Source organism: Synechococcus sp. W65.1, assembly GCF_047461615.1.
Lineage (GTDB): Bacteria > Cyanobacteriota > Cyanobacteriia > Thermostichales > Thermostichaceae > Thermostichus.
Map to the genome: position 1 here is coordinate 55,726 of NZ_JANSHI010000006.1, position 55,359 is coordinate 111,084.

54 protein-coding genes and 1 pseudogene (2 of these 55 cut by a window edge) are annotated in these 55,359 nt (G+C 60.9%); 27 read left to right on the plus strand and 28 right to left on the minus strand.

What is annotated here, in order from left to right:
* From tuf to rpsL, 4 genes are all read right to left on the minus strand, one after another.
* Positions 1-963 carry the 5' portion of an elongation factor Tu gene (tuf, locus tag NW806_RS04715; protein WP_414410205.1) on the minus strand. 267 nt of this gene lie to the left of the window's left edge, so the window shows 963 of its 1,230 coding nt (coding positions 1-963); the start codon lies at positions 961-963; its stop codon lies beyond the left edge, outside the window.
* An 18-nt stretch (positions 964-981) separates the two neighbouring features.
* Positions 982-3,111 (minus strand): elongation factor G, encoded by a 2,130-nt coding sequence (gene fusA / locus NW806_RS04720; RefSeq protein ID WP_414410255.1) that lies wholly within the window; start codon positions 3,109-3,111, stop codon positions 982-984.
* Between the two features lie 154 nt (positions 3,112-3,265).
* Entirely contained in the window at positions 3,266-3,736 is a 471-nt protein-coding gene (gene rpsG, locus NW806_RS04725; protein ID WP_414410206.1) for a 30S ribosomal protein S7, read from the minus strand.
* 56 nt (positions 3,737-3,792) lie between these two features.
* Positions 3,793-4,200 (minus strand): 30S ribosomal protein S12, encoded by a 408-nt coding sequence (gene rpsL, locus NW806_RS04730; RefSeq protein ID WP_414410207.1) that lies wholly within the window; start codon positions 4,198-4,200, stop codon positions 3,793-3,795.
* Between the two features lie 128 nt (positions 4,201-4,328).
* Between rpsL and NW806_RS04735 the strand changes: the two genes are divergently transcribed.
* Entirely contained in the window at positions 4,329-5,021 is a 693-nt protein-coding gene (locus NW806_RS04735; RefSeq protein ID WP_414410208.1) for a ComF family protein, read from the plus strand.
* On the opposite strand, the gene NW806_RS04740 is transcribed toward NW806_RS04735, so the two are convergent.
* Complete coding sequence (locus tag NW806_RS04740) at positions 5,022-5,993, minus strand: prohibitin family protein (protein ID WP_414410209.1); 972 nt, start codon at positions 5,991-5,993, stop codon at positions 5,022-5,024. It lies immediately after the preceding gene.
* 40 nt (positions 5,994-6,033) lie between these two features.
* A complete protein-coding gene (locus NW806_RS04745; protein ID WP_414410210.1) occupies positions 6,034-6,831 on the minus strand; it encodes a prohibitin family protein in 798 nt (265 codons plus the stop codon).
* A 260-nt stretch (positions 6,832-7,091) separates the two neighbouring features.
* On the opposite strand from NW806_RS04745, the gene NW806_RS04750 reads away from it, so the two are divergent.
* The 6 genes from NW806_RS04750 (at position 7,092) to NW806_RS04775 (ending at position 10,690) form a co-directional block, all read left to right on the plus strand.
* Positions 7,092-7,373, plus strand: coding sequence for a hypothetical protein (locus NW806_RS04750; protein WP_414410211.1), 282 nt, complete (start codon positions 7,092-7,094; stop codon positions 7,371-7,373).
* A 114-nt stretch (positions 7,374-7,487) separates the two neighbouring features.
* A complete protein-coding gene (locus NW806_RS04755; protein WP_414396014.1) occupies positions 7,488-7,661 on the plus strand; it encodes a hypothetical protein in 174 nt (57 codons plus the stop codon).
* A complete protein-coding gene (locus NW806_RS04760) occupies positions 7,654-8,172 on the plus strand; it encodes a GNAT family N-acetyltransferase (protein WP_414396013.1) in 519 nt (172 codons plus the stop codon). The genes NW806_RS04755 and NW806_RS04760 overlap by 8 nt, the downstream gene beginning before the upstream one ends.
* A 67-nt stretch (positions 8,173-8,239) precedes the next feature.
* Positions 8,240-8,548 (plus strand): 4a-hydroxytetrahydrobiopterin dehydratase, encoded by a 309-nt coding sequence (locus NW806_RS04765; protein ID WP_414396012.1) that lies wholly within the window; start codon positions 8,240-8,242, stop codon positions 8,546-8,548.
* Positions 8,549-8,665: 117 nt separating this feature from the next.
* Positions 8,666-9,625, plus strand: coding sequence for an NAD(P)H-binding protein (locus tag NW806_RS04770; protein ID WP_414410212.1), 960 nt, complete (start codon positions 8,666-8,668; stop codon positions 9,623-9,625).
* 78 nt (positions 9,626-9,703) lie between these two features.
* A complete protein-coding gene (locus NW806_RS04775; RefSeq protein ID WP_414410213.1) occupies positions 9,704-10,690 on the plus strand; it encodes an ABC transporter ATP-binding protein in 987 nt (328 codons plus the stop codon).
* Positions 10,691-10,719: 29 nt separating this feature from the next.
* Here NW806_RS04775 and NW806_RS04780 read toward each other — a convergent pair whose 3' ends face one another.
* A complete protein-coding gene (locus NW806_RS04780) occupies positions 10,720-11,847 on the minus strand; it encodes a glycosyltransferase family 4 protein (protein WP_414410214.1) in 1,128 nt (375 codons plus the stop codon).
* A 367-nt stretch (positions 11,848-12,214) separates the two neighbouring features.
* Positions 12,215-12,931 (minus strand): M50 family metallopeptidase, encoded by a 717-nt coding sequence (locus NW806_RS04785; RefSeq protein ID WP_414410215.1) that lies wholly within the window; start codon positions 12,929-12,931, stop codon positions 12,215-12,217.
* 234 nt (positions 12,932-13,165) lie between these two features.
* On the opposite strand from NW806_RS04785, the gene surE reads away from it, so the two are divergent.
* Entirely contained in the window at positions 13,166-13,897 is a 732-nt protein-coding gene (gene surE / locus NW806_RS04790; protein ID WP_414396002.1) for a 5'/3'-nucleotidase SurE, read from the plus strand.
* Here the strand turns inward: surE and NW806_RS04795 are convergent.
* Positions 13,880-14,500, minus strand: a complete 621-nt coding sequence (locus NW806_RS04795; RefSeq protein ID WP_414410216.1) for a DUF3318 domain-containing protein — start codon at positions 14,498-14,500, stop codon at positions 13,880-13,882. The genes surE and NW806_RS04795 overlap by 18 nt on opposite strands.
* 130 nt (positions 14,501-14,630) lie before the next feature.
* Here NW806_RS04795 and NW806_RS04800 point away from each other — a divergent pair, with 130 nt between their 5' ends.
* The 4 genes from NW806_RS04800 to NW806_RS04815 are packed head-to-tail and all read left to right on the plus strand — an operon-like array spanning position 14,631 to position 17,685.
* Positions 14,631-15,380 (plus strand): GvpL/GvpF family gas vesicle protein, encoded by a 750-nt coding sequence (locus NW806_RS04800; RefSeq protein WP_414410217.1) that lies wholly within the window; start codon positions 14,631-14,633, stop codon positions 15,378-15,380.
* A gap of 60 nt (positions 15,381-15,440) precedes the next feature.
* Positions 15,441-16,631 carry an FAD-dependent oxidoreductase gene (locus NW806_RS04805; protein WP_414410218.1) on the plus strand — a complete coding sequence of 397 codons (1,191 nt, stop codon included), beginning with the start codon at positions 15,441-15,443 and terminating at the stop codon, positions 16,629-16,631.
* Complete coding sequence (gene thiS, locus NW806_RS04810; RefSeq protein WP_414395995.1) at positions 16,619-16,816, plus strand: sulfur carrier protein ThiS; 198 nt, start codon at positions 16,619-16,621, stop codon at positions 16,814-16,816. The genes NW806_RS04805 and thiS overlap by 13 nt, the downstream gene beginning before the upstream one ends.
* 41 nt (positions 16,817-16,857) lie before the next feature.
* Entirely contained in the window at positions 16,858-17,685 is an 828-nt protein-coding gene (locus NW806_RS04815) for a thiazole synthase (RefSeq protein ID WP_414410219.1), read from the plus strand.
* Positions 17,686-17,688: 3 nt separating this feature from the next.
* On the opposite strand, the gene NW806_RS04820 is transcribed toward NW806_RS04815, so the two are convergent.
* The gene (locus tag NW806_RS04820; RefSeq protein ID WP_414410220.1) at positions 17,689-18,321 is read right to left on the minus strand and encodes a class I SAM-dependent methyltransferase; all 633 of its coding nucleotides are present in this window, start codon (positions 18,319-18,321) and stop codon (positions 17,689-17,691) included.
* An 84-nt stretch (positions 18,322-18,405) separates the two neighbouring features.
* Positions 18,406-19,125: a DUF554 domain-containing protein gene (locus tag NW806_RS04825; RefSeq protein ID WP_414410221.1), complete on the minus strand. Its 720-nt coding sequence runs from the start codon at positions 19,123-19,125 to the stop codon at positions 18,406-18,408.
* A gap of 149 nt (positions 19,126-19,274) precedes the next feature.
* Here NW806_RS04825 and NW806_RS04830 point away from each other — a divergent pair, with 149 nt between their 5' ends.
* Both NW806_RS04830 and NW806_RS04835 read left to right on the plus strand, forming a co-directional pair.
* Positions 19,275-19,799 carry a GNAT family N-acetyltransferase gene (locus tag NW806_RS04830; RefSeq protein ID WP_414395987.1) on the plus strand — a complete coding sequence of 175 codons (525 nt, stop codon included), beginning with the start codon at positions 19,275-19,277 and terminating at the stop codon, positions 19,797-19,799.
* 3 nt (positions 19,800-19,802) lie between these two features.
* Positions 19,803-20,513 carry an esterase/lipase family protein gene (locus NW806_RS04835; protein ID WP_414410222.1) on the plus strand — a complete coding sequence of 237 codons (711 nt, stop codon included), beginning with the start codon at positions 19,803-19,805 and terminating at the stop codon, positions 20,511-20,513.
* Here NW806_RS04835 and psb29 read toward each other — a convergent pair.
* Positions 20,510-21,229 carry a photosystem II biogenesis protein Psp29 gene (psb29, locus tag NW806_RS04840; RefSeq protein WP_414410223.1) on the minus strand — a complete coding sequence of 240 codons (720 nt, stop codon included), beginning with the start codon at positions 21,227-21,229 and terminating at the stop codon, positions 20,510-20,512. The two genes, NW806_RS04835 and psb29, sit on opposite strands and share 4 nt — an antisense overlap.
* A 104-nt stretch (positions 21,230-21,333) precedes the next feature.
* Here psb29 and proB point away from each other — a divergent pair, with 104 nt between their 5' ends.
* Positions 21,334-22,449 carry a glutamate 5-kinase gene (gene proB, locus NW806_RS04845; protein WP_414395981.1) on the plus strand — a complete coding sequence of 372 codons (1,116 nt, stop codon included), beginning with the start codon at positions 21,334-21,336 and terminating at the stop codon, positions 22,447-22,449.
* A gap of 3 nt (positions 22,450-22,452) precedes the next feature.
* On the opposite strand, the gene arsJ is transcribed toward proB, so the two are convergent.
* From arsJ to ahcY, 3 genes are all read right to left on the minus strand, one after another.
* Positions 22,453-23,739 (minus strand): organoarsenical effux MFS transporter ArsJ, encoded by a 1,287-nt coding sequence (gene arsJ / locus NW806_RS04850; protein ID WP_414410224.1) that lies wholly within the window; start codon positions 23,737-23,739, stop codon positions 22,453-22,455.
* Between the two features lie 19 nt (positions 23,740-23,758).
* Entirely contained in the window at positions 23,759-24,769 is a 1,011-nt protein-coding gene (locus NW806_RS04855) for an ArsJ-associated glyceraldehyde-3-phosphate dehydrogenase (protein ID WP_414410225.1), read from the minus strand.
* A gap of 103 nt (positions 24,770-24,872) precedes the next feature.
* Positions 24,873-26,153, minus strand: a complete 1,281-nt coding sequence (gene ahcY / locus NW806_RS04860) for an adenosylhomocysteinase (protein ID WP_414410226.1) — start codon at positions 26,151-26,153, stop codon at positions 24,873-24,875.
* A 68-nt stretch (positions 26,154-26,221) separates the two neighbouring features.
* Between ahcY and ruvX the strand changes: the two genes are divergently transcribed.
* A complete protein-coding gene (gene ruvX / locus NW806_RS04865) occupies positions 26,222-26,701 on the plus strand; it encodes a Holliday junction resolvase RuvX (RefSeq protein ID WP_414405168.1) in 480 nt (159 codons plus the stop codon).
* Here the strand turns inward: ruvX and NW806_RS04870 are convergent.
* Positions 26,668-27,075, minus strand: coding sequence for a YraN family protein (locus NW806_RS04870; RefSeq protein ID WP_414410227.1), 408 nt, complete (start codon positions 27,073-27,075; stop codon positions 26,668-26,670). The two genes, ruvX and NW806_RS04870, sit on opposite strands and share 34 nt — an antisense overlap.
* Positions 27,053-27,175 carry a hypothetical protein gene (locus tag NW806_RS04875; protein WP_414396121.1) on the minus strand — a complete coding sequence of 41 codons (123 nt, stop codon included), beginning with the start codon at positions 27,173-27,175 and terminating at the stop codon, positions 27,053-27,055. Before NW806_RS04875 ends, NW806_RS04870 begins: the two co-directional genes overlap by 23 nt.
* A 136-nt stretch (positions 27,176-27,311) precedes the next feature.
* Here NW806_RS04875 and NW806_RS04880 point away from each other — a divergent pair, with 136 nt between their 5' ends.
* Together NW806_RS04880 and NW806_RS04885 are read left to right on the plus strand one after the other, a co-directional pair.
* Entirely contained in the window at positions 27,312-28,175 is an 864-nt protein-coding gene (locus NW806_RS04880) for a M48 family metallopeptidase (protein ID WP_414410228.1), read from the plus strand.
* Between the two features lie 8 nt (positions 28,176-28,183).
* On the plus strand, positions 28,184-29,095 hold the full coding sequence (locus tag NW806_RS04885; protein WP_414410229.1) for a PfkB family carbohydrate kinase: 912 nt from the start codon (positions 28,184-28,186) through the stop codon (positions 29,093-29,095).
* 3 nt (positions 29,096-29,098) lie between these two features.
* Here the strand turns inward: NW806_RS04885 and NW806_RS04890 are convergent, their stop codons facing one another.
* From NW806_RS04890 to pyrR, 4 genes are read right to left on the minus strand one after another with little or no spacing between them, the layout of a single operon-like run.
* Positions 29,099-30,823, minus strand: a complete 1,725-nt coding sequence (locus tag NW806_RS04890) for an ABC transporter ATP-binding protein (RefSeq protein WP_414410230.1) — start codon at positions 30,821-30,823, stop codon at positions 29,099-29,101.
* 45 nt (positions 30,824-30,868) lie between these two features.
* Positions 30,869-31,462: a metal-binding protein gene (locus NW806_RS04895; RefSeq protein WP_414405163.1), complete on the minus strand. Its 594-nt coding sequence runs from the start codon at positions 31,460-31,462 to the stop codon at positions 30,869-30,871.
* Positions 31,463-31,492: 30 nt separating this feature from the next.
* The gene (locus NW806_RS04900; protein ID WP_414410231.1) at positions 31,493-32,470 is read right to left on the minus strand and encodes a putative 2-dehydropantoate 2-reductase; all 978 of its coding nucleotides are present in this window, start codon (positions 32,468-32,470) and stop codon (positions 31,493-31,495) included.
* A 47-nt stretch (positions 32,471-32,517) separates the two neighbouring features.
* Positions 32,518-33,057 carry a bifunctional pyr operon transcriptional regulator/uracil phosphoribosyltransferase PyrR gene (gene pyrR / locus NW806_RS04905; protein ID WP_414395964.1) on the minus strand — a complete coding sequence of 180 codons (540 nt, stop codon included), beginning with the start codon at positions 33,055-33,057 and terminating at the stop codon, positions 32,518-32,520.
* Positions 33,058-33,227: 170 nt separating this feature from the next.
* Here pyrR and NW806_RS04910 point away from each other — a divergent pair, with 170 nt between their 5' ends.
* A complete protein-coding gene (locus NW806_RS04910) occupies positions 33,228-33,692 on the plus strand; it encodes a pentapeptide repeat-containing protein (RefSeq protein ID WP_414410232.1) in 465 nt (154 codons plus the stop codon).
* 60 nt (positions 33,693-33,752) lie between these two features.
* Here NW806_RS04910 and NW806_RS04915 read toward each other — a convergent pair whose 3' ends face one another.
* Positions 33,753-34,466, minus strand: coding sequence for a heme oxygenase (biliverdin-producing) (locus NW806_RS04915; protein WP_414410256.1), 714 nt, complete (start codon positions 34,464-34,466; stop codon positions 33,753-33,755).
* Positions 34,467-34,901: 435 nt separating this feature from the next.
* Here NW806_RS04915 and rpoB point away from each other — a divergent pair, with 435 nt between their 5' ends.
* From rpoB to NW806_RS04930, 3 genes are all read left to right on the plus strand, one after another.
* Positions 34,902-38,288: a DNA-directed RNA polymerase subunit beta gene (rpoB, locus tag NW806_RS04920; RefSeq protein ID WP_414410233.1), complete on the plus strand. Its 3,387-nt coding sequence runs from the start codon at positions 34,902-34,904 to the stop codon at positions 38,286-38,288.
* 97 nt (positions 38,289-38,385) lie between these two features.
* On the plus strand, positions 38,386-40,269 hold the full coding sequence (locus NW806_RS04925) for a DNA-directed RNA polymerase subunit gamma (RefSeq protein WP_414410234.1): 1,884 nt from the start codon (positions 38,386-38,388) through the stop codon (positions 40,267-40,269).
* 2 nt (positions 40,270-40,271) lie between these two features.
* On the plus strand, positions 40,272-44,177 hold the full coding sequence (locus NW806_RS04930; protein WP_414410235.1) for a DNA-directed RNA polymerase subunit beta': 3,906 nt from the start codon (positions 40,272-40,274) through the stop codon (positions 44,175-44,177).
* A gap of 643 nt (positions 44,178-44,820) precedes the next feature.
* Here the strand turns inward: NW806_RS04930 and NW806_RS04935 are convergent.
* Both NW806_RS04935 and NW806_RS04940 read right to left on the minus strand, forming a co-directional pair.
* The gene (locus tag NW806_RS04935) at positions 44,821-45,846 is read right to left on the minus strand and encodes a long-chain acyl-[acyl-carrier-protein] reductase (RefSeq protein ID WP_414410236.1); all 1,026 of its coding nucleotides are present in this window, start codon (positions 45,844-45,846) and stop codon (positions 44,821-44,823) included.
* A gap of 103 nt (positions 45,847-45,949) precedes the next feature.
* Positions 45,950-46,666: an aldehyde oxygenase (deformylating) gene (locus tag NW806_RS04940; protein WP_414410237.1), complete on the minus strand. Its 717-nt coding sequence runs from the start codon at positions 46,664-46,666 to the stop codon at positions 45,950-45,952.
* A gap of 198 nt (positions 46,667-46,864) precedes the next feature.
* Here NW806_RS04940 and NW806_RS04945 point away from each other — a divergent pair, with 198 nt between their 5' ends.
* Entirely contained in the window at positions 46,865-47,176 is a 312-nt protein-coding gene (locus NW806_RS04945; RefSeq protein WP_414395950.1) for a hypothetical protein, read from the plus strand.
* Here the strand turns inward: NW806_RS04945 and NW806_RS04950 are convergent.
* Positions 47,173-47,661 carry a pentapeptide repeat-containing protein gene (locus NW806_RS04950; RefSeq protein WP_414410238.1) on the minus strand — a complete coding sequence of 163 codons (489 nt, stop codon included), beginning with the start codon at positions 47,659-47,661 and terminating at the stop codon, positions 47,173-47,175. The two genes, NW806_RS04945 and NW806_RS04950, sit on opposite strands and share 4 nt — an antisense overlap.
* A 100-nt stretch (positions 47,662-47,761) precedes the next feature.
* Here NW806_RS04950 and NW806_RS04955 point away from each other — a divergent pair, with 100 nt between their 5' ends.
* Both NW806_RS04955 and atpD read left to right on the plus strand, forming a co-directional pair.
* A complete protein-coding gene (locus tag NW806_RS04955) occupies positions 47,762-48,091 on the plus strand; it encodes a gas vesicle protein GvpV (RefSeq protein ID WP_414410239.1) in 330 nt (109 codons plus the stop codon).
* Positions 48,092-48,260: 169 nt separating this feature from the next.
* Positions 48,261-49,688 carry a F0F1 ATP synthase subunit beta gene (gene atpD / locus NW806_RS04960; RefSeq protein WP_414395945.1) on the plus strand — a complete coding sequence of 476 codons (1,428 nt, stop codon included), beginning with the start codon at positions 48,261-48,263 and terminating at the stop codon, positions 49,686-49,688.
* A 4-nt stretch (positions 49,689-49,692) separates the two neighbouring features.
* On the opposite strand, the gene rsmI is transcribed toward atpD, so the two are convergent.
* On the minus strand, positions 49,693-50,601 hold the full coding sequence (gene rsmI, locus NW806_RS04965; protein WP_414410240.1) for a 16S rRNA (cytidine(1402)-2'-O)-methyltransferase: 909 nt from the start codon (positions 50,599-50,601) through the stop codon (positions 49,693-49,695).
* Positions 50,602-50,689: 88 nt separating this feature from the next.
* Between rsmI and NW806_RS04970 the strand changes: the two genes are divergently transcribed.
* On the plus strand, positions 50,690-51,154 hold the full coding sequence (locus NW806_RS04970; RefSeq protein ID WP_414395941.1) for an RrF2 family transcriptional regulator: 465 nt from the start codon (positions 50,690-50,692) through the stop codon (positions 51,152-51,154).
* 49 nt (positions 51,155-51,203) lie between these two features.
* Positions 51,204-52,130 (plus strand): adenosylcobinamide-phosphate synthase CbiB, encoded by a 927-nt coding sequence (gene cbiB / locus NW806_RS04975; RefSeq protein WP_414410257.1) that lies wholly within the window; start codon positions 51,204-51,206, stop codon positions 52,128-52,130.
* Positions 52,131-52,926: 796 nt separating this feature from the next.
* On the opposite strand, the pseudogene NW806_RS04980 reads toward cbiB, so the two are convergent.
* Together NW806_RS04980 and frr are read right to left on the minus strand one after the other, a co-directional pair.
* Positions 52,927-54,819: pseudogene (locus NW806_RS04980) on the minus strand (CBS domain-containing protein); the annotation flags it as partial.
* Between the two features lie 54 nt (positions 54,820-54,873).
* Positions 54,874-55,359, minus strand: the 3' portion of a protein-coding gene (gene frr, locus NW806_RS04985; protein ID WP_414348012.1) for a ribosome recycling factor. 63 nt of this gene lie beyond the right edge of the window; only the last 486 of its 549 coding nucleotides appear in the window; its start codon lies beyond the right edge, outside the window; the stop codon is at positions 54,874-54,876.

Sequence of the window (55,359 nt, forward strand, 5' to 3'; positions counted from 1 at the left end):
GACATAAACCTCCGACTCGAACTGGGTGTGGGGGGTGATGGTTTTGGGCTGGGCTAGGACCATGCCCCGCTCCACTTCGTTTTTCTGAATACCCCGCAGCAAAACGCCGACGTTGTCGCCTGCAATCCCCTCGTCCAGCGTCTTCTGGAACATCTCCAGACCCGTCACCGTGGTGGAGCGGGTCTCGCGCAGCCCCACGATCTCTACCGTATCCCCCACCTTGATGCGGCCGCGCTCAATTCGGCCGGTTGCCACCGTACCACGACCTGTAATCGAGAAGACATCTTCTATTGCCATCAGGAAGGGCTTGTCTACTTCCCGCACTGGCGTCGGGATGTAGGAGTCGACCGCATCCATCAACTCATGGATCTTGTCCACCCACGGATCCTCACCCCGCTGGGTTTTGGGGTTGGCTTGCATCTTCTCCAAAGCCTTAAGAGCCGATCCCCTGACAATCGGGATTTCGTCGCCGGGGAAATCGTACTTGGACAGGAGCTCCCGCACCTCCAGCTCTACCAGCTCCAGCAGCTCCTCGTCGTCCACCATATCTACCTTGTTGAGGAAGACGACGATGTTGGGCACTCCTACCTGCCGGGCCAGCAGGATGTGCTCCCGCGTCTGCGGCATGGGTCCATCTGCCGCCGACACCACCAGGATGGCCCCGTCCATCTGGGCTGCCCCTGTGATCATGTTTTTTACGTAGTCAGCGTGGCCAGGGCAGTCCACATGGGCGTAGTGACGCTTCTCTGTCTGGTACTCCACGTGGGCCGTGTTGATGGTGATACCGCGGGCTCTCTCCTCGGGCGCCGCGTCAATCTCGTCGTAGCGCTTGGGCGTCGCTTGGCCGAGGGCAGCCAAGGTCATGGTAATGGCGGCGGTCAACGTCGTCTTACCATGGTCCACGTGGCCAATGGTGCCAACATTAACGTGGGGTTTGGTGCGTTCGAACTTAGGGCGTGCCATGAATCCTCACTTCCTTTTTCAGTTAGCTACATTTCCTTTGCTTTTGGCAATGATGGCTTCCGCGATATTGCGAGGAACTTCCTCGTAGTGGCTAAACTCCATCGTAAAGATACCCCGCCCTTGCGTCTTGGAGCGGATGTCGGTGGCATAGCCAAACATCTCTGCCAAGGGAACCTTGGCGGTGACTTTGGAAGTGCCACCTTCGGTAGTCATCCCCTCCAGCTGGCCGCGGCGGGCGTTGATATCCCCAATGACATCCCCGACAAAGGCTTCGGGCACTTCCACCTCCACCTTCATCACGGGCTCCAAGAGTACGGGGTTGGCTCTGCGAGCGGCTTCCTTGAGAGCCAGTGAACCGGCAATCTTAAAGGCCATCTCGCTAGAGTCCACCTCGTGGAAGGAGCCGTCCACCAGGGTGACGCGGATATCAATCAGCGGATAGCCAGCCAATACGCCGGACTCGCAGGCTTCGCGGATCCCTTGCTCAGCCGGTGGAATGTATTCCTTAGGAATGACCCCACCCACAATTTTTGAGATAAACTCGAAGCCTGTACCTGGCTCTGCCGGCTCCAAATCAATCACCACGTGGCCATACTGGCCGCGGCCACCGGTTTGGCGGATAAACTTCCCTTCCACACGGCTGACGGCCTTGCGGATGGTTTCGCGGTAGGCCACCTGCGGGTTGCCGACGTTGGCCTCCACGTTGAACTCCCGCAGCATTCGGTCTACCAGAATCTCCAGGTGGAGCTCGCCCATGCCGGAGATAATGGTTTGGTTGGTTTCTGGATCCACCGAGACGCGGAAGGTGGGATCTTCCTTGGCCAGGGCCTGCAGCGCCCTCGAGAGCTTGTCAACATCCGCCTTGGTTTTGGGCTCAATGGCCACGGAGATGACCGGCTCGGGGATGTAGAGGGATTCTAGGATCACCGGAGCATTTTCGTCGCAGAGGGTGTCGCCGGTGGTGGTGTCCTTCAGGCCCAGCACCGCTCCCAGATCCCCTGCCCGCAGCTCATCTACATCCAGACGCTCATCTGCCTTGAGCACCACCAGTCGCGAGATGCGCTCTTTCTTGTTTTTGGTAGAGTTGAGCACGTAAGTGCCCTTGGTCAGAACGCCGGAGTAGACGCGAATAAAGGTGAGATCTCCATACTTGTCGCTCATCAGCTTAAAGGCAAGGGCGGAGAAAGGCTCCTCGTCACTGGCCTTGCGTGACACCTCTGTGCCATCCGGCAGTATGCCCTTGATGGCTGGAATGTCGATGGGAGAGGGGAGGTAATCCACCACTGCATCCAGAAGCATCTGGATGCCCTTGTTCTTAAAGGCAGAGCCACAGAGCATCGGCACAATTTGACCGCTGATGGTGCCCTTGCGCAGACCTAGTATTAAATCTGCTTCGCTCAAGTCCTCCTCGGCAAAATACTTTTCCATCAGGGTTTCATCGACTTCAGCCACCGCTTCCACCAGCTTGGCCCTGTACTCTGCTGCCAGATCCTTCATTCCCTCTGGGATCGGCTCGGAGCGAATGTCCTTGCCAAGCTCATCCATGTAGATGTAGGCCCGCCTGCGCACCAGATCAACGATGCCGCGGAATTCTTCCTCTGCCCCAACAGGCAATTGAATGGGAACGGCATTGGCTTTAAGGCGCTCCCGGATCTGGTTGCAAACCTTGAGGAAATTGGCCCCCATGCGATCCATTTTGTTAACAAAAGCAATGCGGGGCACGTTGTAGCGATTAGCTTGGCGCCAGACCGTCTCTGACTGCGGCTGCACGCCTGCTACGGAGTCAAAGACAGCAATCACGCCGTCCAGCACCCGCATGGAGCGCTCCACCTCAATGGTGAAGTCCACGTGGCCGGGTGTATCGATGATGTTGATGGTGTACTCTGGCGCACCGGCAAGAGGCTGGGAGGGGTTTTCCGGATCCCGCTTTGTCCAGCGGGTGGTGATGGCTGCAGCCGTGATGGTGATACCCCGTTCCCGTTCCTGTTCCATCCAGTCGGTTACCGTGGTTCCCTCGTGAACCTCGCCCATCTTATGCACCAGGCCCGAATAAAAAAGAATCCGCTCCGTCGTCGTGGTCTTGCCGGCATCGATGTGAGCTGCGATGCCGATATTGCGGACTCGCTCTAGGGGAACTGTGCGCGCCACGTTAACCTCCCAATCCTCGTCGCCCTGCGACCTAGGCAAACTAAAAAACCTTTACAATTTTAATCTCTTTTGCCGACTTTTCTCCAGATCCTACGCCTCTCCTAGGCTATGGAGAGGGATAGCAACCACTGCCTCCTTACTTGGCCAGACAAGCTCAGTAGCGGTAGTGAGCAAATGCTTTGTTGGCCTCAGCCATACGATGGACTTCCTCTCGCCGACGGATGGCACCGCCGGTTTCGTTGGCTGCATCGATGATCTCGTTGGCCAACTTGGCTGACATAGTACGGCCTGAGCGAGTGCGGGCAAAGGTGACTAGCCAACGCAGCGCCAGCGAGGTACCTCGCTCCGGCCTCACCTCCACGGGTACTTGATAGGTGGCCCCACCCACCCGCCGCGCTTTGACCTCCACCAGAGGGGTGACGTTGCGCACGGCATTTTCCAGAACGGCCAGCGGCTCCTGGCCAGTGCGCTCCCTTACAAGGTCAAGAGCCTCGTAGAGAATCCTGGCAGCTAGAGACGCCTTGCCCCTCATCATTATCTTGCGCATGAGCATGCTCACCAAACGGCTCCCGTATTTGGGATCGGGGGGCACTTCACGACGAGGGGCACGGCTACGGCGAGACATAGTGGGACTGTCTAGAGAGGGGTAATGCAGAATAGGAAACTGGTCTCGGAAGAAGACTATTTCTTCTTGCCTGTAGTGGCTGGCGCTTGACCAGGCTTGGGTCGTTTTGCGCCATACTTGGAGCGGCCTTGCTTGCGGTCTTTGACTCCTGCAGCGTCAAGGGTGCCGCGAATGATGTGGTAGCGCACGCCAGGTAAGTCTTTTACCCGTCCGCCGCGCACTAGAACCACTGAGTGCTCTTGCAGATTATGGCCAATGCCGGGAATGTAAGCTGTAATCTCAAAGCCAGAGGTCAGCCGAACCCGTGCCACCTTCCGCAGGGCTGAGTTGGGCTTTTTAGGCGTTGTTGTGTACACTCGCGTGCAAACTCCCCGCCGCTGCGGACATCCTTTCAAGGCGGGTGACTTGCTCTTGCGGACAGCAATGCTTCGCTCTTTGCGAATTAGCTGTTGAATGGTGGGCATGGGTTGGCCAGGACGGCTAGTCTTTATTTGGCAGTACCTAATCCTAGCAAGCAGGGATCCCGCCGTCAACCGTCGGGTCTCCAGCTCCTCTTCTAGACGGAAACCGACAGGAGCACCTTGCAGCAGCCATGGGCTGGCTGGATTGGTGGATTGCACTTCCCTGCCCGCTCTGCCAGCGGCCAGCTAGGGGAGTGTTTTGTCAAGACTGCCAGAGGCAATTGCAGGCGGAGCGGCTCGACTCCTGGCCGGTCACCACCTCGCCCTGGCCGCTTTATGCTTGGGGGATCCACCGGGGAGCGCTGCGGAGAGCCCTCTATTCCCTGAAATACCAGGGACAGCGGCGGATTGGCGCGGTCTTGGGGGAATGGCTGGGATCCCGCTGGCTGGAGAGCCGGCAGCGGCGTTCTGACCTGCTTCGTCAGGACTATACAGTGGTGCCCATTCCGCTCCATGCGGAGCGGCTGCAACAGCGGGGCTACAATCAGGCAGCCTTGATCAGCCAGGCTTTCTGCGAGCGCACGGGTCTTCGCCACCTGCCCACTGCCCTGGTGCGGGTGCGGGCCACGGCGCCCCAACACGAGCTTAACCCCCAGCAGCGTCGGCAAAATCTAGCCGGAGCCTTTGCCCTCAAGTGCCCTCCGGCTACGCCGGTGTTGCTGCTGGATGACATCTACACCACCGGCTCTACGGTAGAGGCAGCGCACCAGGCTTTGGCTGCTGCCGGGATCCCTGTGGCGGGGGTGATTGTGGTGGCCAAGGCAAAGCAAGCTGCCGATTGCTCCAACCTGCCCTGGCAGCTCCGACGAAGGGGCCAAGCTTGACTACTGCGCCTGGTGCGAGTCTGCCTGGTGGGGATCCACGTTCTGTTGCAGGGCTGCCTGGTGAGGATCCACATTGAGGAACACAGTGGCCTCCCCCTCAACGCGGATGATGCGCAAGGGGGGAAGGGAGTCTGTTGGGTTTTGGATGCGCTCTTGCAGCTTCTCGTAAAACAGCAGATCCGCTAGTTGGGCGTTTTTCGCTGCCGCCTTCCCTTTCAGCTCAATGGCCCGTTGGTTCGCTGCCGCCAGGATTAACAGCCGCTCCGTTTCTTTTTCTTGGATCTGCGCCCGCACCGCTGCCGTCTGCGCAGTAATCGAGGCCACCTGTTTGCGCTCAATGGAATCCCGCAGGGCCTGGGGGAAATCGGCATGGCCTAGGAAGAGGCCTTCTACCTCTATCAAGGGCAAGGTTTGGCCGTTGCGGTTGACGGTGGGCATCTCTTGGCGGATCAAGTCCAGGGCCTGCTGCTCGATGGCCATGCGCTGGCTTTTGCGGTAAAAATCCTCAGACTCGAAAGAGGCGGAGATATCGCGGATTTTGGAGCGCACCAACGGCACCACCACTGTTGAAAGATAGTTCTCGCCGATGGTGGCGTGCAACTCGTCCAGGGTGGCGATGTTGGGTCGGAGGGCAATAGCCACGTCGACGGTAAAGGCTTGCCCATCGGCAGTGTTAACTGCAATAGCGTTGCTGATGGCATTGGGGGAGTTGGGGTCGTTGGTAAACTCCCAAACGCGGGTGAGCACGGTGTAGGTAATCGGCGTCTCGATCCCCGGGATCCGGAACATCACCCCCGGCAGCTCCACCCGCCCCTTTTGCAACCCGGAAAAGGTATTGAACACCACGGTGGCGTGGCCAGGCGGGGTGACGTACAGGCAGGCGCGAACCAATCCCAGGGCTGCTAGGAAAGCAATTGCTGCTCCGGCTAACCAACGCATCTGGCGCGGCGGCACTTCCTCTGTCGGATACACGGCAGTTGCTCCTGTTCCAAGATTGGGGCTGACGGCACGGCTACTTAGTAACCAGCGTCTCTAGGCGGGATCCCAGCACGGCAGCCTTCACTACCTCCAGGTACTGGGGATTTCGGGTGAGGGCCTCGGCTTTGGCTTGCAGTTGACCGGCTTCTGCCTCGGCTTGAGAAATGATGGCGCGGGCCTCCTGACGCGCCTGCTCGATCTCATATTGTTTTTTCACCAGTTCGTTTTCGGCGATGGTCTTTGCTTCGATAGCCGCTACAAAATCGGGGTCGAAGTCGATGTCTCGCAGCAGAAAGTCCAAAACCTCGATGCCATATTCCTTGAGCAAAAGGGCCACCCGTTCCCGGATTTGCCCCTGGAGCACTGGGCGCTCGGTGGAATACAAAGCCTGGGCGGAAAAGCCGCTGGTCTCGTTGAGGATGACCGAGCGGACAATGGGAGCGATGCGATCGAGGTAGTTCTCCCCCAGTTGGGTATAAACCTTGGGAGCGTCCACAATGCGAAATTGCAGTGTTGCCTCAGCGGCAATCAGCTGTCCATCCTGAGAAAGGGCCAGCAGCCGCGGCGCGTAGGCGTCGGGATCCTCGTCCCTCCAGGTCAGAGCTTGGGTTTTCACATCGAAGGTAACCGTGCGCGAGACAAAGGGCGGTACCCAGTGCAGGCCTGGCTGTAGGGGCGTTGGGCTCACTCCCCCTCCCCAGGTAAACAGCACCATGTTCTCGCCGTTGCCCACCAAGCGCAGCGGCCTCCCCGCTGCCACCAGGATCAACACCGCTCCCGCCAGAGTAAGCTGGGGCAGCCAGCGGCTTACCTGCCTTGGCCACCTTTCCATCGGCAGCTGCCTCCCTCCTGCCCTTGCCAGTATTGTTGCCACCGCCTTCAGAGGGAGGCAGGAGCTTTCGCCATCTTTTAAGCTTTCTGCCCGGCTTTCCTAGCCTCGGGCAAGTTGCAGAAGGACGAGAAAGCGGGAGCGCCAACGTCCCTGAATCTCGAAAAGTTCGCAAAAGTTCACTTCACAGTTTGCAAAGACTCAGGATAAGCCGGCGAAAAGAGAAGAAGATTAAAACATGATAAAGATTTGGGTTGCCGTTCATGCTGCCTCCTCTCGATTACGAGCGGCGAGAGATCCAGGTGCCACCCTCCTGTATCGCGCTGGCAGCCCAGGCTCTAATCCGGCAGGGGGTATCCGTCTACTGGCGGGAAGACAGCCTGTCTGCTCTCATTCAGCTGGGAGCCAGAGGAGCTAGCGATCGAGCTGCCATTTTGTTGGTGGAAATGAGCCTTGCCAGCCAACCGGAGGAGCTGAAGAGCTGGCTGGAGATGTGCTGGCGACTACCCAGCCATCGCCGCGAGCTGTTGCAGGTGCGAGGATAGGGGATCGCTTCTTCTGCAGGCGCGCCAGTCTTGCAAAGTAGGCTGGGGGGATTTGGTCCTGAAAGACAGGGGCCAGGCGCTGCAAAATAGTCTGTAGTCTAGCACCCTCAGCCTATGGATCTCTTGCGGCAGTACGTCCTTCCCGCCCTGATCCTACTGGTATTCCTGTTTACTCTGGTGGTGGTGAGCATCCGCTCGTTTCTACCCCAAGATATGGCCCAGCCTGCACCGATAGAGGAAGCCCCTCCTGTAGCTCTTTCTGGTTGCTGGATGCCTGCCTATGTCTGAAACTGGGATCCCTTTGCCTGCCGGCTACCGTTGGCGCATTGGCTCTGCCTGGGATCGACCCTGGGTGCGGCGGGGACTGCAGGCCACTTTGCAGGAATCTTTCCCCGAGCAGAAGCACTGGGATCACCTGGAGAAGACGCTAGATCGCCTCTTTGACCCCCCGCGTACCCCCTGCTGGTGGATCTTGAAAGAAGAGACAGGGGAGCCAGTGGGCGGTGTTTGGGCCGGCATCTCTACCGATCAAGCCACCTATCGGCGGGTAGCCTACGTCTTCTTGCTCTGGGTGGATCCTGCTCACCGCCGGCGAGGGCTGGGCAGGGCCTTGATGCAACAGGTGGAACGCTGGGGATCCCAGCAGCAGTTGGCAGCCATCACCCTGCAGGTTTATCGCCACAACCAGGCTGCCCTCAACTTTTACAAGCAGGCCCACTTTAGCGTGCAAGGCTACTGGCTGTATAAGCCCCTCGGCGGCGCCAGCACAGCTGATCCAGAAGGTTATGAAGTTTTGTAAGTAAGCCAGGCCTTGTTCTCAGCTCTCTTTTTGATGAAAGCGGTGGCAACGAGTGGGGGGAACGCCCATGTCCAGACCTGTCAAGCTGAGCGAAGCGGAGATCCAAGCCAAGCTGGAAAGCCTGCCGGGCTGGTCCTTGCGGGAGGGAAAGCTGCACCGCCAATTTCAGTTTCGCTCTTTCGTCGAAGCCTTTGGCTGGATGAGCAGTGTGGCCTTGGTGGCTGAGAGCATGGGCCACCATCCCGAATGGACCAATGTGTACAACCGTGTGCGGGTGGATCTCACCACCCACGACGCCGGGGGCATTACGGAGCTGGACTTTGCCTTGGCACAACGCATGAACGAGCTAGCCGGCTCCTCGGCAGCCAATGGCTGAGCTGAGGCAAGCAAGCAGGGATCCCCCTTTTTGGGTCTGCTCCCAGACCGAGAGGGGGTGTGTTGGGAGCTATCTCAGTCTGATAAACTAAGGCCGAGGTTAAGAAATGATAACTTTATGAACGTGCTGGTTGTCGGGGCAACGGGAACCCTGGGCCGTCAGGTAGTGCGGCGGGCTATTGAGGAGGGCCATCAGGTCACCTGTCTGGTGCGAAACCCGGCTAAGGCTGCTTTCCTAAGCGAATGGGGGGCCCACCTCAAAGTGGGGAACCTGCTGCAGCCAAGCACGCTCCGAGAGGCCATGGAGGGTGTTGAGGCGGTGATTGACTGTGCCAGCGTGCGACCAACCGACACGCTCACCACCCGCCAGGTGGATTGGGATGGCAAGGTCGCTTTAATCAACGCCGCTCGGGCCGCCCAAGTGGGGCACTTTATCTTTTTTTCCATCATGGGCGCTCAGCACGAATACCCCAATGTGCCCCTGATGAACTTTAAGCACCACATTGAGAAGTATCTGGTCGGATCCCAGATGCCCTACACCATTTTTCGCCTGGCGGGCTTCATGCAGGGGCTGATTGGCCAGTACGCCATCCCCATTTTGGAAGAGCAAATCGTTTGGGTAACCAGCGAGAGCGTTCCCACGGCCTACCTCGACACCCTAGACGCAGCCCGGTTCGCGGTGCGGGCCCTCAGCCTCGAAGCAGCCAAGCGACAGATCTTTCCCTTGGTGGGGCCCAGGGCTTGGACTTCCCAAGAGGTCATTGCCCTGTGCGAGCAGCTTTCTGGCAAAAAGGCCAAGGTCAGGACCATACCCCTGGGCCTGTTGCGGGGAGCGCGCAAGGTAGCTCAGTTCTTTCAGTGGAGCTGGAACATTGCCGACCGGCTGGCGTTTGTGGAGGTGATTGCCGCCGGAGAGCCAATGCACGCTGACATGACACCGGTGTGCGAAGCCCTAGGCATTGAACTGGCTTCCCTGACCTCCCTCGAGGACTTCCTCGCAGACTACTTCCAGAGGATGTTGAAACGGATTCGCGAGCTGAAGGTTAAACAACCCAAGAAGGTCAAGACGCCTTTCTAAGGGAAACTGCAGCCGAGGCGGGAGTAGAGCGTAAACTGGATAGCGGGCTAGCCTTTTTCTCAACTCCAGCTTTTCCCGATGAGCGAGACGGTTGTCACCTCCCCAGGAGCAGCTGTCGCCCAGCCCGAGCCAGCCATTGCCGTTGCCGGCCTAAGCAAAACCTACCGCACCGGCTTTTGGCTAACCAAGGTGGTCACCCCTCTTAAGGATTTTTCGCTAACCGTGGCCCGCGGTGAAACCTTTGGGCTACTAGGGCCCAACGGAGCTGGCAAAACCACCACGATCAAGTGTCTGCTGGGCATTGTCGAGCCCACCAGCGGCAGGGGCACGCTCTTGGGCAAACCCCTGGGGGATCGCTCCATCAAGCAGCGGGTAGGCTACCTGCCGGAGAACCCCTATTTTTACGACTACCTGACCGCTTGGGAGTTTCTCCATTTTGCTGGCAAGGTGTTTCGCCTCTCGGACAGCCTCCTCAAGGAGCGGATCCCGCAACTGCTGGAGCTGGTGGGGCTTTCTATGGATACAGCCCGCAAGAAGCCAATGCGCACCTACTCCAAGGGCATGCTGCAGCGCACGGGCATGGCCCAAGCCCTGATCAACGACCCAGAGCTGGTGTTTCTGGATGAGCCGATGTCGGGCCTGGATCCCATGGGCCGCTACCAGATGCGGGAGATCATCCTGTCTCTCAAGCAGCAGGGCAAAACGGTATTCTTCAACAGCCACATCCTGGGGGATGTGGAGGTGATCTGCAGCCGCATCGGCCTCATGGTCGGCGGCAAGTTGGTGCAGCAGGGAACGTTGGACGAGCTGCTAGGCCAGAGCAAGAGCTACCGCGTGCAAGGGCACGGCGGCGCCGTAGAGCAGTTCCGCGACTGCCTTGAGCACTTCTCCATCCAAGGATCCCATTGGTCGGGAGAATGGAGCGGATCCCTGCCGGAGCTGCTCAATCTCCTAAACCAGGCGGGGGCGGTGGTAACCGATGTGCATTGGCAACGGCAGTCCCTAGAGGAGTTCTTTGTCGAGCAAGTGCGGGCCATTGAAGGGGATCGGCCACTCTCTGCCTGACCTGGCCCAGGTGTTTTGGAACGTCATTTCTACCGACTACGTCCTGCCTCAGCGATGACAGCGCGGTAGTACTCCTCTAGCTGCTGCGTGGCTGCGGACCAGCTCCAGCACTCGGCCTCCTGGCGGGCCTGTTGCCGGAAAAGTTGCCGCTGGTCGGCCCTCTCCAACAGTTGCCGTGTGGCTTGAACAAAGTCGCTGTCGGAGTCGGGATCAAAGAGAAAGCCGTTGCGGCCGCTGTCCACCACATCGGTAATGCCGCCGCAGCGGGGGGCGATCACCGGACAGCCGGCAGCCATGGCCTCTAACAAAACCAGCCCCAACGTCTCGGTGCGGGAGGGAAACACGAATAGATCGGCAGAAGCAAAGGCCGCCGCCAGCTCTTGCCCCTGCAAGTAGCCCGTAAACACCACGTCATAGCCAGCAAAATGCTGTTCCAGGGATCGCCGCTCCGGTCCATCCCCGACAATAGCCAGACGCGCCTGCGGGATCTGCTCCAGGAGCACCCGGATCCGCCCCACCTCTTTTTCTGCGGAGAGCCGACCCACGTAGAGCAACAGCGGCCGCTCTGGCTGCCCTGCGCTAAGGCGAGCCCGCATCTCTGGACTGGCGGCCTGGGGATGGAAGAGCTCCGTATCCACTCCTCGCTGCCACAGGTGAACCCGCTCGATGCCGTGGGCAGTGAGCTCCTGCATCATGGCCGTCGAGGTACAGAGGTTGAGCCGCGCCAGATTGTGCCCCAGCCTGAGGAGGTTCCACAAAACCCCCTCCAGAAAGCCCAGCCCATAGTGCTTCAGGTACTTTGGCAAATGGGTGTGGTAGGAGGCCACCAGGGGGATCCTCATGGTCTGACTGTAGTAGAGGCCCCCCAGACCCAAAACCGCTGGGTTGACCACGTGGATGACATCCGGTCGAAAACGGCTAAGCAGCCTGCCAATGGCCGGGCCGGGAGCAGCCAGCTTCAACTCTGGGTACAAGGGCAAGGGGAAGCCGGGGATCCCGTAAACCCGTGCCCGCGCAAACCGCCTGGGTGCTCCCTGAGGGGCAACAATCAGCACCGAGTTGCCGCGGGCCGTTAGGTGGCGCACTGTATGGCAAAGCCGGGTAACAATGCCATCTACCTTGGGCAAGAACGTCTCTGTAAACAGAGCTATGCGCATCGGGGATCCCAAGCCTACTGCTCCCACCCGTCGGACGGTGTCTTCAACGACTCTTAGGATGAGTGTTGCACAAAATGGCGACGCAACAACGGCTTGGGCACCCCCTCTAGCGGGACAGGCTAGCAGCAGGGCTGGCTGGCTGGATCTGGCCCAGGGCTGGGTCTTGGCCCAGAGTATCTGCCAACGTTTTGCTCACAGATAGCAGCATGGCCGCCAAAGCCAGGCCAATGACATCTCTCCACATTGTCCGCTCCCACACTCCTCACGCCCCTTACTGTAGCGGCGGCTTTTGCGGCCGGGCAGTGATGGGCAACGGATTTTTGGGTGATAGCAATCACTGCCAAAATTGCGGCTTTGCCCCTTTTGGCTAGTCGCGGAAGGCCAGTTGCAAGCTGCTTATCAGCACAACCAAAGAAAACACCGCCATCACCCCTCCCCAGAACCAGTAGGGCAAAAACAAATTTTGGGCTATCTGGCTGGAGTCGGAGAGGATCAGCCGCCCGTTGATGACAGCACCCTCCATAAAGAGATAGTCAACCTGGTGATAGGTGCTCACACAGGCCTGCACCCCCAGAAATTGCAGGACAAAGCCCCGCAACCAAGGGGAAGCCCAGCCAGCTACCGCCAGGATGCCCAAACCCATGGCGGGGAGGAGCAAGAGGCCAAAGGGAGAACGCACCCAGAGCAGCGTCGAGAGCAACAGCAGGGATCCCAAAAACACCAACCCCAGCCAAGCTGTGCTGCGGCGGCGGGAAGCGAGGATGAACAGAGCCCCAGCCAGCGGCGGGCCCATCGGCCCAGCGGCGGCCACCAAAGCCCGCCCCACCCGTCCTAAAAACAGCTCGCCACTGTAGATAGCTAGCCCCGAGCCATTGGGATAGATCTCCAGACGATGAAACTCTCCCCCCAACAGCAGCGCCGTCAGCCCGTGGCCCATCTCATGAAACCAGGTGGCCAACAGGGTAAAGGGATAGAGGAGGTAATTGCCCCCGGGAAACCGCCAGAGCAAAACCGTCAGCCCTGCAGCAGCCACCAGCCAAATCACGCTGTGCCGGTCAGGTTTTTCGGAAGGGGAAGAAGGCATAGGGGGAGAGGAGACTTGCCAAAAAAGAGTCTAGAACACCTAGGCCCGTAGACACCTGCTAGCGGTGCAGAGTTTCAAGCCATTGAGTCTTGCCAAGCCTCAGTTGGGGGAAGGGAACGCCGGGGATCTGCCTTATAAAGAGAGACGGGCTCCGCCTTGCCTTTGACCTCAAACCCATCTGAACGGGGACTTGCGATTAGGCTAACCCAAGGAGCTGCCGGCAGAGGAATTGAGATGAAGGTACTGCTAACCAACGACGATGGCATTGAGGCAGCAGGGCTGGCGCACCTCAGGCTAGCTCTCAGCGCTCTCGTTGCCGAGGAAAACTGCTGGATTGTGGCCCCTCACCAGCCGATTTCCGGCTGTAGCCACCAAGTGACGACGGGGCGGCCCTTCCGCGCCTGGGCCCGTGGCACGCGCACCTTTGCTGTAGAGGGATCCCCTGCCGACTGTGTGCGGGTGGCCTTGTTTAAGCTTGCCCCTTCCGTGGATTGGGTGCTTTCTGGCATCAACGAGGGAGGGAATCTGGGAACGGATGTGTACCTGTCCGGCACGGTGGCAGCGGTGCGGGAAGCGGCGCTGCGGGGGATCCGGGGAATTGCCATCTCCCAGTATCGGGCAGGAAGCCAACCCATCGATTGGGAGCAAGCGCAGCGGTGGACGCGGGAGATCTTGGCAGAGCTGATGGAGCAACCCTTACCTAGAGGCGCCTTTTGGAACGTGAACTTGCCCCACCTGCCGCCTGGATCCCCTTTGCCGGAGCGAGTTTACTGTCCCCTCTGCACGCAGCCGCTGCCGCTTGATTACGCCGTGGAAGCAGAGGGAGAAGGCTTGGAGTTGCTGTGGTTCCGCTACCAGGGGCGCTACGCAGAGCGCGCTCGCGATCCCCAAACCGACACCGATGTCTGCTTCTCCGGTCGGGTAGCCATCACCCAGGTGCACCTGACCTCAGGAGCTCCCCGGTGAGGGAGTGAGGTTGCGGGCGATGGTTCTCAGCCGCTGCAGCCGCAGCGCCGTCAGGATGTCAGAGGGATCCAGCTTCAGGGTTTGTTCCAGAGCCTCTGCCAAGTGTTGGGCTGCCTCCTGACGGGTATAGCCGCGGAACTGGGCGCGGCGCAGGGCAAATTCATCGGCATCGAAAGGGGCGCTCTCGCGATTGAGACTTTGCCAGATCTGTCGAACGGAGAGGGCCGTAATGCCCCCCGCTAGAAGAGCAGAGAAGGGGTGTTGCAGAGAGAGCTCCACCAGGGTGGTAATGCCCCCAAACAGCGCCAGCGATTGGTAAAACCCTGGCTGCAGCCAGTTGCGATGGCTAAGCCAGCCCACCTCCCGCAGAAACAGGAGATCTCGGTGCGGCTGCGGGATCCCTTGCCACCGGCGAAAGTCGATGGCAATGGTGCCCTGGGGCTGCCAGGGAGCCTGGCGGCGAGAAACCAGCAGCCTCTCGCCTCCCGAGTGAGGAACAACTTTGATCCAAGCTCGGAAGGAAGCGGGGAGCAGATCCCGCAAGCGTTCAATTTCTTCTTTTTGAAAGGTTTCCAAGGACTGGAAGTCTGGGCCACTAGTCATACTTACGTGTGCTGATTCTTGAACCCCCTCTCTAGCCTAGCGGCAGCAGGGGTGGCGTGAGGCTTGGCAAGCGAACGTTCTGGCTCCTGCGGCTTTAAGCTGAGAAGAAAAGCCCAGCCTGGATTGAACCATGCCGTGGTCAGCTCAGCCAGAGCCGCCGGCAGGGATCCTTTACGCCTATGCGTTTTTGCCAATGCCGGGGGCATCCCTGTGCCAATTCATCCAGCAAACCCCCGGCATCCAGCGGCCACTGCAGGTGTTCTCCCCGCCGGGGGGCCGCATTGCCGCCGCTATTGAGCCGCTACCCAACCCAGCGGCACTCCAAGCTTCGGACGAGGTACTCCTGCGTTCGGCTCTGCGCCATGACGAGGTGATCTGCCGGCTGTTTGCCCAGACACCCCTTCTGCCTCTTCGCTTTGGCACATGTTTTCTCTCGGCCGAAAAGCTGGGAGCCCACTTGTTAACCCAGCAGGCGGAGTACGAACAGGCGCTAGCTGCTCTCGGGAAAAGAGCCGAGTATTGCCTCAAAGGCAGGGTTCACACCCCGCTTCCTGGGGATCCCCCGCCCGCCCCCAGTGGAACGGCCTACCTGCTAGCCCGCAAGCAGGCCTACCTGCAACAGCGCCAGGCCCAGGAGCAACAACAGCAGGAGCTAGCCGTGCTGCAGCAGCTCTGGCCCCCTAATTGGCCTGTGCAGAGGGGGGATCCCCAGTCAGGAGAAGTGCTACGGCTATACTTTTTACTCACTCCCGCCGAACGGGAAGTTGCCGCCCAGCTCACCCAAACCTGGCTGGCGGAGCATTCCCACTGGCAATTGGACTGGAGTCCTCCCTTGCCCCCTTATCACTTCGTGGATGTCCTGCGGGATCTTTCTAGGTAGGCCCAGGCTGCTGGCCTGCTGCGGAGTCCTACCTGCAGCTTCTGACTCCACTGACCGCCAATGACCCTTCCCAGCGGCTCTCCTCAGACCAAGCCCTCGACCACCCCTCGGACGGCCCAGCCGGATCCCGTCCTCATCCTCGGGGCCGGCCTCATGGGGCGCCTGTTGGCTGCCAGTCTGCTTGAAGACGGCCATCGGGTGCACCTGGTGGAAGCAGCCCCGGCCACCGCCCCAGAAAGCAGCGCCGCCCATTTTGCCGCGGCCATGCTCGCTCCTTTGGCTGAGTCGGTCATCACCGAAGCCAGCGTGGTGGCCCAGGGGTACTACGCCCTCTCCCGCTGGCCCGCGCTGCTAGCCAGCCTGCCAGAGCCCGTTTTCTTTCAGCAGGAGGGCACCTTGATCCTCTGGCACCGTCAAGATGCCGGGGAAGCCAAGCGCTTCTCCAACTTGCTGGCCGCGGTGAGAGAACGCCTCCCCCATCTCCCCCGCCCCCAGCCGCTTGATGCCCAGGCCCTGGCTGAACTGGAGCCCTCGCTGGCCGGCCGATTTAGCCAGGGTCTCTATCTTCCCCAGGAGGGTCAACTAGACAATCGCCAACTGCTGTCGGCTACGCTGGCCAAGCTGCGGCAGCACGGGGTGGAGGTGGAGTGGGGATCCTCTTGGGATCTCGAGCGGGCGCGGGCCTGGCAGCAGCAAACCGGCGGCTGGGTTTTGGACTGCCGTGGTCTGGGAGCCCAAAAAGAATGGGGCGGGCAGAAACCGCTGCGGGGAGTGCGGGGGGAGGTGGTGCGTTTGTACGCTCCAGAAGTTTCGCTGCGGCGCCCAACGCGGCTATTACACCCTCGCTATCCCATCTACATTGCTCCTAAGCCAGGGCACCTATTCGTGGTGGGAGCCACTGAAATTGAATCCGAGGATCGCTCGCCCGTGAGCGTCCGCTCGGCTTTAGAGTTGCTCAGCGCCGCCTACACGGTTCACCCTGCCTTTGCCGAAGCGCGTATCCTAGAATTAGGCAGCCAATGCCGTCCCACCCTAGCAGACAACTTGCCGGCAGTGGTGGAGCCATCTCCACGCCTGTTGCAGATCAACGGCCTCTATCGCCACGGTTTTCTCATTGCTCCGGCCCTTCACGACGCCGTCCTGGAGTACCTTCACCACGGCAGTTGCCGCCTAGCCCAGCAGTTGGGGATCCCCTTTCAAGTGCAGGCTGCCTCGTTTCCCCAGGAGTCTCTGTCGCCATGCGGGTCTTGATCAACCAGAAGCCTTACGATTTGCCGGAGGGCGCAACTTTGGCCGAGGCCATCGCCCAGGTGGAGGTCTGTGGACCCTTTGCAGTGGCGGTTAACCTGGAGTTTGTGCCGCGCGCCCGCTACGAGCAAACCCGTCTGCAAGAGGGCGACCAGGTCGAGATCCTTGTGCCGGCTGCCGGGGGCTAGGGCATAGGCGCCTTCCTCTTTGTCCTAACTCTGTCCCAGCGATGTCCACTCTTCTTCAGCTTTCCCCTTCAATCCAGGCCGATGAGGATCCCTTGGTGCTCTACGGCCAGGCTCTGCCCAGCCGGCTAATGCTGGGGACAGCCCGCTACCCTTCGCCGGCTATTTTGGAACAGGCGGTGGCGCGGGCGCAGCCCTGCCTGTTGACGGTTTCCCTACGGCGCCAGGGTGCCCTAGGGCCAGAGGCCTCTCAGGGGTTTTGGGCCCTGCTGCAGAAGCTGGGGATCCCACTTTTGCCCAACACCGCCGGCTGCCACAGCGTGCAAGAGGTGATAACGACGGCGGAGATGGCCCGAGAGGTGTTCGGCACCGACTGGATCAAGCTGGAGCTGATTGGCGATGACTACACCCTGCAGCCGGATCCGGTGCAACTGCCCGTTGCCGCTGCCGAGCTGGTTCGGCGGGGGTTCAAGGTCTTGCCGTATAGCACCGACGACCTAGTGCTCTGCCAGCGGCTCTTGGATGCCGGTTGTGAGGTGGTCATGCCCTGGGCCGCTCCCATCGGCACGGGCAAAGGCCCCCTCAACCCCTACAACCTGCGCCTGCTGCGGGAGCGGATCGAGGCGCCGCTAATTGTGGATGCCGGCCTAGGCTTGCCCTCCCACGCTTGCCAGGTCATGGAGTGGGGCTTCGATGGGGTCCTGCTCAATACAGCAGTGGCCCTAGCCCGGGATCCGGTGGCGATGGCCGAGGCTTTCGCGGCAGCGGTGCGTGCAGGCCGCCAAGCCTACCTAGCGGGGGCAATGGCTCCGCAGGAAACACCCCAGCCCAGCACGCCTGTTCTGGGCACCCCCTTCTGGCACCAGGGTTAACTGTCAAGCGACAGGCTTTTGCGCCTGGATGACCTGCAGGGCTCCTCCAGCGTGCAGGGTTTGCCGGACGGACTGCCAGCCCTGGTGCTGCAGGTACTGGGGCAAGTCCAGCTTGAGGAAGTGCCAGGCAGTCTCGGTCTCAAACAGGGCTAGAAACAGGGCCAGTCCGGGCCAAAGTAGGGGCTGGTGGGGCGCGTGCAAATCGAGAAGTAAAAGCCTTCCCCCTGGCTTGAGCACCCGCCAGACTTCGCGCAGCGCTTGTTCGAGGTCGGGGAAGGTCAACTCGTGCAGGGCCAAGCTGGTGTGTACCCAGTCAAAGCTGCTGGCGGGAAAGGGCAGATCCTGGGCAAAGGCTTCCACAAATTCAACGTTGGGTAGGCGCTGGCGGGCTGCTGCTAGGGCTTTGGGTGAGGCATCCACGCCGACCACGTTTTGACATAGCTCGGCCAGAAGCGGTGTCACTTCCGCCGGCCCACAGCAGAGATCCAACACCCGATCCTGAGGTTGGATGGGGATCCCTTGCAGGGGCAAGCGCCGCAGCCGAGCATATCCCCCCACTGCCAGGGCCGCCGCGCGGCTAATGCTGCGGTAAAGCCAGGGAAAGCGGTAGCTCCAGTCGCGGAGGAAGGTGGCCATAGAGGCTTCTCCTACCCCACTAGCGGGATCTCCCAGCGTCACTTGCCGCCAAGCTGAGGGGAGTTGCTCCTTGCTCTGGACAGACTAGAGGTCAAGATCCCACAGCGGGAAGAATCCCACCAGCAGCTCCACAATCAGCAAAGCCGGCAACAGGTTGGCCACCCGCAGGCGCGCTAGGCCAAGCAGGTTAATGCCAATACCTAGGATGAGGATCCCACCGGTGGCCTCCAAGGCCGCAAGCAGGTCTGGACGCAGCAGGGGCTGCAGTTGTCGCGCCAGCAGGGCCACTCCTCCCTGAACCAGGAGCACCGGCAGGGCGGAAAACAGCGTACCCCAGCCAAGGCTGGCGGTAAAAGCCAGGGTGGCTATGCCATCCAGGGCAGCTTTGACCAGGAGCAGCGAGGGATCCCCCAGGCCATCCTGGATGGATCCCAGCAGCGTCATGGGCCCAACCAAAAAGAGAATGCTGGGGGCCACGAAGGCGCAAGCAATGGGGCTAGGGCCTAGCCAGCGGCTTACCTGCTTTTCTAGGGCTTGTCCCAGCCGCTCAAAGGCAGCCTCGAGATCGCTCCATTCCCCCAGCCAAGCTCCCCCGATCAAGGCCAGCAAGACCGTGACTGCCTGGGCGGCGCTGCTGAGGGTAAGGGCCATTTGCATCCCCAGAACCAACACCAGCAAGCCCATAGCTTGGAGCAGGGTTTGGCTGATGCGCTCCGGCAAACGACGGCCTACTGCCCAGCCAAAGCCGCTGCCCAAGAGGATAGCGAGGGCATTGACGAGGGTGCCAGCGCCAGGGGGAGCCATAAAACTTCTCGCCGGCCAGCCTGAATTATAAGTCTCCCTCAAAATCTTCTCCAAGCCGACAGGGAAGCACCTGGGCAGACTGGCCGTTTCTGCTGCCAATCCTGGCTATACTGGGGACATGCTCACAGAGGTGGGCTTTTACTCCACTCATGGGTTTTTGGAAAGGCCTGTTTGGGTCAGCAGGGGCTGCCACCGCCAAAGCGTCAACGCAAACGGCTACACCTGCCCCTCGCCAGGAGACGGTGGCGGTGGGGGGGGAGACTATTGTCTTTAGCCTGGATCCCAACGTAGATGTGTACGAGCTGGAAGAGCTGTGCGATGCAGTAGGGTGGTCGCGTCGCCCCATCCACAAAGTTAGGAAAGCTCTGCAGCACAGTTTTTTGGTGGTCTCGATGTGGCAGCAGCGGGGCAGCTACCGACGTCTCATTGGCTTTGCCCGCGCCACCTCGGACCATGCCTTCAACGCCACCATTTGGGATGTAGTGGTCCATCCTGAGTTTCAGGGCCGAGGGCTGGGCAGGCGGCTGATGGAAAAGGTCATTCAGGAGCTGCGCGCCCAGGACATCAGCAACATCACCCTCTTTGCCGACCGGGAAGTGGTCAGCTTCTACGAGCGGCTTGGCTTTACGGCCGACCCCGAGGGGATCAAGGGCATGTTTTGGTACCCGCGCTAGCCCATGGCTCCCCTGCCCACAGTGATCTTGCCGGGTTATCTGGCGGGCGCCTCGGAGTACGAGCCTTTGCGCCGGGAGCTGGAGAAGCGTGGCTATCCAGCGCGAGTGGTACCGCTGCGGGTAGCCAGTTGGCTGCCCACCCTGGGAGGAAGGCCGGTCACGCCTATCTTGCGGGCTCTCCAGGCCACTGTCCGACGTACCCAGGCCGAGTTTGGAGCTGAGCAGGTGAACTTGGTGGCCCACTCCGCTGGCGGCTGGATTGCTCGCATCTACCTGGGATCGGTGCCCTACGGAGGTCAGGTCTGGCAGGGGCGGGATCACGTGGCCACCCTGATTAGCCTGGGATCCCCTCACACCAGCCGGGAGCGCTGGACAAGGCGCAACCTGGACTTTGTGAACACCCACTACCCAGGCGCCTTCTGGCCTCAGGTCAAGTACGTGTGCGTGGCTGGCAAGGCCATCCAAGGACGGCGCGTGGGCTGGGGATCCCTGTGGCGGCGGGAGCACTACCTCAGCTGGCTAGCCTACAACAGCTACCGGCTCACTGCCGGCCAGGGAGAACTCTGGGGAGATGGCATCACCCCCATCGAGGCGGCCCACCTACCAGGAGCCATCAACCTCACCCTTCCCAATTGCTACCACTCGGGCCGCGGCGGACGATGCTGGTATGGTTCGCCGGAGGTAGTCGAGAGTTGGATTGCTTACTTGGCCTAGCTGCTGGATCTTGGGGGATCGGCGGTGGAGCCGCCGGGCAGGGAAGCCGCCGACTGGCGACGTTCCTGTTGACGCCGGGCCGCTTTTACCATCTCCTCGAGAGCAGCGCGCGCCTGCTTCAGGCGGTCCAAGCTGCTGCGGTAGAGCTCCAGGTCTTTTTTCACCCTCTCTGGCGAGAAAGGCAGCTTCCTAATCACCTCCTCCAGAAAGCGGCGGCTGCGCTCTTCGGGATCCTTATAGAGGGAGGCAGCTACTGCCTCGTAGGCCGTGTAGAGGCCAACGGCCAAAACTCGGCTGTAGGCATAGGGAGGCTGGGTCATGCGCTGCAAGATGGCCTTTAGCCCCCCCACATCCTCCGCCTCTGGTTTGAGGCAGAGCAGGTTGTAGCGCTGCTGGGGATCCCCACTGCGCAGGAGCTCCAGCAGGTCACGGGCATTCCTGCGCACCACCTCCGGCTTGAGGTGGAGAGCCTTACAGAGGGCGTTGAAGATGACCTCGCGCTGCTCAGGAGAAGGGTAAGTCTCCATCAGCCCGTTGTAGAGGGTAACCAGCCCCAGGGCAAAAAAGGGATCGTAGACAAAGGCGCTGTTGACCGTGGCTAGGTGCAGCTCCACCAGCAACTCTTCCACCACCCGGCGATAGGCGGGGTGAATAGGGCGAGGGTAGGCGCTCAAAAAAGCCGCTTTGGTGGCCGAAAAGGTGCGGACAGGATTCACAGGCAAAGAAAGAGAGCGGGAGGCGAACTTATAATATTCTCCCTCGGAGCGACCCCGCGGGCAAGCCAGGCTCTAGGGTTCAGTGGGGTGGGAGGGTTAGCGATATGGCAGCTACAGAGGGAACCATTGTCGTCAAAATCGGCACCTCCAGCTTGACGGATCCGCAGACGGGCTCCCTGCGCCTTTCCGTGTTGGGGCCCCTAGTGGAGGTGCTGACGCGGCTGCGCAACCAGGGCTATGCGGTAATCCTGGTCTCCTCCGGGGCGGTGGGGATAGGCTGTGCCCGCCTGGGCTTGCGCCAACGGCCGACGGCAATTGCGGAAAAGCAGGCGGTGGCGGCGGTGGGTCAGGGACGGCTGATTCGCCTCTACGACGATCTCTTCTCTGCTCTCAACCAACCCATTGCCCAGGTGCTGCTCACCCGAGGCGACTTCGTGGAGCGCAGCCGCTACGTCAATGCCAATCGCACCTTCACCCAACTGCTGCAGATGGGGGTTATCCCCATCGTCAACGAAAACGACACGGTGGCGGTGGAGGAGCTGAAGTTTGGCGACAACGACTCCCTCTCTGCCCTGGTGGCGAGCATGGTGCAGGCCAAGTGGCTGATCCTCCTCACCGACGTGGACAGGCTCTACTCCGCTGATCCCCACCGCGATCCCTCCGCCGAGCCCATCGAGCGGGTGGAGCACGGCATGCCTTTGCGGGTGAAGGCGGAAGCCCACGGCAACAGTGGCTGGGGCACCGGCGGCATGGCAACCAAGCTCGCTGCGGCTCAAATCGCCACCGCTGCCGGCGTGACGGTCGTGATCACCAACGGCAAACGGCCCGACCAGATCCCAGCCATCTTAGCCGGCGAGCCCATTGGCACCCGCTTTGAGCCCGCTCCTCAGCCGGTTAGCGCCCGCAAGCGGTGGATTGCCTACGGCCTTATCCCCGAGGGATCCCTGACCTTGGATGAAGGAGCCGTGCGGGCAATCTGTGAGCAGGGGCGCTCGCTGCTGCCAGCGGGGATTACCGACGTTTCTGGCGACTTTGAGGCGGGGGCTGCCGTGCGCCTGTGCGATCCCAGCGGGCGAGAGGTGGGGCGGGGCCTAGTCAACTACAGCGCCGAGGAACTGCGGCGGATCAAAGGCAAGAAAACTGCTGAAATCCCCTACATCTTGGGCTACGAGGGAGTCGATACCGCTGTCCATCGGGATAACCTGGTCCTGCTGGAGTGACCCTCAGTCGCCGGGCTTGACCACCCACTCCACAGGGGTTTTGGTGGGATCCGGCAATTTCAGCGAAAACAGCCCCGCCGCCAAGATCAAGAGGGTGGAAAACCAAAGACAGCCCTCCAATCCGTAGAACTGGAAGAGGATCCCAGAAGTTACCGTCCCCAACAGCCGCCCGCCGGAATTAGCCATGTAATAAAAGCCCACATTGAGGGCTACGTCGTCGTCTTCCGTGTAGGCCAGCACTAGATAAGAGTGCACCGCCGAGTTAAAGGCAAAGACAATCCCAAAGAGGATGAGGCCGCCAGTGACCACCCACTCCGGCGGGAGGTCGGCCATGAAGGCGGTGGCAATGATGGCTGGCACTGCGGTCAAGGTAAACGTCCAGATTTGGAGAGTGCGGGCCTTGGGCGCGCGGCCCGGGCGACCCCCTCCCAACAGCTGCGGCGCCAGAAACTGGATGATCCCATAGCCGATGACCCAGATGGCCATGTAGCTGCCCACCTGCATGAAGGTCCAGCCCAGGCTGTCGTAGAGAAACACGGGCAGGGCCACCACAAACCACACATCCCGCGACCCGAACAGGAAGAAGCGGGCTGCTGAGAGAAGGTTGATCTCGCGGCTTTTGGAAAACAGGCGTTTGAAGGGGATCTTCGCCTTAACCTTGCCCATGTCTGCTGGCAGCAGCGCCCCCGAACAGAAGATCAACGCCAGCGCCCCCGCCTGCACGAAGTTGGCCATGCGGAAGCCCATGGGATCGCCGTAGATCTCGGTGAAGATCTGCAGCAGGGCCGCTCCCACAAAGAACCCCACCCCCTTGAGGGCGTTTTTGGATCCCGTCAGCATGGCCACCCAGCGGAAGAGGCGGGATTCAGCCTCCCTGGGCACCACCAGGCGGATGGCGCTCTTGGAGCTCATCTTGGTGAGATCTTTGGCGATCCCGGCTAGGGCTTGGGCCGTCATCACATAGGCCACCTGGCCCCAGACCGGCCACTGCAGGTTGATCACCCCCAGCATCACCAGGCCAAAGATCTGAATGGCAATGCCGCCGTAGAGGGTCAGCCGCAGGCCAAAGAGGGATCCAATCCAGCCGCCCAGGAAGTTGGTGATCACCCCGAAGATCTCGTAGAAGAGGAACAGCATGGCAATCTGAATCGGGGTGAAGCCCAACTTGTGGAAGTGGAGCAGCACCAACATGCGGATGGCGCCGTCGGTGATGGTAAAACCCCAGTAGGCAGCGGTTACCAGGGCGTAGTTGCGCACAGCAGCCGCTTGGGCGCTTGAGGCAGCAGTCATGGGCAGGTCTCCAAAGGACTTACAGACTAAGGGCCACCTTGCGGGCCAATTCCGCCATGCGGTTGGCGTAGCCCCATTCGTTGTCGTACCAGGCCAGAACCTTTACCTGGGTGCCGTCCACCACCAGGGTTGAGAGGGCATCCACAATGCTGGAGCGGGGATCTCCCTTGAAATCCACGGAAACCAAGGGCAACTCCTCATAGCCCAGGATGCCCTTGAGTTCGCCCTCGGCTGCCGTTTTTAAGAGACGATTAACCTCTTCCACGCTGGTAGGCCGCCTCACCTCAAACACGGCGTCGGTCAAAGAGGCATTCAGCAGGGGCACGCGCACCGCAATGCCGTTGAGCTTGCCATTTAACTCGGGGTAGATAAGGCCAATGGCTGTGGCAGAACCGGTGGTGGTGGGCACCAAGGAGAGCAAAGCCGAGCGGGCTCGCCGCAGATCCTTGTGGGGAGCATCCACCAGCGTTTGAGTGTTGGTAACAGCGTGGACGGTGGTGATCACCCCGTGCAGGATGCCGATCCCCTCGTGGATGACTTTCACCAAGGGGGCCAAGCAGTTGGTGGTGCAGGAGGCGGCGGTGAGCAGGTGGTGGCGGGACGGGTCGTAGAGGTGGTCGTTGACGCCCATGACAATGTTGAGGGCCTCTTTGTCCTGGACAGGGGCAGCCACAATGACCTTGCGCACCCCGGCCTTGAAGTAGGCCTCCAGCCCTGCGGCTTTCACAAACTTCCCTGAGCACTCCAGCACCAGGTCGATCCCCAACTCAGCCCAGGGCACTTCGCCAGGAGATTTGCACTCGCTAAAGGTCAGGATTTTGTCCTGGATGCGCAACTTCTGGTCAGATCCCTCGATGTCGAGGTTCCAGCGGCCCTGCACCGAGTCGAACTTAAGCAAGTGAGCTGCGGCAGCAGGCCCGCCCTTGATCTCGTTGATGTGGGCAAACTCCAGCTCCGGCCAACCCCAAGCTGCCCGCAGCACCAAGCGTCCAATGCGGCCAAAACCATTGATGCCTACCCGCGCCGCCATCCCCCTCTCCTTCCAACGTGCAGCTAGGGAGAACCCCGCCCAGAGCTTATCAGAAGCACCCCTGCATTTCAAGTTGGGAAGTTGGGCAGCAGCGGTGTGTATTTTAGGTTCCTACAGTCCAGGTGTTGCTGTACTCAATCTGCTCCGGGGTGAGGCTGTCGATCTGGACCCCCATGGCCTTGAGCTTAAGGCGGGCAATGGCCTCATCCACCTCAGGAGGGATGGGGTGCAGCCCTGGAGCCAGCCGACCTCGGTTTTTCACCAGGTACTCGCAGGCCAGCGCCTGGTTGGCAAAGCTCATGTCCATAACGCTAGCCGGGTGGCCTTCGGCAGCAGCTAGGTTGATGAGCCGGCCCTCTCCCAGCACGAATACCGATTTGCCCGATTGAAGACGGTACTCTTCCACGAAGGGGCGTACTGTCTGCCGGGAAACGGCTCGCTCCTGCAGGGCCCCTAGGTCAATCTCGATATCGAAGTGGCCGGCGTTACAGACCATTGCCCCATCCTTCATGGCGTCGAAGTGCTCGCCGCGGAGGACATGCTTGTTGCCCGTGACTGTGATGAACAGATCCCCCAGGGGGGCAGCCTCGGCCATGGGCAGAACGCGAAAGCCGTCCATGACCGCTTCCAGGGCCCGCGCCGGGTTGACCTCGGTCACGATGACCTGGGATCCCATGCCGCGGGCTCGCATCGCCACTCCCCTGCCGCACCAGCCATAGCCGGCCACCACCACCGTCTTCCCGGCCAGGAGAAGGTTGGTACAGCGCAGAATCCCGTCTAGGGTGGATTGGCCAGTGCCGTAGCGGTTGTCAAACAGGTGTTTGGTTGCAGCGTCGTTAACGGTCATCACTGGGAAGCTGAGCACCCCCGCCTTCAGCATGGCCCGCAGGCGCACCAAACCGGTGGTGGTCTCCTCCGTGGTGCCGATGAGCTCGGAGAGCTGCTCCTGCCGATGCTGCACCAGCTCCGCCGTTACATCGCCGCCGTCGTCGATGATGAGGTTGGGGCGGTGATCCAGGGCAATCTGGACATGGCGGCGGTAGGTTTCCACATCCTCCCCCTTGATGGCAAAGACTGAGAGGCCGTAGTCGGCCACCAGGCTAGCGGCCACATCGTCTTGGGTGGAAAGAGGGTTGCTGGCAATGAGGACGCTCTCGGCTCCACCCGCCTGCAGAGTCAAGGCCAGATTGGCAGTTTCGGTAGTGACATGACAGCAGGCCACTAGACGCAGGCCAGCCAAGGGCTTTTCTTGGGCAAAGCGCTCCCGAATCTGGGCCAGCACCGGCATCTCCCGCGCCGCCCACTGAATCCGCTGCTTGCCCAAGGGAGCAAGGCTCAGATCCTTGACTTCATGCTTAGGTAGAGACAGAGTAGCACTGCTCATGAGAAGACTCCCAACGAGGACTCCAGACAGGGAGAGGCCGTTCCAATGTCGCCAAGATGGAAACCCGGATGTCCACAAGCCTGAACTATTCTCCCACAAGGGAGCCCTTTTCGGCGCTGGGGCTGGATGTGGGCGATCGCCGCATTGGTGTCGCCGGCTCCGATGGGCTGGGGCTATTGGCCACTGGCCTGGGGGTGATCCAGCGCCGCTCCCTCGCAGAAGATATCGCTCAAGTGCAGGCGTGGATTCGCCGCCGCCAGGCCACCGTGGTGGTGGTTGGGATCCCTCTTTTGGCCGATGGCTCGGTGGGATCCCAAGCCCGCAAGGTGCAGCGCTTTGTGCAGGCTCTCCAGGCGGCTGTGGATTTACCCATAGAGACAGTTAACGAGTACCTAAGTACCGTGCAGGCGGAGTGGGATCTGCGCCAGGCAGGGATACCCGCCAAAGCCCAGAAGGGTTTAATCGATCAGCAGTCGGCGGCCGTGATTTTACAAACTTGGCTGGATGAGCGGCGCTACCGCTCCACCTCAAAGGCTCCCTGCCGATAGTCGACTAAAGCGTAGCCACCACCAGGCCGATATTCCACGAGGGCCACATCGAAGCGGCAGGCTGCTTCCGCTACCTGGGGATGCTGGCTCAGGAAGGCTTGGGCAGCTTGGATCAAGCGCTGCTGTTTCCGGGTCCCAACTGCCAAAAGTCCGCCCTGATCCCAGCCCTGGCCGCGGCGGGTTTTAACTTCCACAAAAACCAGCAGCCCTGCCTTGTAGGCCACCAGATCTACCTCCCCCCACTGACAACGCCACCGCCGGGCCAGGATCTGCCAGCCTTGCCCTTCCAGGTACCGCTGCACGCAGGCCTCCCCGGCCCTGCCAGCCTCTTGAGGGGCGGTGTGCTTGCGCCTAGTGGGCAGAGCCGTTGCCATGATACTTGTCAGTGTCGTAGAAGCCGTTGCGGGTGCCAAAGTAGAAGCTTGCCAAAGAGAGGATCAGGGCAACCGCCACCAAGATCGATTTTGCCTCCACGCGGTTTTCTCCCACCTTTGTCCTCAGCCATGATAGCCTAACCCGCCGCCACCCCCTACCCTTGGTTGAGGCAGAATGGGAGGAGCGTCGCTACTGCTTTTTGCCTCTCAAGCTTACCGTTTTCCTGCAGCCTCCTATGTCTTCCACGCCCTCTATGCCAACTGCTTCCAGCGAGCCTCGCATCCTCTTGGGCCTGCGGGCCGACGAGTTTCGCCATCCAGTGGATCTGCAAGCCACCCGCTCTCTGCAGCAACTGCCGGGCCTAGGCCTGCTAATTCAAAACTTGCTTGGCTCCACGGCGGGGGAGATGTTTTACCTGGATAACATTGCCTCCAGCATCCAAATCAACGAGCAGCAGTTGCCGGAAGTTTACCAGCTTTTGGTTCAAGCCTGCCGCATTTTGGATCTGGAGGTGCCCCAGCTCTATGTGCGGCAAAACCCTGTGCCCAACGCCTACACTTTTGCCATGCAGGGGAAAAAGCCTTTCATTGTCTTGCACAGCTCCCTGCTGGATTTGCTGGAGCCAAAGGAACTGCAAGCTGTCATTGCCCATGAACTGGGCCATCTCAAATGCAACCACGGCGTCTATCTGACGATGGCCAACCTTCTCGTGCTCTCCACCAGCTTGCTCCCCTTTGGCGGCCTGTTCTACCGCGCCCTGCAGGATCAACTGCTGCACTGGCTGCGCTGTGCTGAGTTTACCTGCGACCGGGCAGCGCTGCTGGTTACCCAGGACGCCAGAACCGTAATCTCAGTGCTGATGAAGCTGTGCGGCGGCTCGCCGCAGTTGGCCGCCAAGCTCAACGTGGATGCCTTTCTGGAACAGGCCCGCACCTACGAGGAGCTGGATAGCGATCTCTGGCAACTGGAGCTCAAGCAACTCCAAACCCTTGGCCGTACCCATCCGTTGCCGGTGCTGCGAGCCCGAGAGATCGAGCGCTGGTTCCGCAGTAACACTTATCAGCAAATTCTCGAGCGGCACGGCGTCCCCGCGTTCTAGAAACCAGGATGGCTCTTCTCGAAGCGCCGCTTGGCCCGCCTCTGATCTTGGGAGAGGTTCTTCTGGATTGCTTCCCTGACAGGGTGGTGCTGGGAGGAGCCGCTTTGAATGTGGCCTGGAACCTCAAGGGACTGGGGTTGGATCCCCTCCTGATTAGCCGCATTGGCCAGGATGAGGCAGCAGAACAGGTGTTGAGGGCGCTGCGGCGGCAGGGGCTACGTCTAGAGGGGCTGCAGCGGGATCCAGCTCACCCCACCGGTCAAGTCCAGGTCACCCTCGACAGAGAGGGAATCCCAACCTTTGCCATCCTGCCGGAGCAGGCCTATGACTTCATCGAGCTGGATCCGGCTGTCCTTAGGGCCTTCCAGCCCAGCCTCCTCTACCGGGGTAGTCTGGCCGCACGGCAAGAGTCAGCCCACCGCCATTTCCAGGAGGCCATCCTGGCTTTAGGCTGTCCGGTGTTTTTGGACCTCAACTTGCGGGATCCCTGGTGGCACCCAGGCCCCATCCGGGAGATGCTGCGCACCTGCACTTGGCTGAAGCTCAACCAGGCGGAGCTAGAGCAAGTGGTTCAGCTGGAAGGGATCCCTGGCGGGGAGGTGGTGGAGCAGGGGCAGCTCTTGCGGGCGCAGTTGGGCCTCAAGGGCTTGTTCCTAACTTTGGGGGCTGCAGGCGCGTTCTTGTTTACGGCTGAGAGGGTGTATCGGGCGGAGGCGGTGCCAGCGCTACGGCTGGTGGATACAGTAGGGGCAGGGGATGGGTTTAGCGCTGTGGCCATCCTAGGCCTGCTGCGAAGGTGGCCAGAAGCAGTACTGCTGCAGCGGGCAGTGGAGTTTGCCGCAGCCATCTGTGGAGTTGCGGGGGGTGCACCCCAAGACCCAGAGTTCTATAGCCCTTTCCGCCAGCGGTGGGGGCTCTAGGAGCTACTGAAACTGGCGCCAGTGGAGCTGGGCGTAGCGTCCTCCTTTAACCAGGAGCTCGCGGGGGTTGCCCTGCTCTAGAAGTTGCCCCTCTTCGAGGACAAAAACGCGATGGGCGCTGCGCACCGTGGAGAGGCGGTGGGCAATAACAAAAACGGTACAGCGCTGCATGAGCCGCTGCAGGGCCTCCTGCACCAAGGCCTCTGACTCGTTATCCAAAGCGGAGGTCGCCTCGTCCAGGATGAGAATCTTGGGGTTGAGCAGCACAGCGCGGGCAATAGCTAGCCGCTGCCGCTGACCGCCAGAGAGGGTGATCCCACGCTCGCCGATTCGGGTGGCGTAGCCCTCAGGCAGGCTCTCAATGAAGCTATCAATATTGGCCACCCGGGCCGCCTGGCGCACTGCCTCCAGGTCAACGTGCTCCTGGCCATAGGCGATGTTGCTGGCAATGGTGCCGGAAAAGAGGGTAATCTCCTGGGGGACGATGCCAATTTGGCGACGCAAACTTTTGAGGGTGACGGTGCGGATATCGATGCCGTCGATGCGAATACACCCCTGCTGCGGATCGTAGAAGCGAGGGATCAAATTCACCAAAGTCGACTTGCCGGCCCCGGAGGATCCCACTAGAGCAACAATCTCGCCGGGAGCTACCTGAAAGCTGATGTCTTTAAGCACCGGCTGACCCGGCTTGTAGGCAAAGGAGACCCGATCGAACTCCACCCAGCCCTGAATCGGCGGCAGGGGGCGGGCGCCAGGCAGCTCGCGCACGCGGGGGCGGGTATCTAGGAGCTCAAAGATCCGCTCCACGGAAGCCTCCCCTTGCTTTAGGTCGCTGTAGTTATTGGTGATGTGGACAATGGGATCGATGAGCAGAGCCACCCCCGCAATGAAGCCGAGGAACTGGCTGCCGGTCAGGTTGCCCTCGCTAATCTGCCAGCCCCCTACCCAGAATACCCCCAGGACGCTCATGGCGTAGAGAAAGCCCACCACCGGGTCTTGGATGGCTTTGACCTGTTCGGTTTGAAAGCGAGCCAGGCGGTTGCTTTCGGCCAGGGCGCTGAAGCGGCGGATCTCGTAGTCCTCGGCAGCAAAGGCGCGGGTGAGGCTGACGGCGGCAAAGACTTCCGTTAACAGAGAAGACAGGTCGGCCATGCTCTCCTGGTTGCGGCGAGAGCGCTGCAGCAGCCGCTCTCCAAACCAACTGATCAAGGCGCCCATCAGGGGAGCAATCACCAGGGTGGCTAGGGTGAGGATGCCGTTGAGGTAGAACAAGTAGGCCACCACGGCTAGGATGGTGAGCACGCTGGGGATAAAGCGGTGGAAAAACCGCTGTACCACCTCCCCCACCCGATCCAGGTCGCTGGTGAGGCGATAGACAAGGTCACCCGTGCGGCTCCCGGAAAAATAGTCCACGTCCAATCCTTGCAAGTGGGCGTAGACCCGCTGCCGCAGCTCCAACACCATCTGCAGGGAGGCCCTGGCCATGAGGGTGTCCTGGCCGTACTGGAAGGCGCCACGCACTAAGAAGAACACCACCCCAATCAAGGCCGACGTCCGCAGTTGCCTGAGATCCCCAGCGCCAATGGAGCGAGCCACCCACTCGATCAAGTAGGCAAGGGCAGGCATGGTGAGGACAAAGCCGAGGGTACAGACTAGCCCCAGCAGCAACATCCACAGATGGGGCCGAATGAAGGGAAAGAGACGGCGATAGCTACGCAGCGGCTGCACCAAGGGCCATCCAAAAGGCTTCTGCCCCGATCAGCTTAGCGGAGATTAGCTCCTCAACGGCTGCCGGGATCCCCTCCTAGCAGCTTTTTTGCGGGATCTGAGGGAAACTGGCTCTCCTTTGGCCTCCCCCTGCCATCTTTTGCGCCAACGGCGCCAGCGGGAGACCAGGCAATCGCTAAGGCTGTGGTTGACAGATCCCAGCTCCAGCCCTAGGCCCACCCACCCCAGGGTCTCGGCGTGGGCTTGCAGCCACTGCCAGAGGTTGTCCCGCCAGATCCCCGGCTGCCACGGCCACCAGCCCAGGTGGGATCCCAACCAGGCGGCGGTCAGGCCTACCCCTGTCACCCACAAGCCCAGGTAGAGCAGCCGCAGAGCAGTGCCCACCAGCGGCCCGTGGGACCAGAAGGAGCGGTGCCGCAGCCAGCGGCGGTAGGGAAGCCAAATCCAGCGCAGGAACAGCCAGCGGCGATACTGGCGAGAGTCAGTGTCCAGATCCCCGGAAAACATCAGGCCGCTGAAGAGATAGGCCGACCCCACCGCCAAAGCCACAGCGGCACTGTTGCCCAGCAAAGCCGCTGCCAAGGTAATGCCGGGAGCTGTCCAGAGGATGAGGCGATCGTGGGTGGATCCCCAGGGCATAAAGAGCGCAGCCCTCCCCTGGAGCTGAGTCTAGCCGCAAGTGGGGGAAAAAGCAGGGATCCCTCGATTGAGGCGATCCAACACCTGCAACTGCCGGTAGAGCATCTCCACCCGCGGCATTTGGACTCCAGCCTGCTGGGCATAGCGGAGAGGGTTGGCAAAAATAGCCTCCAGCTCCAGGGGACGCTTGCGCTCGTAGTCAATCTTCATGCTGGTGCGGTAGGGGACCATCTTCTCGGTGTTAGCCAGCATCTCGGGAATTAGGGAAGGGGGAAGCCGGCGACCACAGGCCGCAGCTCCCTCCACCACCTCTTGCATCAGGGCTTCTGCCAGGGCGCGGGCTTCCGGATCCCGGATCATCTGCTGGGTGTCGGCATTGAAAACAACCGAGAGGCCATTGAAGGGAATGTTCCAGACCAACTTCTGCCAGCGGGCCTCCATCAGATCCGGCGAGAGGGAGGTAGGGATCCCAGCCCGTCGAAAATCGGCCTGGATCTGTTGCAGACGGGGCGTGATCCCCTGGGGGGCATAGCCAGGGCCATATTCGGCCAGCAGTACCGAGCCATAGTCGAGGTGGCGGATATGGCCAGGGCCAACTTTATTGGAGCTAATGAAACAGAGGCCACCCACGACGCGCTCAGGGCCGACACAGTTGGCAATCTCCGGCTCTGCGCCCAAGCCGTTTTGCAGCAGGATCACCACGCCCTTTTCAGCCAGCACAGGCGGCAGCAGCCGGGGCAGAAGGTGATTTTGGGTGGCTTTCAGGGCCACGATTACTCCCTCACAAGGGGGCATTGCCTCCACGGAGGCGTAGGCATTGACCTGGGGCAGGTGAAAGTCTCCCCAGCAGGATTCCACCCACAAGCCGTTTTGGCGCACCTGCTCGTAGTCGCTATGGAGCAGGAAATGCACCTCAAAGCCGGCCTGCTGTAGCTTGGCCCCGTAGAATCCTCCCACGGCGTCACTGCCCAAAACCGCATAGCGGCGGCTTTCCGGCAACTGGGACATCGCAAAACCTTGAGCCGATATCCCCACCCTAGCGCACTCTGGAGAGCTCACTCAGGATCAGGGTTGATCAGCAGCACCCGCTCCTCGCCGTCGGTTTCGCGCAGGTGCACCTTGACCATTTGCTCGGGAGTTGTGGTCAGCCTATGGCCGCAGTAATCCGGCTGAATGGGAAAGTGCCGATGGCCGCGGTCAATCAGCACGGCCAAGCGCACCCGTTCTGGGCGCCCAAAGTGGTTCAGGGCCTCCAAAGCCGCCCGAACAGTGCGGCCGTGAAAGATAACGTCGTCCACTAGCACCACCTCTTGGCCAGTGAGATCCCGGGGCATTTCACTGCGATCGGGAGTGCGCAGCCGGCCAGAGCCCAGGTCGTCGCGGAAGAAGGTGATGTCCAACTCCCCTACCTGGGGCGGTATCCCAAACAGCTCGGCTATGCCATCCCGGAGCCGGTAGGCCAAAGGCACCCCGCGGGTGCGGATGCCGATCAACACCAGCCTGTCCAGGTGGGGGTGATCCCTGCCAATGGCCGCCGCCAAAGCCGCCATTTGCCTAGCCATCTCCTGGGCATTGAACACCTCGGTTGTGGACATGGACAGTTGAGGCCGACCTATAGGAGCCCAAGTTAGCCCAGATCCGCAGCCAGTAGGATAGGATATAAAGCCCTAGAAGGGAGAGATCCGCCATGTCCACTGCAGTGTCCGCTACAGGTCCAGCTTCGACGGAGAAAAGAGGGCCTAGGTGGGCCCGCTGTTTACGGGCCGTGCTGGCGGTTCTCCCTCTGCTGGCCTTGGGGTTATTCCTGCTGGGATCCCCGGCCTGGGCGGAAGACTACAGCAAGCGGGAGCTGCAGGGGGCAGACTTTGCCGGACAAGACCTGAGCGGCTGGAAATTTCTCAAAGCCAACCTGCGACAGAGCAATCTCAGCCACGTGAAGGCGGCAGGAGCCAATTTTTTCGGAGCCAACCTCAGCAAAGCTAACCTACGCGGGGCGGATCTGCGCGGCGCCACCCTGGACATGGCCAATTTGCAGGGTGCTGATCTGCGGGAAGCCCAACTGCAAGACAGCATGATGTGGCTGGTGCGGGTGGAAGGGATCGAGATCGAGGGAGCAGATTTTACCAATGCCCTAATCCGCAAGGATGCCCTCGCCATCCTCTGCGAGCGGGCTAGCGGCGTTAACCCGGTTACCGGCCGGGCCACCCGCGACACCCTTGGGTGCAACTAGCCCTCACCCCCAGCCCCCCTCCCTGGGAGAGAGGGGCGAAACTTTGGAAATAGCCCTAGCTTACGAGCTGGGGGCAGCCGCCTCTGAGGGGGCAGGCTTGCGCTGAAACTGACCCAGGAGCGAGTTCCAGGCTATGCGTGCCATGGACAGCAGCCAGTTGCCCTCCAGCTCTCTAAACAAGTCCATGTTGAGCTTGAAGGCGTAGTTGGCTTCTGCCACAATGCGCTCGATAGTAGCCTGGTCCAGCCCCAGCGCATCCAGTTGAGCGCGGTAGCGCTGCTTAAACTTGCCCTCGTGCGGGATCTGTTCAAAGTCGTAGAAGGCGGTGCCTTCCCCCGGTGGCAGGCGCAGGGCCCGGCGGGCAATGTTTTTCAGGATCTGGCCGCCCGACAGGTCGCCAATGTAGCGGGTGTAGGCGTGGGCAATCAGCAGAACCGGATCTTTTTCCACCACTTCTTGAATGCGGTTGACATAGACTTGGCAAGCGGGAGAGGGCTTGACCACAGAGGACCAATGGGGACCGATGAAATAGTTCAAATCTTTCTCTAGGCTGGCCTTGCGCCACAATTCGGGGTAGTAGAGCTGACCCACTATCGGGTGCTCTCGCAACCGCGCAAACCCCTCTTCCAGCGCACTGTAGACAAAGTAGAAATTGCCCACGTAGCGGCTGTAGGTACGCCTATCAACCACTCCCTTGAGGAAACATTTGATAAAGGTCATATTCTCGGCCATGGTGTGGGACTGCTTGGTGCCCTCCCGCAACTGGGTTGACAGGCCAGCGTTTTGATTTTCTTGGCTGGGCAAACCTTTACTCACAAAACCCTCCTTGTAAAAAGTTGCTTGGCTCCGGCCATTGACCGGCTTATGGAGGCAGCGAGGGATGCCTCAGCAGCAGACCCGGCAAAGGCAACGCAGACCGCTCGCTGCGGCAGCTAAACGCCCTTCTCCGGGGCTCGATGCTTCTTTTTCCCCGCCATCCCTATCTAAGCAGCACTCGACTGGCGGTCAATGGCTTAAGCTTAGAATAATCCGCCCGAGTGTGAATGGATGTGAACAATCCTTAAGGCAGGTTGGAGAGGAAGCAGAGCTTGCTAGCTCCCAGGCTAAAGGCAGGAGTTGCCGCCAACCCTTGTAAAGTTCGTTGACGATCGTTGGCGGGGCTTCTATAATTGGAGGCCTGACTGCAGCGCAAGCCCTGCTAAGCAACGCATGAGCTCGTTAGCTGTTCCCTCCCCTGTTCTTACCTTACCTGACCTGGTAGAGATTCAGCGGGAAAGTTTCCTCTGGTTTTTACGGGAAGGGTTTGAAGAGGAGCTCCTGAGTTTTTCTCCCATCGTCGATTACACCGGCAAGCTGGAGCTGCACTTTCTGCCAGACTACCGGCCTGGGGATCCCTCCAAGGGGTACAAGATCAACAAGCCGCGCTACGACCCAGAGGAGGCCAAGCGGCGGGATGCCACCTATCAAGCCCAAATCCGGGTGCCGACGCGCTTAATCAACAAGGAGACGGGCGAAATCAAAGACATGGACGTCTTCATGGGCGAGCTGCCCTTGATGACGGATCGAGGCACCTTCATCATCAACGGCGCGGAGCGGGTGATCGTCAACCAGATTGTGCGCAGCCCCGGCGTTTACTACAAGGCGGAGCTGGACAAAAGTGGCCGCCGCACCTATAGCGCTAGCCTCATTCCCAACCGTGGTGCCTGGCTGAAGTTTGAGACGGACAAGAAGGGGCTGGTGTGGGTGCGCATCGACAAAACCCGCAAGCTCTCAGCAGCAGTTTTGCTCAAAGCTTTGGGCCTAAGTGACTCGGAGATCTACGACAGCCTGCGCCACCCCGAATTTTTCCAAAGGACCATGGAAGAGGAGGGGCACTACAGCGAAGAAGAGGCGCTGATGGAGCTCTACCGCAAGCTGCGGCCCGGGGAGCCTCCTACGGTCTCTGGCGGCCAGCAACTGCTGGAATCGCGCTTTTTTGATCCCAAGCGCTACGACCTAGGCCGGGTAGGGCGCTACAAGCTCAACAAGAAGCTCAACCTGACGGTGCCCGAAAATGTTCGGGTGCTTACCGTTACCGACATTCTGGCCGTTATCGACTACCTCATCAACTTGGAGTACGACATTGGCCAGGTGGATGACATTGACCACCTGGGCAATCGGCGGGTGCGCTCGGTGGGCGAGCTGCTGCAAAACCAGGTGCGGGTGGGCCTCAACCGCCTGGAGCGGATTATTCGCGAGCGCATGACGGTTTCCGAGTCGGAAAACCTCACCCCTGCCTCGCTGGTTAACCCCAAGCCCCTAGTGGCAGCTATTAAGGAGTTCTTCGGCTCCAGCCAGCTCTCCCAATTCCTGGATCAGACCAACCCCCTGGCAGAGCTGACCCACAAGCGGCGGCTGTCGGCTCTGGGCCCTGGGGGGCTGACGCGGGAGCGGGCTGGCTTTGCCGTGCGGGACATCCACCCCAGCCACTACGGGCGCATCTGTCCCATTGAAACCCCCGAAGGGCCCAACGCCGGGTTGATTGGGTCCCTTGCTACCCACGCCCGCGTCAACCAATACGGCTTTATCGAAAGCCCCTACTACCGCGTCGAGAACGGCGTGGTGCGCAAAGACCTGGGGATGGTCTACCTCACCGCCGACGAAGAGGACGAGTACCGCGTGGCGCCAGGGGACGTGCCGGTGGACGCCGAAGGCCGCATCACTGCCGAGGTGGTGCCCGTGCGCTACCGCCAAGAATTCACCACTGCTCACCCCAGTGAGGTGCACTACGTACAGGTGTCGCCGGTGCAGGTGATCTCGGTGGCCACCTCGTTGATCCCCTTCCTGGAGCATGACGACGCCAACCGCGCCTTGATGGGAGCCAACATGCAGCGCCAGGCGGTGCCCCTGCTCAAGCCAGAGCGGCCCTACGTGGGCACAGGCCTGGAAGCCCAGGCAGCGCGGGACTCCGGCATGGTGGTGGTGTCGCGCACCAACGGGGTGGTGACCTATGTTTCCGCCGATGAAATCGTGGTGCGGCCCGAGGATGGGGGAGATCCCATTGTCTACCGCCTGCAAAAATATCAGCGCTCCAACCAAGACACCTGCCTCAACCAGCGTCCTCTGGTCTACGTGGGGGATCGGGTAGTGGCCGGCCAGGTGCTGGCTGACGGTCCAGCAACCGAGGGCGGCGAGCTGGCCTTAGGCCAGAACGTGCTGGTGGCCTACATGCCCTGGGAGGGCTACAACTACGAAGACGCCATCTTGATCAGCGAGCGGCTGGTCTACGATGATGTCTTCACCTCCGTGCACATCGAGAAATACGAAATTGAGGCCCGGCAGACCAAGCTGGGGCCGGAGGAGATTACCCGCGAGATCCCCAACGTGGGGGAAGATGCCCTGCGCAACCTGGACGAAAACGGCATTGTGCGCATTGGGGCTTGGGTGGAAGCCGGCGACATTCTGGTGGGCAAGGTTACGCCCAAAGGGGAGTCGGATCAGCCTCCGGAAGAGCGGCTGCTGCGGGCCATTTTTGGGGAGAAAGCTCGCGATGTGCGGGACAACTCCCTGCGCGTGCCCAACGGTGAGCGCGGGCGGGTGGTGGATGTGCGCATCTTTACCCGCGAGCAGGGGGATGAGCTGCCGCCGGGGGCCAACATGGTGGTGCGAGTTTACATTGCCCTCAAGCGCAAAATCCAGGTGGGAGATAAGATTGCTGGCCGCCACGGCAACAAAGGCATCATCTCCCGCATTTTGCCGGTTGAGGACATGCCCTATCTGCCCGATGGCACGCCGGTGGACGTGGTGCTCAACCCCCTGGGAGTGCCCTCCCGCATGAACGTGGGCCAAGTGTACGAGTGCCTGCTGGGCTGGGCCGCGGAGCACTTGGGGGTGCGCTTTAAGCTAATGCCCTTCGATGAAATGCACGGCCTGGAGGCTTCCCGACTGACCGTGGAAGCCAAGTTGCGGGAGGCGCGCGAGAAGACCGGCAAGGACTGGATCTTCAACCCTGAGGGCAAATACTGCGGCAAGGTGCAGGTGTTTGACGGCCGCACGGGCGAGCCCTTCGACCAGCCGGTTACGGTGGGCCGGGCCTACATGCTGAAGCTCGTGCACTTGGTGGACGACAAGATCCACGCCCGCTCCACCGGCCCCTACTCGCTGGTAACCCAGCAACCGCTGGGGGGTAAAGCCCAGCAGGGTGGCCAGCGCTTTGGGGAGATGGAGGTGTGGGCTTTGGAGGCGTTTGGGGCGGCCTACATCTTGCAGGAACTGCTGACTGTCAAGTCGGACGACATGGTGGGGCGCAACGAGGCCCTCAACGCCATCGTCAAGGGCAAGCCCATTCCTCGGCCAGGCACGCCGGAATCTTTCAAGGTGTTGGTGCGGGAGCTGCAGTCCCTGTGCCTGGACGTCTCCGTGTACAAGGTGGAGGTGGACAGCAAAGGCCAGCCCCACCATGTGGAGGTAGACCTAATGGCCGATGTCTCGACCCGCCATGTCCCTTCTCGGCCCACTTACCAGTCAATTACGGCTGAGGATCTCTCCCCAGCAGCCAGGGAAGGCTTCGTAGCTAGCCGCAGCCGGGACGAGGAAGAAGACGAGGACGATTTTTAGGTGGCGCCAGGCAGGTTTCAGCCAAGGGAGGAAAGGGGGGAGGATCCCTCTCTCCTTCCTATCTAGGTGCTAAGGCAGCAAGTCAGGAGAAATGGCTATGGCCAGACCAGAGCAGCGCTTTGACTACATCAAGATTGGGTTGGCTTCTCCCCAGCGGATTATGGAGTGGTGCCAGCGCACCCTGCCCAACGGCCAAGTCGTGGGAGAGGTTACCAAGCCAGAGACCATCAACTACCGCACCCTCAAGCCGGAGATGGATGGTCTCTTCTGTGAGCGCATCTTCGGGCCGGTTAAGGACTGGGAGTGCCACTGTGGCAAGTACAAGCGCGTGCGGCACCGCGGCATTGTCTGCGAACGCTGTGGGGTGGAAGTGACGGAGTCGCGGGTGCGCCGCTATCGCATGGGCTACATCAAGCTGGCTGCCCCGGTTACCCACGTTTGGTATCTGAAAGGGATCCCTAGCTACATTGCCACCCTGCTGGACATGCCGCTGCGCGACGTGGAGCAGGTGGTGTACTTTAACGCCTACGTCGTGGTGGATCCGGGCAATGCCCCCAACCTCTCCTACAAGCAGCTGCTGACGGAGGATCAATACCTTGAGATCGAAGATCAGATGTACGAGGAGGGATCCAACCTGCAGCTGCCGGAAAACTGGGCCATGATTGGGGCCGAGGCCATCGAACGCCTGCTCAAAGACATTGACCTAGAAAAAGAGGCGGAGAAGTTGCGCGAGGAAATCGCCAGTGCCCGCGGCCAGAAGCGAGCCCGCCTGATCAAGCGGCTGCGGGTCATCAACAACTTCATTGCCACGGGAGCTCGGCCTGAGTGGATGGTGCTGCGGGTGCTGCCGGTCATCCCTCCCGATCTGCGCCCGATGGTGCAGTTGGATGGGGGCCGTTTTGCCACCAGTGACCTCAACGACCTCTATCGCCGCGTGATTAACCGCAACAACCGCCTGGCGCGCCTGCAGGAGATCATGGCGCCGGAGATCATTGTGCGCAACGAAAAGCGCATGCTGCAGGAGGCGGTAGATGCCCTCATTGACAACGGGCGGCGCGGGCGCATGGTGGTGGGAGCCAACAATCGTCCCCTCAAGTCCCTGTCGGACATCATCGAGGGCAAACAGGGCCGTTTTCGGCAAAACCTGCTGGGCAAGCGGGTGGACTATTCAGGGCGCTCGGTGATTGTGGTGGGGCCCAACCTGCGCATGCACCAGTGCGGCTTGCCCAAAGAGATGGCCATTGAGCTATTTCAGCCCTTCGTCATCCATAAGTTGATCAAGCGAAATATCGTCAACAACATCAAAGCCGCCAAAAAGCTCATCCAAAGCAATGACCCGCAGGTTTGGGACGTGCTGGAGGAGGTCATCGACGGCCACCCAGTTTTGCTCAACCGCGCTCCCACGTTGCACCGCCTCGGGATCCAAGCCTTTGAGCCGGTTCTGGTGGAGGGGAGGGCAATTCAGCTCCATCCCTTGGTCTGCCCCGCCTTTAACGCTGACTTTGACGGCGACCAGATGGCTGTCCATGTGCCTCTGTCCTTGGAAGCCCAGGCGGAAGCGCGCCTGCTGATGTTGGCCACCAACAACATCCTCTCCCCAGCCACCGGTGCCCCCATCATTACCCCTACCCAAGACATGGTTTTGGGCTGCTACTACCTGACAGTGGACAACCCCGAGGCACCCGAGGTTAACGACCGCTATTTTGCTAGCCTGGAGGATGCTCTTGTCGCCTACGACCGCGGCATCATTGGCCTGCACAGCAAAATCTGGGTGCGCTACAGCGGCCCGATGGAGTTGGGCAAAGGAGAAAAAGAGTCAGAGCCCCAGATTGTCGAGGAGCCAGGCGGTACCCGCCTCAAGACCACCAACTACCGCCGCATCCGCGAGGATCAAGAGGGCAACGTTATCAGTCAATACATTCGCACTACGCCAGGCCGGATCATCTTCAACAAGACGGTGCAGGACATTCTGTTGGCATAACCATGAGCGAAAAAGGACAAATTTCCCCCAGCCTGCGGTGGCAGCCTGCCTCTAGCTCTAGGGCCGAGACCCCGCCGCCTCCTATTCCCTTTCGCAACTATCAAATCGGCAAAAAAGAGCTGCACAACCTCATTGCCTGGGCTTTTGCCCGCTACGGCACTGCCCGCACAGCGCAGATGGCGGATGCCCTGAAGACCCTGGGCTTCAGGTACGCCACCCAAGCTGCCGTCTCCATCAGCATTGAAGACCTGCGCATTCCGCCCAGCAAGCGGCAGCTCTTGGCCCAGGCAGAGGCGGAGATCGAGGCGGCCACAGAGCGCTTTATCCGCGGCGAGATTACCGAGGTGGAGCGCTACCAAAAGGTCATCGACACTTGGAACCAAGTCAATGAGCAAATTAAAGAGGAAATGCTCAACAACTTCCGCCAGAACGATCCCCTCAACTCCGTCTACATGATGGCCCACTCGGGGGCAAGGGGGAACGTCTCGCAAGTGCGGCAGTTGGTGGGCATGCGCGGCCTGATGGCCAATCCGCAGGGGGAGATCATCGACCTGCCCATCAAGGCCAATTTCCGCGAGGGCTTAACCGTGACCGAATACATCATCTCCTCCTACGGCGCGCGCAAGGGCTTGGTGGACACGGCGCTGCGGACTGCCGACTCCGGCTACCTCACCCGCCGCTTGGTGGATGTCTGCCAGGACGTGATTGTGCGAGAAGCCGACTGCGGCACGGACCAAGGGATCCCGCTCCAGGCCTTGATGGATGGCGATAAAGTCGTTGTGCCGCTGGAGGAGCGCCTGGTAGGGCGGGTGCTGGCCCAAGATGTAGTGCATCCGCAAACCCAGGAGATCCTGGCCCGCCGCAACCAAGAGGTAGATCACGACTTGGCCAAAACCATTGTGGAGGCGGGCATCCAGCAGGTAATGGTGCGTTCTCCCCTTACCTGTGAAGCCAACCGCTCGGTGTGCCGCATGTGCTACGGCTGGAGCCTGGCCCACTCTCGGCTGGTGGATCTGGGGGAGGCGGTCGGGATCATTGCCGCCCAATCGATTGGAGAGCCGGGCACGCAGTTGACCATGCGCACCTTCCACACGGGAGGGGTGTTTACAGGGGAGGTGGCTCGCCAAATTCGCGCCCCCTTTGCCGGGGTAGTGCGCTTCCCGAAAAACCTGCGCACCCGCCCCTTCCGCACCCGCCACGGCGACGATGCCCTCCAGGTGGAGGTCAACAACCAAATCGTTCTGGAAGGGCCAGAGGGACAGCGGGAAGTCTTCGACCTGACCCAGGGATCCACCCTGCTGGTGCGAGATGGGGCCCTGGTGCAGCGGGATCAGTTAATTGCGGAAGTGGCCGTAGCCAAAGCGGTGCGCAAGAGCACCGAGAAAGCCCAGAAGGAAGTGGTGGCCGATCTGGCGGGGGAAATTCGCTTTACCGACCTGCTCATCGAGGAGAAAGCCGACCGCCAGGGCAACACCACCTCTACTGCCCAGCGGCAAGGGCTGATCTGGGTCCTGTCTGGCCAAGTGTACAACCTGCCTCCCGGCGCTGAGCCAGTGGTAAAAAACGGGGATCGGGTGCAGCCGGGGGATGTCATTGCCGAAACCTCGCTGGTCACCGAGCACGGTGGCATCGTGCGCCTGCCAGAGCGCAGCGACATCAAAGGCGGACGGGAGGTGGAGATCATCAATGCGGCGGTGGTGCTCCACGAGGCGCGGGTGCGGGTGGAATCTCACCAAGGCCGAGAGCAATTTTTGCTGGACACGCCCAGCGGCCAGACTTTTGTTCTCAAGGCTACACCAGGTACCAAGGTGGGCAACGACGAGGTGGTGGCGGAGCTCATCGACAACCACTTCCGCAGCCACACGGGAGGCTTGGCAAAGTTTGCTGGCGTTGAGGTAGCCCGGCGGGGCCGAGCAAAGCAGGGCTACGAAGTCATCCGCGGCGGCACCCTGCTGTGGATCCCGGAGGAGACCCATGAGGTGAACAAGGACATCTCCCTCCTCAATGTGGAAGATGGCCAGTACGTGGAAGCCGGCACCGAGGTAGTGAAGGACATCTTCTGCCAAAATGCCGGTGTTGTCGAGGTTATCCAGAAAAACGACATCCTCCGGGAAATCGTCATCAAGCCTGGATCCCTGCATCTGGTGGAGGATCCCGCTGACCTGGAAATCCCCACCGGTACCTTCATCCAGCCGGGTCAAAAGCTGCTCAGCAGCATTGTCCCTGACCGACTGGTCTATCTGGAGCAGGTGGAAACTCCCGAAGGACCCGGCATCCTGCTGCGGCCGGTGTATGAGTATGAAATCCCCGACCGACCGGTGGTGCCCACCCAGGAGTCTACGAGCGAGTCCGGTCGCTCCATTCGTCTGCGGGCTGTCCAGCGGGTTCCCTTCAAGGATGGGGAGCGGGTCAAGTCGGTGGGCCCGGTGGAATTGCTGCGCACGCAACTGGTGCTGGAGATCGATACTGACGCGCCGCAGCTCAAGGCCGATATTGAGCTCATCCAGGATGAGAAGGATCCCAGTATCCGCCGCCTGCAACTGGTGATTCTGGAAACCTTGCTGCTGCGCCGCGATGTAGAGGCAGATCTAACTCAGGGGAGTACCCACACCCGGCTGTTGGTTAACCAAGGAGACACCGTCGGCAGAGGGGGGGTTATCGCCCGCACCGAGATCCAGGCCAAAAAAGCTGGGATTGTGCAAGGGATCCGCGAGGGCACCGAGGTGGTGCGGCGGGTGCTGGTGATTACCGACGACGATCTGCTGACGGTACCCTTAGACGGGCCAGCCAGCGTCGAGGTGGGAGCGCTAGTGCGAGCTGGAGAAGAACTGGCGCCGGGGATCCCTGCTCCCGAGTCGGGACAAGTGATGCAAATTGCGGAGGATCACCTGGTGCTGCGGCGGGCGCGACCCTACCTGGTTTCGGCAGGTGCCATCCTCCAGGTGCGAGATGGAGATCTGGTTCAGCGGGGGGATGCCCTAGCTATCCTAATCTTCGAGCGGGCCAAGACCGGCGACATCATCCAGGGGCTGCCGCGGGTGGAGGAGCTGCTGGAGGCTCGCAAACCCAAGGAAATGTGTGTCTTGGCCAAGCGACCCGGCACCGTGCAGCTAAGCTGGCAAGGAGAGGAGCCGGATCTCAAGGTCATTGAAGCTGATGGCACGGTTACTCCCTATGCCGTGCTGCCAGGGCAGAGCTTGATGGTGGTGGACGGCCAGTCGGTGGGGGTAGGGGATCCCCTGACTGACGGCCCTGCCAACCCCCATGATCTTTTGGAGATCTACTTCGAGTACTACCGCCAGACCCTGGGAGACGACCAAGCGGCGCGGCTAGCCCTACGGGAGGTGCAGCGCTTCCTCGTCAACGAGGTCCAGAACGTCTACCGCTCGCAGGGGGTGGAGATTGCGGACAAGCACATTGAGATTGTGGTACGCCAGATGACCTCCAAGGTGCGGGTGGACGACAGCGGTGACACCGTCTTGCTGCCGGGTGAGCTGGTAGAGCTGCGGCAAATCCAGCAAGAGAATGCCTCCCTAGCCGTCAGTGGCGGGGCGCCGGCCAAGTACACACCTGTCCTCTTGGGGATCACCAAGGCCAGCTTGAATACCGACAGCTTCATCTCGGCAGCTAGCTTCCAGGAAACCACGCGGGTGCTCACCGAGGCAGCCATCGAGGGCAGATCCGACTGGCTGCGGGGTCTGAAGGAGAACGTCATCATTGGCCGCCTGATCCCGGCAGGCACAGGCTTTAGCACCTACCAGGAGATGGCTCCAGAGCCGGAGCCTCCTGAGGAGGAAGAACCTCCAGCCGTGCTGCCGACGGTGCCACGCCGCGTGGTCCTGGAGGACGACCAACTCATCGACGACTCCACCCCTGTCGACGAGCCGGAGGAGGAGGAAGAAGAGTAAGCCGCGCTTGCCTGAGTTTGGGGATCCGGCCCAGCACTGGCAAGCTGGTGGCAGTAAAACACCCCCTACAGCTGCTGCCAGAGCCAATGCCAGTAGCAGTTGCTGCCCCGTCAGCTAACTCCCTTCTCCTCCTGGGAGGGGGCTGGGAGAAAATAGCCATCCAGGCAAGAGGCAGTCAAAAATGCCGCTTTGTGGCACAATGGGCAACCTCGCCAACGCACCTTCTGCCTTCACGTGGATTAGCTAGGCTGGCAGGTACATTTCCTCTGGTAGGCCTTTTGCCTAGGCTAAAGTTGGCTCTGTCTTGAGCCTGTGTGCTCGAACCAGAGCAAGGAGCAGCTACCGTCAGCTCGACGGGAAGTGACGCCTGGGGAGATCCCTCTAGTGGGGTAGTGGAGGTGAACTCTGCTGCTAGCTATATGTCATGGAAGCAGGAAGAAAGCCTCAACCTGGAGCAAAAGTCCGCTTTTGTCCGGGGCTGTATGAGTCTTTCAGAGCGGATGTGGGCTGCAACGCAGCCAAGATAATTGCCTTGCTTGGAGCTTCCGTAAACCGGCGCAGGAGGGTGGTTGGTTTGCCAACCTCTAACCGGCGGGGGAGTTTACCTTCTCCTATAGAAGCGCTCCCGCAGCTGTCTTTGAACCTAAGCTGCCGGCATGAGGGGACGGAAGCCGTGCTTACGAGACAATTCCCCGATGAGATCTAGTTTCTCCAGGGTAATCAGGTTGCGGCCCCAACTGAAATTGGTGTGCAGGCCCTCAAACTCCAGCAGCATTGACTCGGCAAAGCAGGCAAAGAGGTGACGGGCAGGGTTGGCCACATTCAAAAACCGCATGATAGTCCACTCAATATCCAGCGAGTGCTCCACCATGCCGCCGTCGATAACATATAGCCCCTTGCGCTGCAACTGGGAGGCAATGTTTTTTGGATAGCCACCGTCGATGATGACGCAGGGATCCGGCAACACCTGTGGATCAAGGGTTACCCCCTGGCTCAGGCTGGCCACCCAGACGATGAAATCGGCACGGGGCAAGGCCTCTTCCAGGGAACAGATCTCTCCTTTTTTAAGCTTGGCCTGCAGCTCTTCTAGGCGTCGACGCTCGCGGGCTACAAGCAACAGCTTGGCCACTGAAGTGCGGTTCACCAGCCACTGGCAAACAGCACTGCCAATATCGCCGGTAGCTCCCACCACGGCAACGGTGGCAGCGGCCAAGTCCATAGCGTAGCGCTGGGCTGCCGCCTGTAATTGTTGACAAATGATGTAAGCGGTGTGGGTGTTGCCAGTGGTGAAGCGTCGGATCTCCAGGTTGACGTTGCGCACCCGCTTGAGGGTTTCGAGGCGAAAATTCTCAAAGATAATGCTACTAAACCCGCCCAGGGCAGTGATATCAAGGCCTCGCCGCTGGGCTAAAGCCATCGCGTTTAAAACCTTGCGACAGGCGGCTTTGACCCGACCGCTGGCCAGCATTTCCGGCAAGAAACAGGATTCGACGTACTGACCATAAATTTTCTGGCCAGTGATGCTGGTAACTACAATTTCGTCCACCACCTGAGGTGGAGCCATGCACCAAAAGTCCAGGTCACTTTCTGCATATTCGGCATACCCCAGCTTGTCTGCCACTTGCTTTGCATGGGCCAGGCTGGTCAAGTGCCCAATCAGGCCAAACATAGAGGCTCACTCACGTAGCTTGTTGTGGATCCTCTCCGGATCCCCCCAAGGAGGATAGGAAGTGCCGCAGCTCAGCCAGGAATCCCCACAAAGCGGAAGGAGGTTAGGCAGCCCGCAGCCCCTGGGCTGACAAGCGCATCACCTCGCGCGTGTTAAAGCCAATGTTGGCCAGCGCTTCGCCATAGGCAATGAGGAAGTCTTCCACAATGGCCTCGCGATCCATGTAGATAGCTTCTATGTCTTCATTCACCTGCTGCAGCATCTTCCAGACCAGGGGCAGGTTTTGGGCGTTGGCCGTTTCAATTTGGGTTTTGACCTCGGCAAAGTGCTCGCCCAGCCAGCGCTCCCCAAAGTTGAGGTGGAGATACTCGTCCTGAACTACCCCTTCGGTAATCTTGCGGGCAAACTCATCGGCAACCGGGATGTAGATGTTGTAGGCGGCAATGGCAAAGCACTCGATGATTAGCGACTGAATGACCAAGCAAGTCACCAGGTCTGCAGCTACTGCTGCTTTTTGGAAATTGTCCCGCAAGGGGGCAAAGAAGGCACGGGCAAACTCCCTGTCCGGTTCTACCTTCAGGTTTTTGCCGCAGGCTTGGAAGCCCTTCATGTGGCGCAGTTCCATCTTGGCCAGCTTGCGCAGCTCCTCTGCTGCTGCCGGCAACATTTCGGCCAAGCGGAGGTAATTGTCGTGGGCTTCCTGTTCGCCTTCAATAACAATGCCGTTGATGCGAGAGTAGGCCTGCCGATACGCGGGGCTGCTGTAGTCTAGGGTGGTGTCGGTGGCATTGGCTGGGAGGGAAACGTTTGCTGGGGCCATACTCGTGCATCTCCTTGATGGGCTGTCGAGCGCCGGGATCCCTTTGCTAGCTGTGCAATAATCCTAGCGCTTGCTGGTCTAGGGTTACTCTACTCAGGATAGCCCTAGCTGGAACAGGATGGGTCGCATCCCTTTCGTTGGGAGAGACAAGCCTGCTAGGGTGGGTACTTAGGCAGCAGGGGAGAGGGAGCCAAGAGGATGTCTGCCCTTGGGGATGGCCTAGAGCGGCTGCGCCAGCTGCTGGTGGAGCTGGAGGAACAGTCCCTGGATCAGCCCATTGACAGCGCTGAGGAGGTGTTGCAGGCTATCGAGCTGGCAACGGCTTTTGAACTGTTCGAGGTAGAAAGCCGTCGCTTGTTGCTCCAGACTGCGGCCAATCTTTGGGAGCGGGTGCGCCAGCACAATTTGGCAGCCCAGGAAATTGAGGTAGTGGCGGAGAAGTTGCGGGCAGTGGGCTACACGGACGCTGAGATCGAGGAGATTTTGGAGTTGGAGCCGCAGGAGGACTAGGCAAAAACCATGCCCAGTTCCTCAGTAGCTGCTTCCAGTTGGGTGGCGGCGTCATAGCAGGCTCCGCGCAGGTTGGCCAGTTTGAGTTTGCAGCCGCTGAGCTTGGCCCCTTTGAGGTTGGCATCGCTGAGGTTGGCCCCTGCTAGATCGGCCTGGCTGAGGTCGGCGCCACTGAGGTCGGCTTGGCTGAGGTTAGCGCCGCGCAAGTTGGCTTTTTGAAGTTGGGCTCCCGGCAACTTGGCTTTCTCCAGGTTGGCTAGGCGCAGGTTGGATCCCTGGAGGTCAGCTTGGCTGAGATCGGCGCCGCTGAGGTAGGCCCGCTCCAGGTTAGCCCCAGCTAGCTTGGCCTGCTGGAGGAGGGCTCCCCCCAGATCAATCCCGGCTAGATCCGCGCCAGCCAAGTCAGCTCCTGGCAGTTGGCTGTTGCTGAAATCGCGCTCACCCTTGCCGTAGCGCTGCAGCAGTTCTGTTGCGCTCTCAACCATTGCCTTTCCTCCACTAGACAAGTCGGATCCTACTGGGGGAGACAGTTGCTGCCAAGAACACAGCTTCTCCTTCTTTTCAAAACCGCGCTAGGATAAGCACATGCCCTCGAGACCTCTTGCGATGAGCTTGCCTCGCCTGCCTCGCTCCCGACCTCGGCCCAAGTTGCGCTCGATCCCTCGCCGCAAAGCTGAATCTGCCCTCTATGCCGAGATGCAGCAGCTCTCAGCGGAAAAGCAGCGGCTTAATCAGGAACTGGAGTTTCTCCAGGAACGGCAAGAGCAAATTCAGGCACGGCTTCAGGAAATTGAACAAGCGCTGCAGCATTTTCAGCAGGCAGCAGAGGCTTTTCGAAATCCCGTTTCTTCCCCAAAGCCCAGCTCTTTCGGCTTTTCTCCCTCGCGCTTTCTATCCATGACCTTTGAGTACTGAGCCAGTTTGCCAGCGGGTGGGCAAGAGCCGCGGGGCCAAACTTTGGTTATAGAGTGGTAGGCTGATCCTAGCAGTGAAACCAAGTCCTACAACGAAGCCGTCCCCGGCTTTCCCTACCGGGATCCGCTGACGTTTTGACACCTGAGCAAACAAGGAGCTAAACCCCAACATGGTTACTGCCACTGCAGCTAACGTTGGCTACATTACCCAAGTCATTGGACCGGTTGTTGACGTTGAGTTTCCCAGCGGCAAACTCCCTCAAATCTACAATGCCCTCAAGGTGGAGGCCACAACCGAAAGTGGCTTGAAGGTCAAAGTTACCTGCGAAGTCCAGCAGCTTTTGGGGGATAACCGCGTGCGGGCCGTGGCCATGTCCTCCACCGATGGGCTGGTGCGGGGTATGCCGGTGGTGGATACAGGCGCCCCAATTACCGTGCCAGTGGGCGAGGCCACCCTGGGCCGCATCTTCAACGTGCTGGGAGAGCCGGTGGATCAGAAGGGGCCGGTACAAGCTAAGGAGTTCGCCCCCATCCACCGCAGTGCCCCGCCCCTGGTGGAGCTGACGGTCAAGCCGGAGCCCTTTGAAACTGGCATTAAGGTAATTGACCTGCTGGCTCCCTTCAAAAAGGGCGGCAAGGTGGGTCTGTTTGGGGGTGCCGGCGTAGGCAAGACGGTGCTGATCCAGGAGCTCATCCACAACATTGCCGAGGAGCACTCCGGCCTGTCGGTGTTTGCTGGGGTGGGAGAGCGCACCCGCGAGGGGAACGACCTCTACAACGAAATGAAGGAGTCCGGGGTGCTGAGTAAGGTGGCGCTGGTCTACGGCCAGATGAACGAGCCGCCAGGTGCCCGCATGCGGGTAGGCCTCACTGCTCTGACGATGGCCGAGTACTTCCGCGACGTCAACAAGCAAGACGTCCTGTTGTTTATCGACAACATCTTCCGCTTTGTGCAGGCCGGCTCGGAAGTGTCGGCGCTCCTAGGCCGCATGCCCTCGGCGGTGGGCTACCAGCCCACCTTGGCTACGGAAATGGGCAACCTGCAGGAGCGGATTACTTCCACCAAACAGGGATCCATCACTTCCGTGCAGGCAGTGTATGTACCTGCCGACGACCTGACCGATCCGGCACCGGCGACGACGTTTGCCCACCTGGACTCGACCGTGGTGCTGTCGCGCAGCTTGGCGGCCAAGGGCATCTACCCAGCCGTGGATCCCCTGGAGTCTTCGTCCACCATCCTGCAGGCGGACATTGTGGGGGAAGAGCACTACAACACCGCCCGGGCCGTGAAGCAGACGCTGCAGCGCTACAAGGAGCTGCAGGACATCATCGCCATTTTGGGCCTGGACGAGCTCTCTGAAGAAGACAAGCTGGTGGTGGCCCGTGCCCGCCGCATCGAGCGCTTCCTGTCGCAGCCCTTCTTCGTGGCGGAAGTGTTCACCGGCTCGCCTGGCAAGTATGTGAAGTTGGAGGATACCATCAAGGGCTTCCAGCGCATCCTGTCGGGAGAGCTGGACCATCTGCCAGAGCAGGCCTTCTACCTGGTGGGCACCATCGAGGAGGCCATCGAGAAGGCCGAGAAGCTCAAGTCCAGGTAATCCCCTACCCCAGGGATTCCGCCTCGTCGTCGGGATCCCCGCTGGGAAGGGGCTCCAACTGCAAGGAAAGCTGGTAAAGGCGGCGCCGCGTCCAGAGGGGGGATCCCTGCAGACGCTGGGCCAGTTGCCGGCTGGCAGCGGAGCGGGACAGGCCCTTAGCCAGCAGGCGAGCCAGCTCCTGGCGCACTTCTGCCTCGGAAGGGGAGAGCTCCTCGGCTTTTTCTGAGCAAGGCCGTCCCTCCAAAACCAGGGTAAATTCTCCTCGCGGCGGCTGGGCTAGGCAGTGCTCCAGAGCAGCGGCCAGGGATCCCCGCCAAAAGGACTCGTGCCATTTGGTGAGCTCGCGGGCCAGCACGATCTGCCGCTGAGGGCCGCAGTGCACGAGGAGATCCTGCAAAGTCCGCTGCAGGCGGTGGGGGGCTTCGTAGAGGACGATGGTGCGCTCTTCCTGGGCCAGTTGCTGCAGGCGTGCTTGGCGCTGACGGGGCTTGAGGGGCAAAAAGCCCTCGAAGACAAATCGGTCGGTGGGCAAGCCCGAAGCTGTCAACGCGGCCACCGCCGCCACAGGGCCAGGTATTGGGATCACCGGTATCCCAGCTTGGATACAGGCGCGCACCAGCTCCTGGCCTGGATCGGAAAGAGCAGGTGTGCCGGCATCGCTGATGAGGGCCACTGACTGCCCTGCTGCCAGGTACTTGAGGATTTGCGGGATCCGCCGGCTTGCATTGTGCTCGTGGTAGCTCATGAGGCGAGCGGAGATTTGAAAGTGGCTAAGCAGCTGGCCGGAGTGGCGGGTGTCTTCCGCCGCCACCCAGTCCACCTCCTGCAAAACTCGCAGGGCGCGCAGGGTGATATCTTCGCGGTTGCCAATGGGAGTGGCCACTAAGTAAAGGGCGGCGCTGGGGCGCTCCATGGCCAAGCCTTAAGGCTAAGGGGATCCTGAGATCTCCAGGCTAGCTGCCTGTGACAGGATCGAGGGGAAAAGGGAGAAGAGACTGCCGGTGCGCCTGACGACGCGAGCCACCTACAGCATCAAGGCTTTGCTAGATCTGGCGATGCTTAGCAAGGGCCAGAGGGCGTCGGTGCGGGCGATTGCCGAGCGACAGCAGATCCCGGCCCCCTACTTGGAAAAGCTGCTGATAGAGCTACGCCAAGCTGGCTTGGTCTGCTCCCAGCGAGGGGCGCAGGGGGGCTATCGGCTGGCACGGCCGCCGCGGCGAATCCCCATTAGCGCCATTTTGGCGGCGGTGGGGGAGTCCTTGGATCTCCGCACCAACAGCTCGGAGGGGGCAAGAGCTCCTCAAGAAAGCGCCGGCGCGGGAGCGGACTGGGTAACGGCGGCCCTCTGGGCACGGATTGCCCAGCGAGTGCGGCAGGTGTTGGAGGAAACGACCCTGGAAGATTTGTATTTTGACGCCCGCAGTTGGCAGGCAGCCCAAAGCCAGGAGGGAAAGTTTGTGGTCTGAAGCTTGGCTGTTTTTCCCCGCTCAGCCAACGGCCCCGCTGGTGCTGGCGATGGCTTTGGCCCTGGACTACCTGCTGGCAGATCCCTGGGGGTGGCCTCACCCAGTGCGGGTCATGGGGGCGGTAATTGCCTGGGGCCAAGGCTATATCCTCCAGCACTGCCTAACTCCCTCAGCCCAGCGCTGGGGCGGGGCAATGCTCACCTTGGCGTTGGTGGCGGGCTCCTACGCGGCGGGCTGGAGTCTGATTGCCATCGCCCAGGCTCTTCACCCCTGGGCAGGGATCCTGATGCAGAGCATATTGATGGCCAGTTGCCTAGGGGGGCGCAGCCTGCGCTTTGCCGCCTTGGAAGTGTTGGATTCCCTGGAAAAGGGGGATCTGCCCCAGGCCCGCCAACGCCTTAGCCGCTACGTAGGCCGGGATACGGAGCACCTGACGGAGCCAGAGATTTTGCGGGCGGTGATCGAGACCGTGGCAGAGAATACCCCTGACGGGGCAACGGCCCCTTTGTTCTACGCCTTTCTGGGGGGAGCGCCGCTGGCTTTGGCCTACAAGGCCAGCAGCACGCTGGACTCCATGGTGGGCTATCGCCATGCCCCCTTTACCTACCTGGGCACAGTGCCAGCCCGCTGCGAGGATCTCCTGACCTGGCTACCCTGCCGGCTGACGGTACTGACGCTGGCGCTGCTCGGCGGGGATCCCTGGGAGTTTTGGCAGCGCTGTCGCCGCGACGGTCAGGCAGACCCCAGCCCCAATTCGGGCTGGAGCGAGGCGGCCTTTGCCTGGCGGCTGCAGATTCAGTTGGGAGGCACCAACTTCTACCGCGGCGTTCCCAAGGTTAAGCCGAAGTTGGGGATCCCGGCTCGCCCCTTGAGCCCCCAGGTGGTGCGGGAAAGTTTGCAGTTGCTGCGACAGGTTTTGGGAGTGTGGAGCGGTCTAGGGGTGGGGCTGGCCCTTCTCTGGAGGCTTTGGGATTGAGAGGGTAGTGTTCCCGTAGCCAGGCTTCTGCCTCAGCGCGGGTGGAGAGCTTGCCATTGAGGGTAAGGTAGCGCAGGCCATCCAGAATCTCCTGAAACAGAGGGCCTGGCCTGTAGCCCAGGCGACGCAAATCGTGGCCGTTAAGAGGCGGCTTTACCCAGTGCCACTCCTGCAGGTAGCGCCAGATCAGCCGCCGCGCTGGCTTGTCGGCAAGCCCAGCCAACAGGATCAGCGCCGGGATGCGCAGCCTCTGCAGTAGCTGCACCACCTGAGCTGGGGAGAGGGATCCACTCTCCAGTTGCGCCAGCAGAGTCTGGTAGGAGGGGAAATGGCGGAGGCGTTCGATGCCTGCCTGGGTGAGGTGGAGCTGGCTGGCCACCTGGGGCGCCTGGGGCAGCGCCAGAAGCAGGGCTTCCAGGCGCAGTTGCCAGATTTCCTGGGATCCCAGCTCGGGGTAGCGGCGGCGGAAGTGAGACGCCCAGCGGCCCACCCGCTGTAGCCGCCGGTACAGGGAGGGCTCCCAGGTTAAATTGGGATGAATGCAGCGTAGGGCTCCCCACGTCGAGAGCCGCTCAAAGGCCAAGGGCCAGTCACGAGAGCGGAGGATGTAGGCCAGCTCCTGCTTGAGGCGCTCCCCGCCGACAGCGTCGTGCAGGCCGCTAGCTACCGCGGCGCGGATCCACTCTTCTGTTGTCGGATCCAGCCTAAAGCTCAGGTGCACGGCAAAGCGCACTGCCCGGTAGATGCGGGTGGGATCCTCGATGAAGCTGTTGGGGTGCAAGGCGCGGATGATCCCCTTTTGCAAATCAGCTTGCCCGCCGAAAAAATCCAGCAACTGACCCCGCTGGGGGCCGTTGAGGCGCAGGGCCAGAGCGTTGATGGAAAAGTCTCGCCGGTAGAGATCCTGGTGGATGGATCCCATGGCCACCTCAGGAGGCGAGGCCGGGTAGGGGTAAAACTCCGTGCGGGCGCTGGCAATATCCACACAGAAGCCCCCTGGCCAGATCAGGGCGGCGGTTTGGAACTTGCCGTGGATCTCCAAGCGCGCCTCCGGGAAGTGCTGCTTGAGGGCTTTCCCCAGGATCAACCCCCAGCCTGGCGGATCCGTCCCGGGGGAGGTTGAGGGGTAAGGCCCATCCACCACCAAGTCCAGGTCCAGCCGTTCCAGGCAAGAGGGAGGCTGCCGACCCCACTGGTGCAGCAGCAGATCCCGCACCGCTCCCCCCACCAGATACAGCCGCAGACCCTTTTCGTCAGCAAGGCGGGCCGCCACCTCCAGCAAGCGGCGGTGCTGCAGCGACAGGGCCGGAAAGGAGAGATCCAGGGGGCAGGAAAGCTCAGGAGCGGCCAACCGGGGCGAGAGAGCCGGCAGCTCGTGCAGGTGCCGCAACACGTCGGTGCGGGTAACGATGCCCACCAACTGGCCATCCTGGAGCACGGGCAGACGGCCAATGTCCCACTGCACCATCAGCCGCTGGATCTCCGCCAGCGGAGTATCGGGGGAGAGGGTCTTGACCTCCGTGGTCATGTAGCCCTTAACGGGGGCATGGCCAAAGCCGTGGTGCAGGGCAATGTCAATGTCCCGCCGCGAGATCACCCCCACCAGGCAGCCCTGGGCATCCACCACCACCAGGCCGGAGTGGCCATAGCGCAGCAGCACCCGCTGGGCCTCCTGGATGGTCACCTCCGGTCGGATGGTGCGCACCGGCGAGGACATCAGATCCTTAGCGGTCACCGGCGGCGGGATCCGCTCCTTAACCGCCTGCCTGAGGTCGGCCAGCACCTGGGCTGGATCGGGCAAGGGCCAGCCTGGGGAGGCTTTCAGCGTGGCTGCCGCCGCGCAGTCGTGGCCGCCGCCGCCGTAGCGGGCCATCACCTGGCCCAGTTGGGCAAACTCCTGCCGCGCCCGCCCAATGAGGCTGAGCCGCTCCCCCTGCCGTGCTACCAAGAGCAGCACGTCCACCCCCGTCAGCTCCATCAGCCGCATCACCAGGCCGGCCAGGCCAGGCACAAACTCCGGCAGATCCAACAGCCACGTGCCCAAGCGGTACTCCCCCACCGTCTCTACCTGGATCTGGGCAAGCCCCTGGCCAAGCAGCTCCTGCATCGGCGGGGTGAGGCCGTCCCCCAAAAAGCGCCGCAACAGCACCAGGTTCACCCCCTGCTGCAACAGCCAGGTGAGGGCAGCACCGTCGCGGGCGGTGGTCTCTGGGAACGTCAGGGATCCCGTGTCCACGTGAATGCCCAAGGCCAGGGCCAGCCGCTCAAACGGACTGAGGCGGATCCCGGCCGCCTGCAGCCGCTCCACGAGGAGGGTACAGGTGGAGCCCACGGCTTCAATGTGAGCGCTGACCTGCTGCTGCGGCCATACCTCCTCCAGCGAGGTGGCAGGCAGGTGGTGGTCGAAAATCTCAATCTTTGCCCCAGGAACGCTCAGCCAGGCCGCAGCCTTACCGAGGCGATCCGGATCGTAACAATCCACCAAGATCCAGCGCTGAACCTGTCGGGGATCCACCGAGCGCAGCTCAATGAGGGGGAACTCGTCCCGGTAGAGGGCCAAGAACTCCTGCACTCCCGGCAGGGATCCGCCAGCTAGGGCAATGCGGGCGCCTGGATACAGCCGTGCTGCGCCCACCGCCGCTCCCAAGGTGTCGAAGTCCGCCGACTGGTGACACAGGATGAGATCCATGCTGGCAGCAGCGCCTTGCTGGCCTAGGCCCAAAAAAGTAATGGAAAGGGGCGTTTAGATTGTGGTCAGCTCCTTTTCTTTTTCCGCCAGCAGCTCATCAATCTTTTTGATGTAGCGGTCGGTCAACTTTTGGATCTCTTCTTGCCGACTCTTGGACTCGTCTTCGGAGATCTCGCCGTTTTTCTCCTGCTTGCGCACGGCGTCAATGGCGTCGCGGCGGATGTTGCGAATGGAAACCCGCCCCTCCTCTGCCAGCTTGGCCACCTGTTTGGTTAGCTCTTTGCGCCGCTCTTCCGTCAGGGGGGGGAGGGTGAGGCGGATGACCTTGCCGTCGTTGCTGGGCGTCAGGCCCAGGTCGGAGGCGAGGATGGCCCGCTCAATTGCTGCCAGGGTCGAGGGATCAAAAGGCTGGATCAGGAGAGTGCTGGCATCTGGAGTGGTAATGCTGGCTAGCGCCTTCAGGGGAGTGGGAACGCCGTAGTACTCCACCTGAACCCGATCCAGTAGGCTGGCGTTGGCTCGCCCCGTGCGCACCGTGCT

Excerpts from the sequence above, each read along its gene's own strand:
- pyrR (WP_414395964.1), bottom strand. The coding sequence starts at position 33,057 with ATGTCCACAACCGAGGTGTTCAATGCCCAGGAGATGGCTAGGCAAATG.
- NW806_RS04805 (WP_414410218.1), top strand. The coding sequence starts at position 15,441 with ATGACCCTTCCCAGCGGCTCTCCTCAGACCAAGCCCTCGACCACCCCT.
- ahcY (WP_414410226.1), bottom strand. The coding sequence starts at position 26,153 with ATGAGCAGTGCTACTCTGTCTCTACCTAAGCATGAAGTCAAGGATCTG.
- NW806_RS04760 (WP_414396013.1), top strand. The coding sequence starts at position 7,654 with ATGTCTGAAACTGGGATCCCTTTGCCTGCCGGCTACCGTTGGCGCATT.
- NW806_RS04820 (WP_414410220.1), bottom strand. The coding sequence starts at position 18,321 with ATGGCCACCTTCCTCCGCGACTGGAGCTACCGCTTTCCCTGGCTTTAC.
- thiS (WP_414395995.1), top strand. The coding sequence starts at position 16,619 with ATGCGGGTCTTGATCAACCAGAAGCCTTACGATTTGCCGGAGGGCGCA.
- rpoB (WP_414410233.1), top strand. The coding sequence starts at position 34,902 with ATGAGCTCGTTAGCTGTTCCCTCCCCTGTTCTTACCTTACCTGACCTG.
- NW806_RS04855 (WP_414410225.1), bottom strand. The coding sequence starts at position 24,769 with ATGGCGGCGCGGGTAGGCATCAATGGTTTTGGCCGCATTGGACGCTTG.
- NW806_RS04950 (WP_414410238.1), bottom strand. The coding sequence starts at position 47,661 with ATGGTTGAGAGCGCAACAGAACTGCTGCAGCGCTACGGCAAGGGTGAG.
- rpsG (WP_414410206.1), bottom strand. The coding sequence starts at position 3,736 with ATGTCTCGCCGTAGCCGTGCCCCTCGTCGTGAAGTGCCCCCCGATCCC.
- NW806_RS04835 (WP_414410222.1), top strand. The coding sequence starts at position 19,803 with ATGGCTCCCCTGCCCACAGTGATCTTGCCGGGTTATCTGGCGGGCGCC.
- NW806_RS04945 (WP_414395950.1), top strand. The coding sequence starts at position 46,865 with ATGTCTGCCCTTGGGGATGGCCTAGAGCGGCTGCGCCAGCTGCTGGTG.
- NW806_RS04930 (WP_414410235.1), top strand. The coding sequence starts at position 40,272 with ATGAGCGAAAAAGGACAAATTTCCCCCAGCCTGCGGTGGCAGCCTGCC.
- surE (WP_414396002.1), top strand. The coding sequence starts at position 13,166 with ATGAAGGTACTGCTAACCAACGACGATGGCATTGAGGCAGCAGGGCTG.
- cbiB (WP_414410257.1), top strand. The coding sequence starts at position 51,204 with ATGGCTTTGGCCCTGGACTACCTGCTGGCAGATCCCTGGGGGTGGCCT.
- ruvX (WP_414405168.1), top strand. The coding sequence starts at position 26,222 with ATGTCCACAAGCCTGAACTATTCTCCCACAAGGGAGCCCTTTTCGGCG.
- arsJ (WP_414410224.1), bottom strand. The coding sequence starts at position 23,739 with ATGACTGCTGCCTCAAGCGCCCAAGCGGCTGCTGTGCGCAACTACGCC.
- rpsL (WP_414410207.1), bottom strand. The coding sequence starts at position 4,200 with ATGCCCACCATTCAACAGCTAATTCGCAAAGAGCGAAGCATTGCTGTC.
- NW806_RS04785 (WP_414410215.1), bottom strand. The coding sequence starts at position 12,931 with ATGCCTTCTTCCCCTTCCGAAAAACCTGACCGGCACAGCGTGATTTGG.
- NW806_RS04900 (WP_414410231.1), bottom strand. The coding sequence starts at position 32,470 with ATGTCCCAGTTGCCGGAAAGCCGCCGCTATGCGGTTTTGGGCAGTGAC.
- NW806_RS04925 (WP_414410234.1), top strand. The coding sequence starts at position 38,386 with ATGGCCAGACCAGAGCAGCGCTTTGACTACATCAAGATTGGGTTGGCT.
- NW806_RS04795 (WP_414410216.1), bottom strand. The coding sequence starts at position 14,500 with ATGACTAGTGGCCCAGACTTCCAGTCCTTGGAAACCTTTCAAAAAGAA.
- NW806_RS04735 (WP_414410208.1), top strand. The coding sequence starts at position 4,329 with ATGGGCTGGCTGGATTGGTGGATTGCACTTCCCTGCCCGCTCTGCCAG.
- NW806_RS04885 (WP_414410229.1), top strand. The coding sequence starts at position 28,184 with ATGGCTCTTCTCGAAGCGCCGCTTGGCCCGCCTCTGATCTTGGGAGAG.
- NW806_RS04780 (WP_414410214.1), bottom strand. The coding sequence starts at position 11,847 with ATGCGCATAGCTCTGTTTACAGAGACGTTCTTGCCCAAGGTAGATGGC.
- proB (WP_414395981.1), top strand. The coding sequence starts at position 21,334 with ATGGCAGCTACAGAGGGAACCATTGTCGTCAAAATCGGCACCTCCAGC.
- NW806_RS04830 (WP_414395987.1), top strand. The coding sequence starts at position 19,275 with ATGGGTTTTTGGAAAGGCCTGTTTGGGTCAGCAGGGGCTGCCACCGCC.
- NW806_RS04880 (WP_414410228.1), top strand. The coding sequence starts at position 27,312 with ATGTCTTCCACGCCCTCTATGCCAACTGCTTCCAGCGAGCCTCGCATC.
- NW806_RS04955 (WP_414410239.1), top strand. The coding sequence starts at position 47,762 with ATGCCCTCGAGACCTCTTGCGATGAGCTTGCCTCGCCTGCCTCGCTCC.
- NW806_RS04800 (WP_414410217.1), top strand. The coding sequence starts at position 14,631 with ATGCCGTGGTCAGCTCAGCCAGAGCCGCCGGCAGGGATCCTTTACGCC.
- NW806_RS04935 (WP_414410236.1), bottom strand. The coding sequence starts at position 45,846 with ATGTTTGGCCTGATTGGGCACTTGACCAGCCTGGCCCATGCAAAGCAA.
- rsmI (WP_414410240.1), bottom strand. The coding sequence starts at position 50,601 with ATGGAGCGCCCCAGCGCCGCCCTTTACTTAGTGGCCACTCCCATTGGC.
- NW806_RS04870 (WP_414410227.1), bottom strand. The coding sequence starts at position 27,075 with ATGGCAACGGCTCTGCCCACTAGGCGCAAGCACACCGCCCCTCAAGAG.
- NW806_RS04755 (WP_414396014.1), top strand. The coding sequence starts at position 7,488 with ATGGATCTCTTGCGGCAGTACGTCCTTCCCGCCCTGATCCTACTGGTA.
- NW806_RS04775 (WP_414410213.1), top strand. The coding sequence starts at position 9,704 with ATGAGCGAGACGGTTGTCACCTCCCCAGGAGCAGCTGTCGCCCAGCCC.
- NW806_RS04895 (WP_414405163.1), bottom strand. The coding sequence starts at position 31,462 with ATGCCCTGGGGATCCACCCACGATCGCCTCATCCTCTGGACAGCTCCC.
- NW806_RS04765 (WP_414396012.1), top strand. The coding sequence starts at position 8,240 with ATGTCCAGACCTGTCAAGCTGAGCGAAGCGGAGATCCAAGCCAAGCTG.
- NW806_RS04940 (WP_414410237.1), bottom strand. The coding sequence starts at position 46,666 with ATGGCCCCAGCAAACGTTTCCCTCCCAGCCAATGCCACCGACACCACC.
- NW806_RS04825 (WP_414410221.1), bottom strand. The coding sequence starts at position 19,125 with ATGGCTCCCCCTGGCGCTGGCACCCTCGTCAATGCCCTCGCTATCCTC.
- NW806_RS04815 (WP_414410219.1), top strand. The coding sequence starts at position 16,858 with ATGTCCACTCTTCTTCAGCTTTCCCCTTCAATCCAGGCCGATGAGGAT.
- NW806_RS04750 (WP_414410211.1), top strand. The coding sequence starts at position 7,092 with ATGCTGCCTCCTCTCGATTACGAGCGGCGAGAGATCCAGGTGCCACCC.
- atpD (WP_414395945.1), top strand. The coding sequence starts at position 48,261 with ATGGTTACTGCCACTGCAGCTAACGTTGGCTACATTACCCAAGTCATT.
- NW806_RS04745 (WP_414410210.1), bottom strand. The coding sequence starts at position 6,831 with ATGGAAAGGTGGCCAAGGCAGGTAAGCCGCTGGCTGCCCCAGCTTACT.
- NW806_RS04770 (WP_414410212.1), top strand. The coding sequence starts at position 8,666 with ATGAACGTGCTGGTTGTCGGGGCAACGGGAACCCTGGGCCGTCAGGTA.